The following is a 56731-nucleotide window of genomic DNA, read 5'->3' as shown; positions in this document are numbered from 1 at the left end:
CAGCGCCACCGGCGTGCCGAAGCCCGCCGCCCCCTCCGCGAAGAGGGCGAAGAACCAGGCCACCAGCAGCGCCATGATGCGCGGGTCATCGGAGAGGCGCGCGATGGCGGCGCGGATGGTGGCCGTGCCGCCGCCCGCCATCTGCGCCTCGTGCAGCATCAGCGCCGGAAAGACGATCCAGAGGATGGTGAGCGCGGTGAACCCCGCCTCGGCCGCCACCCCCGGCAGCCCCGCCGCGTCCCAGCCGAAGCCCCAGAGCGCCACGGGCAGCGCGACGGCCAGCCCCGCCAGCCCCGCCGGCCCCGCCGCCCAGCGCGCGCCCAGCATGAGCGCGAGGATGACCAGGATGGGTAGCAGCGCGGCCAGCGCCATGGCTCAGGCCAGCTTCTCGACCGAGACCTCGTGCCGGGGCGCGCCCGTGCTCGCGAAGCAGGTGATGTTGTCGAGCGTGGTGCGCGCGATGGCCATCAGCGCATCCTCGGTGAAGAAGGCCTGGTGCGCGGTGATGAGCACGTTGGGGAAGGTGAGCAGGCGGGCGAAGATGTCGTCCTGCAGCACCTGGCCCGAAAGATCCTCGAAGAAGAGATCCGCCTCCTCCTCATAGACGTCGAGGCCGAGATGGCCGATGGCGCCGCTCTTCAGCCCCTTGATGGCCGCGCGCGTGTCCACGATGGCGCCGCGGCTGGTGTTGATGAGCATGACGCCGCGTTTCATCCGCGCGATGGCCGCCTCGTCAATCAGGTGGTGCGTGGCGGGGTTGAGCGGGCAATGCAGGCTGACGATGTCCGCCTCGGCCAGCAGCCGGTCGAGCGGCACGTAGTCGAGGCCCAGCTCGGCATCCGGTGCGGGGTCGAAGGCCAGCACCCGGCAGCCGAAGCCCTTCATGATGCGCGCGAAGGCGGCGCCGATGCGCCCCGTGCCCACAATGCCGACGCTGCGGCCCTTCATGTCGAAGCCGAGCAGCCCGTCGAGCGCGAAATTGCCCTCGCGCACCCGGGCATGGGCGCGGTGGATGTTGCGGTTCAGCGCCATGATCATGGCGACCGTGTGCTCGGCCACCGCCTCGGGCGAATAGGCGGGCACGCGGCCCACGGGCAGGCCGAGGCGCTTCGCCGCCGCCAGGTCCACATTGTTGAAGCCCGCGCAGCGCAAAGCGAGCATGCGCACCCCCTGGGCGTGCAGCGCCTCCAGCACCGCCTCGCCGGCGGCGTCGTTCACGAAGACGCAGACGGCGTCCGCCCCCTTCGCCAGCACCGCCGTCTCGCGCGAAAGGCGCGGCTCCAGGTAGGTGAGCTGGTGGGGCGCGCCCGCCTCCTGGTTGGCGGCGTCCAGGAAGTGGCGATCATAGGGTTTCGTGCTGAAGACAGCGATGTGCATGGGCGTCCCCTTTGCTGTTGGCGGGCCCGGCCGCGCGGGGCTAAGTATCACGGAAGCCGCGCCATTTCACCCTTGGAGAGACACCACATGCGTGACGAAACGGCTGGCGCGTGAGCAACCCGGACGCGCGGCAGGGGCTGCGCTCGGCGGGGCGCTACCTGCTGGTGGGGGTGCTGACGGCCGCACCGCTCGCCATCACCTGGCTGATCGTGGATTTCCTGTTCCGGCAGCTTTCGGCGCTCGGCCGGCCGCTGGTGCGGGCGGCGGCACTCGCGCTGAACCCCGACAACCCGGCGGCCGCGCGGGCGATGGCGAACGAGACGGTGGTCTCCATCGTCGCCACCATCGCCGTGCTGGCGCTGCTGTGGCTGCTGGGCTGGATGGCCAGCCGCATGGTGGGCCAAAGGCTGATCGCGGTGATGGAATGGCTGATCGGCCGCATCCCCTTCGTCGAGAAGATCTACGGCGCCACCAAGCGATTCCTCACGGTCGCCGGCACCCAGCAGGAAGGTGGGCAGCGCGTGGTGCTGATCGACTTCCCCTCGCCCGAGATGAAGGCGGTGGGGCTGGTGACGCGCGTGCTGAAGGACAGCACGACGGGCGAGGAGCTGGCGGTGGTCTATGTGCCGACCTCGCCCAACCCCACCTCGGGCTATATCGAGATCGTGCCGATCACGGCGCTGACCTGGACGGACTGGAGCTTCGACGAGGCCATGGCCTTCATCGTGACCGGCGGTTCCAACGCGCCGGACACGGTGAACTACAGCCAGCGCGGACGGCCCCTCAGGCCGCCCGGGTAGTTTCTGCGCGGCTGATTCACGGCCGCGGCGTGCCGCCTCCGCCGATCAGACGCGGAGTTCGCGCGGCTGATTCACGGCTGCGGCGTGCCGCCTCCGCCGACCAGACGCGTTACGCCGCACGGAACGCCGTGGGCGGCGCCTTGTTCAGCAGCGGGTTTTCCGCCGCCGGGCCGTCATGCAGGTGGCAGGCGGCCAGGTGCCCCGCGCCATTGTCCTGCAGGCGTGGCACCTCCTTGCGGCAGCGGTCGAAGGCATAGGGGCAGCGCGTGTGGAAGCGGCAGCCCGGCGGCGGCTTGATGGGGCTCGGCACGTCGCCCTGCAGCACGATGCGCTCGCGCAGGGCGCCGGGCACGGGCACCGGCACGGCCGAGAGAAGCGCCTCCGTATAGGGGTGGCGCGGCGTGCCGAAGAGCGACTTGCGGTCCGCCACCTCCACGATCTGGCCGAGATACATGACGGCCACGCGGTGCGTCATGTGCTCCACGATGGCGAGGTCATGGCTGATGAACAGCATGGCCAGGCCAAGTTCCGCCTGCAAATCCTGCAGCAGGTTCACGATCTGCGCCTTCACCGACACGTCGAGCGCGGAGACCGCCTCGTCGCAGACGATGATGTCGGGTTCGGCGGCGAGGGCGCGCGCGATGCAGATGCGCTGCCGCTGCCCGCCCGAGAACTCATGCGGCCAGCGGTTCACCGCATCGCGCGGCAGCCGCACCTTGTCCATGAGCTGGCCGACCTTCTCGTCAATTTCGGCCTCGCTGTTCGCCAGGCCGAAATTGCGGATGGGCTCGGCCAGGATTTCCCGCACGCGCAGGCGTGGGTTCAGCGAGGAGAAGGGGTCCTGGAACACCACCTGGATCTGCCGCCGCAGCGGGCGCAGGCTGCCCGAGGGCATGTCGTCAATGCGCTTGCCGTTCAGCACCACCTGGCCGGAGGTGAGCGGAAACAGCCGCAGCACCGACTTCCCCACGGTGGACTTGCCGCAGCCGCTCTCGCCCACGAGGGAGAGCGTCTCGCCCTGGTCGATGTGGAAGGACACGCCATCCACCGCGTAGACATACCCCACCGTGCCGCCCAGCAGGCCGCCGCGGATGGGGAAATGCTTCTTGAGGTCCGAGACTTCGAGAATCCGCTTGGTCATGCCGCGGCAACCCCTTCCACTTCGGCGTAATGGCAGGCGGCGATGTGGCCCGGCGCCTTTTCCTGGAGCGCGGGCGGCACCGCCCGGCAGAGTTCCGTCACCTTGGGGCAGCGCGTGGCGAAGACACAACCCGGAATGCGCTGCTTGAGGCTGGGCACGAGGCCCGGGATTTCCGCGAGCCGCGTGGTCTCGCCCGTCAGCGAGGAACCGAGCTTGGGCACGGAACCCAGCAGCCCCTGGGTGTAGGGGTGGCGGGGCGTGCGGAACAGGTCGCCCACGCGGGCTTCCTCCACCTTGCGGCCGGCATACATGACGACCACCCGCTCGGCCACCTCGGCCACCACGCCGAGGTCATGCGTGATGAGGACGATGGCCGCCCCCACGCTGGTCTTGAGGTCCTTCATCAGGTCCAGGATCTGCGCCTGGATGGTGACGTCGAGCGCCGTGGTCGGCTCATCCGCGATGAGCAGCTTCGGGTTGCAGGCGAGCGCGATCGCGATCATCACGCGCTGGCGCATGCCGCCTGAAAGCTGGTGCGGGTATTCGCGCACGCGCCGCTCGGGCTCCGGGATGCCCACAAGCTTGAGCATCTCGATGGCACGCGCCTCAGCCTGCTGGGCGTTCATGCCCTGGTGCAGGCGCAGCGTCTCGCCGATCTGCTGGCCATTGGTCAGCACCGGGTTGAGGCTGGTCATCGGCTCCTGGAAGATCATGCTGATGTCGTTGCCGCGGATGTCGCGCATCTCGCGGTCGGACAGCTTCAGCAGATCCTTCCCCTGGAACTTGATGCTGCCCGCGATCTTGCCCGGCGGTTCCGGGATCAGCCGCAGGATGGACATGGCGGTGACGGATTTCCCGCAGCCGCTCTCGCCCACGATGGCGAGCGTCTCGCCGGAGCGCACATGGAAGGAGACGCCGTCCACCGCGCGGTTGACGCCGTCCATGGTGCGGAAATGCGTCTGGAGGTTGTCCACCTCCAGCAGCATGGGCCGGTTGTCCATTTCGCTCATCGGCTCAGATCCTCTTGGCGAGGCGCGGGTCGATCGCGTCGCGCAGCCCGTCGCCGAGCAGGTTGACGGCGAGCACCGTGATGGAGAGGAACACCGCCGGGAAGAAGACGATGTAGGGCTTCACCTGCCACAGCGCGCGGCCTTCCGCCATGATGTTGCCCCAGGAGGGGATGATGGGCGGCGTGCCCGCGCCGATGAAGGAGAGGATGGCCTCCGTGATCATCGCCGCCGCGCAGATATAGGTGGCCTGCACCGTCAGCGGCGCCAGCGTGTTGGGCAGGATGTGCTTGAAGATGATCTTCCAGGTGCGCGTGCCCGACGCCACGGCGGCCTCCACATAGGGCTGTTCGCGCAGCGACAGCACCACGCCGCGCACCAGGCGCGACACGCGCGGGATTTCCGCCACCGTGATGGCCAGGATCACGTTCTGCACCGAGCCCCGCGTCAGCGCCATCAACGCGATGGCGAGCAGGATGGGCGGAATGCTCATCATGCCGTCCATCACGCGCATGATGATGCTGTCCGCGATGCGGTTGAACCCCGAGAGCAGGCCGATGATCAGCCCGATCAGCGAGGCGAAGAACGCCACCGAGAAGCCCACGATGAGCGAGACGCGGGCGCCATACAGCACGCGCGAATAGACATCGCGCCCCAGCATGTCGGAGCCGAACCAGAACTGGGCCGAGGGCTCGCGCGTGCGCAGCGCGGGCGCCAGCGCCGTCGGGTCCTTGGTGAAGAGGAAGGGCGCGAAGACGGCCACGAAGATCATCAGGAACAGCAGCGAACCGCCGATCGCGATGGCCGGGTAGCGCCCGAGGAAGCCCCAGATGCCGCGGCGCGGCTTCACATCCGAGAGGATGTCACCCGGGAGCTTGGCGATGGCCAGGTTCGGCGGAATGCTCACGCCGGGGGGAGGCCAGGAGGGAGGGCTGAGGCGCTCAATACCGGATCCTCGGGTCAAACAGGGTGTAGAGGAGGTCAATCACGAGGTTGACCAGCACGTAGACGAAGCTGAACAGCAGCACGACGCCCTGGATCACCGGGTAGTCGCGCCGCAGGATGGCATCCACCGTGAGGCGCCCGAGGCCCGGAATGGCGAAGACGCTCTCCGTCACCACGGCACCCCCGATCAGCAGCGCGATGCCGATGCCGATGACGGTGACAATGGGCACCGCCGCGTTCTTCAGCGCGTGCAGGAAGAGGATGGCCCGCTGCCCCACACCCTTGGCGCGGGCGGTGCGGATGTAGTCCTGGCTCAGCACCTCCAGCATGGTGGCCCGCGTGATGCGCGCGATCAGCGCGATGTAGACGGTGCCGAGCGCGATGGCGGGCAGGATCAGATTCTCGAACCACGGCCAGAGCCCCTGGCTCAGCGGCGTGTAGCCCTGCACCGGCAGCCAGTCGAGTTCGAGGGCGAAGACGAAGGCCAGCACATAGCCCACCACGAAGACGGGCACCGAGAAGCCCAGCACGGCGAAGGCCATCACGGCGCGGTCCGCATGCGTGCCCTGCTTCCAGGCCGCCACCACGCCCATGGGCACGGCGATGGTGACCGAGAGCACCAGCGTCACCACCATCAGCGACAGCGTGGGCTCCACGCGTTGCATGATCATGTGGCTGACGGGCAAATTGGTGAAGATGGAGGTGCCGAGGTCCCCGCGCAGGATGTTGAACACCCACTCGCCGAAGCGCACCAGGTAGGGCCGGTCGAGGCCCAGCGAGGCGCGGATGCGCTCCACATCCTCGGGCGAGGCCTGGTCGCCCGCGATCACCGCCGCGGGATCACCGGGTGCGAGATACAGCAACGAGAACACGAACAGCGCGACGATGGCCATGACCGGGATGGTCGCGAGCACGCGCCGGAAGATATAGGCCCACATGGCGGGAAGCCCTTCGGTGCGGCCGGCCCGCGGGAGGCGGGCCGGGCCTGATCAGAAGAAGGGGCGCCCCGAACGCGGGACGCCCCGGACACTCACGACTTCGAGACGCCCCAGAACCAGGGCAGCGGGCCGGCGGTGACGCCGGAGACATTGCTCCGCCAGGACTGGTAGGCACGGTAGAAGCCCGTCGGCACGAAGGGGAAGCTCTGGCAGGCGGCGCGGTTGATTTCCTCGCAGGCGGCCTTTTCCTCGGCGGCGTTGGTGGCGGCGAACCACTTGTCGCGGCCGGCCTCGATCGCGGGGTCCGACGGCCAGCCGAACCAGGCGCCATCGCCATGGGCGCGCAGGCCGAGATAGCTGGCGGGGTTGGTGCAGTCGGCCCCCGCGAACCAGGTGAAGAAGATGTTCCAGCCGCCACGGTCCCGCGGCTCGCGGCTCGCGCGGCGCGCACCCACCGTGCCCCAGTCGGTCGCGACGAAGTCCACATTCATGCCGATGGAGCGCAGGGCGGCATTCGCCACCTGGCCCATGGCGGAGAGGGCCGCGATGTCCTGCGCCACCAGCATGGTCACGGGCTGGCCGTTGTAGCCGCCTTCCTGCAACAGGCGGCGCGCATCGGCGACGCTGCGCGGGCGCGAGAGGATTTCGCCGCCGGCCTCGGTGTAGTTGGGCGTCTCGGGCGTGAAGAAGCCGTTCATCTGCTTCCACAGCGCGGCGTCGCCGCCCACCACGGCGCCCATGAAGTCGGGCTGGTTCACCACCCAGGCCACCGCCTGGCGCACGCGCGGGTCGTTGAAGGGCGCGTGCAGGTGGTTGAAGCGCAGGCAGCCCACATTGCCCAGCGGGTCCGCGACATCAATGCGGATGTTGCGGTTGCGGCGCAGCACCGGGATCAGGTCGTTCAGGGGCGTTTCCCACCAATCCACCTCGCCCTGCTGGAGGGCCGCCGAGGCCGTGGCGGGGTCGGGCTGGATGATCCACTCGACGCGGTCCACCATCATGCGCTTGCCGCCGGAGAGCCAGTTGGGCGCCTCGTCGCGCGGGACGTACTGGTCGAACTTGGTCCAGGTCGCGCGCGCGCCGGGCACCCACTCGTTGCGGTTGAACCGCATGGGGCCGGAGCCGACATATTCCGTGATCTGCTGGAAGGGGTCGGTGCGGGCGATGCGCTCGGGCATCATGAAGGCGATGGGCGTGTTGTTCTTGCCCAGGGCCAGCAGCATCTTCGGATAGGGGGCCGAGAGGCGCAGGCGGAAGGTGCGGTCATCCACCGCCGCCAGTTCCTGGCGCAGGGCGCGGATCATCTGGCCCATGCCGTCGCGCACCATCCAGCGCTCCAGGCTCGCCACGCAATCCTGCGCGCGCACAGGCTCGTTGTCGTGCCAGCGCAGGCCCTCGCGGAGGCGGAAGGTCCAGGTCAGGCCGTCGCTGCTGACTTCCTCGCTCTCCACCATCTGGCGGCGCGGGGTGAAGCTGTTGTCGATGCCATAGAGCGTGTCCCACACCAGCATCGAGGCGTTGCGGACGACGAACTGCGTGCCCCAGATCGGGTCGTAATTGGCCAGGTTCGCCTGCGGCACGAAGCGCAGCGTGCGGGCGGCCGCACCCTGGCTCAGCGCGGGGGCGGCCAGCGCCCCGCTGGCGGCGACCACGGCGCCCGTCTGAAGAAAACTCCTGCGATCCATCTACTCTCTCCCTGTTCCAGGCCGGTTGCTTCCGGCTTGGGCGAAGCGTGCAACACACATGGGCAAAGCGCCACCAAAGAAGGGCCCATCGCTCCGCGCATCACATTGAATGCACGGAGCGTGCCAGAGAGCCTATCAGGACCGGCGGATGCCCCAGAACTGCGCGAAGCCGGGCACGCGGCCCGTCAGGTTGCGCCGGTGCGCGGTGATGGAGGCCACCGCCCCCACCGGCACGAAGGGCAGCTCGTGCATGGCGATGCCCTGCATCCGCCGCGCGATCGCCTGCTGGGCCGGCACGTCGGGCGCGTCGAACCAGCTGTCGCGGAGCGTCTCCAGCTCCGGCACGTTGGGCCAGCCGAACCAGGCGCCATTGCCATTGCCCCGCAGGGGGAAGTGGCTGACGGGGTCCATCACCTCAAAGCCCGCGAAGGTGGTGCAGGTGATGGACCAGCCGCCGCGATCGAGCGGCTCGCGGCTCGCGCGGCGCTGGACCACCGTGCCCCAGTCGGTCAGCACCACGTCGAGGTTCACCTGCAAACGGCGGAACAAATCGGCCGCCACCTGGGTGAGTGCGGCGGGGTTCAGGATGTCGGTGGGGCCCAGGATGCGAATGGGTTCGTTGTTGTAGCCGGCCTCGCGCAGCAATTGCCGCGCGCGCTCGATGCTGCGCGGGCCCTTCAGCGGGTCCAGCCCCTCGTCATTGGCGAAGGGGGAACCGGGGGTGAAGCAGCCCACGCCGTCGCGCCAATTCTCGGGCTCCGGCCCCTGGGCCGCGATCATGAAATCCGATTGCTGCACCGCGGGCAGGATGGCGCGGCGGATGGCCGGGTTGTCGAAGGGCGGGTGCAGATGGTTGAACCGCATGACGCCGAGCGACATGAAGGGCGTCAGCATCTCCACCACCACATTGCGGTTGCGGCGCAGCAGAAGCTGGTTCTCGGGGGTGGGCTGCTCGAACCAGTCCATCTCGCCGCGGATCAGCGCGGAGGTGGAGGTCGAGGTGTCGGTGATGATGTGCCACTCGACGCGGTCGAAATGCACTTCCTTGGGCCCCGCCGTCAGCGAGACCGGGCCCGCATTGGGGTTGGGGGAATAGCGCGGGTTGCGCTCATAGACCGCGAGGCTGCCCGAGTTGAACTCGTTCTGCACGAAGCGGAAGGGGCCGCTGCCCACCGTCTCACGGATCTGCGTGAAGGCGTCCGTCTGCGCCAGGCGCTCGGGCATGATGAAGGGCGTGGGCGTGGCGACCGAGCCCAGCGCGTTCAGCAGCAGCGGAAAGGGCCGCTTGAGGCGGAAGCGCAGGCGGCGATCATCCAGCGCCACCAGCTCATCCGTGTATTCGCTGAGCTTCTGGCCGATGGGGCTGCGGCGCATCCAGCGCTTGAGGCTCGCCACCGCATCGGCCGCGCGCACCGCCTCGCCATCATGGAAGAACAGGCCGGGGCGCAGCGTGATCGTGGCCGTGCGGTTGTCATCCTCGAAGGACGTGCCCTCGGCCATCTGCGGATAGGGGCGGAACTGGTCGTCGAGGCCGTAGAGGCAGTCATAGACCATGTAGCCGTGGTTGCGCGTGACGGTGGCCGTGGTCCAGACCGGGTCCACGCTGGTCAGATTCGCCTGCGGGACGAATTTCAGCACGCGGTTCTGGGCGGACTGGGTGTAGGCGGGCGCCGAAAGCAGGGCGGCGCCGCCCCCCAGCATGAGGTCACGACGTTTCATATGAACACTCCCGTCACGTTGACGCGACCGACCCGCCTCCCCTGGCGTTGCGCGGATAGAAGCCAGAGCCCGCCCCGGTTTGCAAGCGGATCAGGGCAGGTGCCCGAAGCCGGGCGGCGGCGCCTGCCGCGTCTCCACCCAGACGGCCTTGGCCTGTGTGTATTCCGCGAGCACCTCCGCGCCCGAGGAACGCCCATGCCCCGAAGCGCCAAAGCCGCCGAAGGGCACGCTGACATGGATGGTGCGGTAGCCATTCACCCAGACCGTGCCGGCGCGAAGGGCCGCGGCGACCCGGTGCGCGCGCCCCACATCCCGCGTCCAGACCGCGCCGGCCAGGCCGAAGCGCGTGCCGTTGGCAAGCCGGATGGCCTCGGCCTCATCCCCGAAGCGCTGCACGGCGACGACGGGGCCGAAGATTTCCTCCTGCACCGCGCGCGCCTGGGGCGAGAGCCCGTCCAGCACCGTGGGGGGACGAAGCAGGCGCCCGGGTTCGGCGCGGCGGTGAGAACCTGCCCGCCCTCGGCGGCCGCGGCTTCCAGCAGGGATTGCACATGCGCGTGCTGGCGGGGGTGGGCGACGGGGCCCATCTCGGTCGCCTCGTCCAGCGGGTCGCCCAGCCTGATCTTGGCCATGCCCGCGCGCAGACGCGCGAGGAAGGCGTCGGCGATGGATTCCTCCAGCAGCAGGCGCGAGCCCGCCACGCAGGACTGTCCGGCGCCGGCGAAGATGGCCTGCTGGGCGCCCAGAAGCGCGGCGTCCAAATCCGAATCGGCGAAGACGATGTTGGCGCTCTTGCCGCCCAGCTCCAGCACATGCGGCAGGGTGCGGGCGGCGCAGAGCGCGGCGATCCGCGCGCCGACGGCGGGGCTGCCGACGAAGCAGAGCTTGGCCACCTCGGGCGCGGCCACCAGCGCCTCCACCGCCGCCGGCCCGCCGGCCACCACCATCAGCGGCACGTCCAGCGCCTGGGCGAGTTGCCCGAGCCGCAGCGAGGTCAGCGGCGTCATCTCGCTGGGCTTCAGCACCACGGCATTGCCGGCGGCCAGCGCCGGAAAGGCGTTCCACCCCGCGGTGAAGAGCGGCGCGTTCCAGGGCGTGATGGCGAGGATCACGCCATAGGGTTCATGCCGCACCGTCACGAAATGGCCGGAGGGGACGCCCACCACGCGGCCCTCGATCTTGTCGCACCAGCCGGCGAAGTATTCGGCCATCTCGGCCACGCGGGCCAGTTCGGCGCGGGCATCGCGCAGCGGCTTGCCGGCGTTGGCGCATTCGGCGCGGGCCAGCGGCTCGGCCTCCGCACGGATGGCCGCCCCCAGCGCCCAGAGGCGGCGGCCGCGCTCGGCGCCCGGAAGGGCGGCCCAGGCGGGGGCCGCGCGGGCGGCGGCGGCGGCGGCCTCGGCGGCGAGTGCGGCATCGGCCAGGGGGTAGGAGAAGAGCGGCTTGCCGGTCACGGGGTCGGTGAGCGCCAGCGCCTCGCCCGCGCCGGGGCGCGTGGTGCCATCCAGCACGGCGCCGGGCACCGTGCCGCCGAACCAGTTCCGGATATGGGTGGCCGCCTCGGCGGCGGCGCGGGAGGGGTCAGCCATGGGAACGGTCCTGGAAGAGGGCGGCGGGGACGCGGTTGAATTCCTCGGAATCGGGCACGTGGCTGGATTCCCACAGGCTCGCGGCGGCGGCGCAGACGGGCAACGGCGTGCCGGCCGCCTGGGCCAGTTCCAGCGCGAGCCGCACATCCTTGCGCATCAGCCCCGCCGCGAAGCCGCTGTCGAAACCGCCGGGCAGGATCCAGCGCGGCCAGTTCACCTCGGTGGCGGCCGAGCGGCCGGAGGCGGCGTTCAGCACCGGCAGCAGCGCGGCGGGGTCCACGCCGGCGGCATCCGCCATCCGCAGCGCCTCGGCCGCCGCCATCAAATGGGTCGCCACCAGCAGGTTGTTGGCGAGCTTCGCCACCTGCCCCGCCCCCGGCCCGCCCACATGGGTGATGCGGGTGGCGACCAATTCCAGCACGGGCCGCGCGGCGGCGATGGCCGCGTCCTCGCCCCCCAGCATCATGGCGAGCGTGCCCGCCGCCGCCCCCGCCGGCCCGCCGGAGACGGGCGCATCGAGATACCCCACGCCCGCCGAAGCGGCCTGTTCCGCGAATCGCCGCGCGGCGCCGGGGGCGATGGTGGAGGTGTCCACAACCACGGCGCCTTGCGGCATCACGGGAAGCAATTCGGCCAGCACCGCCTCCACCGCCGCCTCATGCGGCAGGGAGAGGATCACGACCGGCGCCGCGCAATCGGCCACGCCCGACACCCCGCCCGCGCGTGCCCGCAGGCCCGCATCCTGGTCGAAGGCCGCCACATCCCGGCCCTGCTCGCGCAGCCGCCCCAGCATCGCGCCGCCCATGCGGCCCAGACCCACCAGCCCGATCACGAATCGCCCTCCTGGAATGCGGGCGAAGCATAGGTGGGCGCCGCAATTGCGCCATCCGGCCCCCCTAACCGCCGCCCATGCCCGCGATCATCCTGCAATTCTTCCGTTTCGGCGTGGTGGGGACGCTGGGCTTCCTGCTGGACTACGCGGTGCTGAGCGCCGCGGTCGCCCTGGGCACCGGGCCCTATTGGGGGCGCGTCATCTCCTATCTGGTGGCCGCCACCGGGGTCTATGCGCTGAACCGCGCCTGGACCTTCCGCGACCGGCGCGGCGGCGGCGGCATCGGCCGGCAATGGGGGCTGTATCTCGCGCTGAACCTGGTGGGCTTCGCGGTGAATTACGGCACCTATGCCGCCATCACCGCCTGGACCGAGATCGGCGCGCGGCACCTGGTGCTGGGCGTCGCGGCCGGGTCCATCGCGGGCATGTTCGTGAACTTCGCCCTCAACCGGCAGGTCGTGTTCCGGGCGCGCTAAGCCCGCCGAACCAACTTCACGTTTCGTTAAGCGCCTGCCCGCACAGTCCCGCGGCCGGGGTGGCGCGCCAAGAATTGGCGGTCGTCCCGGCGCTGCGGCGCCCCTCCGGGCGTCGTCCCAAAATGGGACAGGGACTGACATGATGGCGGCAAGCACGGAGACCACCCCCTTGGGCGAGGCGCTGGCGGCCTGTCGCTGGCAATTCGCCAGCGTGGGCGCCTTCTCGGGCGTGGCCAACCTGCTGCAGCTCACCGTGCCGCTCTACATGATGATGGTGTTCGACCGCGTGCTGGCCGCGCGCAGCGGCGACACGCTGTTCTTCCTCACCGCCATCGCCCTCTTCGCCCTGCTGGTGCTGGCGGTGCTGGAGGGGGTGCGCAGCCTGGTCATGCAGCGCGTGGCCGCCTGGATGGAGATGCGCGCGGCGCCCGAGGCCTTCCATCGCGGCCTGGAAGCCCAGCTGCGCGGCCTGCCCTACCGGATGGAGGCGCTGCGGGACCTCGCCGCCTGCCGGGGCTATCTGGGTTCGGGCGGCGCGCTCGCGCTCTATGACCTGCCCTGGGTGCCGATCTACCTCGCGGTCATCTTCCTGCTGCACCCGCTGCTGGGGCTGGTGGCTTTGGCCGGCGCATTGCTGCTTTTCGGCCTGACGCTGCTGAGCGAACTCGTCACCTCGCGCCTGCTGCGCGAGGCCGCCACCGCCGCCCAGCGCACCCAGTCCCGTACCGAGGCCATGGCGCGCAACGCCGAGGTCATTGACAGCATGGGCATGGCGCCCGCCGTGCTGGCCCGCTGGCGCGCGGGCATCAACGAGGTGCTGCCCGCCCAGACCCGCGCCGGCGACCGCGCCGCCATCATCCTGGCCGCCACCAAGTTCTGCCGCCTGGCCGTCCAGCTCGCGGTGCTGGGGGTGGGCGCCTGGCTCACGCTGCGCCAGCAGGTGACGCCGGGGGCCTCCATCGCGGCCTCCATCGTCATGGGCCGCGCGCTGGCGCCGGTCGAGCAGGTGATCGGCGGCTGGCGGCAGCTGGTCCAGGCGCGGCAGAGCTTCCAGCGGTTGCAGGCCTTCCTGCGCATGCCGCCCGGACGCCCCGCCGGCACCGCCCCGCCCCCGCCCCGGGGCCGGCTGGAGCTGGAGCGCGTGACCTATGGCTTCCCCGGCACTGCCGCCCCCATGATCAAGGGCATCAGCCTGCATCTGGAGCCGGGCGAGGCGCTGGCCGTCATCGGCCCCTCGGCCGCGGGCAAGACCACGCTGATCCGCCTGATCATGGGCACGCTGCCGCCCAATGCCGGCACGGTGCGGCTGGACGGCGCCGATGTCTTCCTCTGGCCGCGCGAGGATTTCGGCCGCCATGTGGGCTATTTGCCCCAGGCCGTGGAACTCTTCGACGGCAGCGTGTTCCAGAACATCGCCCGCATGGGGGAAGCCGCGCCCGAACAGGTCTTCGAGGCCGCGCGCCTCGCGGGCTGCCACGACATGATCCTGCGCCTGCCGCGCGGCTATGACACCGAGATCGGCGAGGGCGGGCAGCATCTCTCGGGCGGGCAGCGGCAGATGATCGGCCTGGCGCGCGCCCTCTTCGGCAACCCCAGGCTGATCGTGCTGGATGAGCCCAATTCCAACCTCGATGGCGAGAGCGAGGCCATCCTTCTCCATTCGCTCGCGCGGGCGAAGCAGGCCGGCGCCACGCTGATCCTGGTCTCGCACCGGCCCGGCCTCGTGCAGGTGGCGGACAAGGTGCTGGTGCTGCGCGATGGCGCGGCCGAGCTCTACGGCCCCCGCGCCGAGGTGATGAAGCGGCTGATGGGCCCGCCCCGCCCCACCGAGATGCCACCGCCGGGCATGAAGCCCGCTTTGACCGGGACGCTCTGACATGGCCACGCCGCTTTCCGCCCCCGCCGCCATGTTGGACGCGCCGCACCCGCCCACCCGCGGCGTGATCCTGGCCGGGATGCTCGTCCTGCTGGCCGGCTTCGGCGGCTTCATGGCCTGGGCCACCATGGCCCCCCTGGCGGAAGCCACCGTCGCCCCCGGCGTCATCACCGTGGAGGGCACGCGCCGCACCGTGCAGCACCTGGAGGGCGGCGTGGTCCGCGCCATCCTGGCGCGCGACGGCGACCGCGTGCGGGCGGGCCAGGTGGTGCTGCGGCTGGACGATGTGCAGGCCGGCGCGACGCGCGAGGCGCTGCGGGCGCAGCAGGCTTCGCTGATGGCCCATGCGGCGCGGCTTTCGGCCGAGGCCGCGGAACATGGCGCGCTGACCTTCCCCGCCGCGCTGCAGCACATGGACAACCCCCGCGCGCGCGAGGCGATGGCGGGCCAGGTCGCGCTCTTCACCGCACGGCGCGCGGCGCTGGACGGCCAGCTTGCCATCATCGCGGCGCGCGAGGCGCAGGGGCGCGCCAGCCTCGACTCCGCCCAGGGCCAGCTGCGCGCGGCCGAACGCCAGCACGCGCTGATCGTGCAGGAGGAGGCGATGCGGCGGGGCCTGGTGAACCAGGGCCTCTCCCGCCTGCCCGAATTGCTGGCCGTGCAGCGCGGCCGCGCGGCGGTGGAGGGCAGCATGGACGAGTTGCAGGGCCAGGTCGCCCGCGCCCGCGCCACGATCGAGGAGGCGGAGCGCCAGGCGCAATCCTTGCTGAGCCAGCGCCGGCAGGAGGTGAACGCCGAGGCGCGGGAGGTGGCCCAGCGCCTCGCCGAGGTCGAGGAACGCCTGATGGCCGCCGATGACGTGGCGCTGCGCCGGGACATCCTGGCCCCCGCCGACGGCACGGTGGTGAATTCGCGCGTCTTCACCCTGGGCGGCGTGGTCCGCCCCGGCGAGCCGCTGCTGGACATCGTGCCCAGCGCGGACCGGCTGGTGGCGGAGGTGAACATCAACCCCACCGACATCGACGCCGTGCGGACGGGGCTGCCGGCGCAGCTGCGCCTGCCCGCCTTCCGCCAGAACATGGTGCCCTACCTCTCGGGCGAGGTGATCTTCGTGGCGGCCGACGTCACCACCGACCCGCAGACGCGGATGAGCCATTACCGCGCGCGCATCGCGCTGGACGAGGCGGCGCTGGCGCGCATGCCGGGCGTGTTCCTCTCACCGGGGATGCCGGTGGAGGCGCATGTCATCACCGGCGCGCGCAGCTTCTGGCGCTACATGACCCAGCCCCTGCGGGAGAGCCTGCGCCGCGCCTTCACCGAACCCTGAGCCAAGGTCTCATTCCTTGCTCAATCTGGTGTTCAGACGCAAATATGTTACATCGGCACCAAATCTGTTGGGGGATGGGTCATGCCGCTGCAGTTCGTCAGTCGCCGGGACGCGGTCACGATTTATCGCGTCGAGGCCGCTACGGGGGCGGAGCGGTCGCCGCGGGTGCTCCTGGGCAGCGTCTCCCGCCATGATTTTCAGCTTCGCCCTTCCGCCAAGGTCACGATGACGGAGGAGGAGCGGGAGGAGGTGGAAAGCCGTCGCCTCTACCTGCAATTGCGTGACGGTATCCGCCAGAAGCTCGCCGCGCATGAGATCGAGGACACGGTCAGCGATGTGCTGGCCTATTTCACCAGCGTGACCGACGAGGCCGAGCGGGACATCCTGCGCCGGGCCATGACGGAGGCCGCGCGCCGGTTGCAATGCGCCGTGCGGGCCGCCTGAGGCCGGCGCCGAACACAGGCCTTTCTTCCGCCGCGCCGCCATGGCATCCAGGGGGCATGACGTGTTTTCCGCATCGCGTGGCTTTGGCCGCCCTGCTCCTTGCCGTGCCCTCCCTGGCCCAGGCCCAGGGGCCGACGCGGCTTCCGGGCGCCCAGCCCGGCGCGCCCGCCCAGCAGCGCGAGGCCCCGCCCGCCCTGCCGGGGCTGCAAGGCCGCCAGGGCACGGTGGCGCCGTCCGAGGTGCCGCCCTCGGCCATGAACCCCAATGACGCGCTGTTCGACGGCATCGCCCGCGGCGACCTGCCGGCGGTGCGCGACGCGGTGAATCGCGGCGCGGACCTGCGCGCGCGCAACGCGCTGGGCCTGACCCCGGTCGAAGCCGCGGTGGACCGCGCGCGGGCGGATGTCACCTTCTACCTGCTGTCGGTGCGGGGTGGGGCGGGCATGGCCTCCTCCGGCCCGCCGCGCGAGGCCACGTCCGCGCCGCGCGCCCGTCCGCAGCCGGCACCCCGCCCGGTGCGCGCGGCGCCGACGCCCGCCGCGCGGCCGGCTCCCACCCTGCGCGCCGATCCCGGCCAGCCCATCCCCTCGCTGGGCTTCCTGGGCTTCGCGCCGCGGGGCTGAGCCGCCGACCGGGCGAGAGCGGGATGCGTTGAGGTGGAATCACCGAGAACGCTGAAGCCCGCTCTCAGCAAAGGTGAGAGCAGGCTGCGTGAACGCGGCATGCTCTGACAGGGCGATTCGCCACCCCGGACCGGACGCGGGCGGCACGCCGACGCGTCCCGTCAGGCCCTCCCACGAATCCCGCGCCATGCGACGGCCAGACGGTCCATCCCGCCACGATGGACCGCCTGCCCGCGCGCGAGGCGCCGCAAATCCCGCCGCGCCAGCACCAGCGGCAGCGCGGCCGCGACGGAATCGCGCGGCAGGCCGGAGAGGTCGGGCGCGGGCGAGGCCTCGGCGGCGAGGCGGCGGATGGCGGGGGCGGCCACGGCCGGGTCGTGCAGCACCGCGTGCGGGTCCACGAGATCGGCGGGCAGCAGGCAACGCCCCTGCGCGGCCAGCGCGGGCACCGCGCGGAGCACGCCCGCCAGCCCATAGAGCGCGCCGGCCTGCTGCAAGGCCGGCATGACGGCGGGGGGCGCCCCCAAGAGCCTCCCCGCCGCCACGGCGAAGCCGCCCGCCGTGCCGCGCAGATAGGCGTGGAAGGCACCGGTGGAGGGGATGGGTTCTTCCTCCATCTCGGGCTCGCGCGCCTCGGTCATGGCGATGAGGTCGGCCGGAGCCAGCGCGCCTTCGCGGATGGCGGCATGAAGCGGCGCGGCCACCTCATGCGCGCGAGGGGCGGCGCCGTCCGCCGCCTGCTCCACCACCTCGCGCCACCAGGTCAGGCGCATGAGGGCCAGCATGGGGTTGGTGGCCGCCTCGCGCGCGCGGGCGAGTTCGTGGTTGAAGGCGATCAGGGTGAACAGCGCCTCCCGCCGCGCCGGCGGCGCGAAGAGGGCGCAGAGGAAGCGGTCCGGGTCATGGCGGCGGGCCAGCGCGCCGCAGGGGCTGAGTTCGGGCATGGGTGGCGCCTCCATGGGGGTGAACCCCGGCCTCCGCAAGCGGTTGACGCCCCGGGGGCGCGCCTCTTAGCTGCGCCCCAGTCCCCGCAGCCATTTCGGAGAAGCCCACATGGCCTTCAGCCTCCCCCCCTGCCCTACAGCACCAACGCCCTCGCCGGCCAGGGCATGTGCCAGGAAACCCTGGAACTGCACCATGGCAAGCACCACAACGCCTATGTCACGGCGCTGAACGGCCTGGTCGAGAGCAAGGGCCTCGCCGGCAAGTCGCTGGAGACCATCGTGGCCGAGGCCGGTGCCGCCGGCGCCGATGGGCTTCCCGCGCTGAACCAGGCCGGCCAGCATTGGAACCACATCCTGTTCTGGCAGGTGATGAGCCCCAATGGCGGCGGCGACAAGCTGCCGGGCAAGCTGGCAGCCAAGATCGACAGCGACCTGGGTGGCCTGGCCGCCTTCAAGGAGGCCTTCAAGCAGGCCGGTGTCACGCAGTTTGGCTCGGGCTGGGCCTGGCTGATCCTGAAGGCTGACGGCAAGCTGGCCGTGACCAAGACGCCCAATGGCGCGAACCCGATCTCGACCGGCGAGGGCACGCCCATCCTGGGCGTGGACGTGTGGGAGCACGCCTACTACCTGGACTTCCGCAACGTCCGCCCGAACTACCTCGACAACTTCCTGAACAAGCTGGTGGATTGGTCGGTGGTGGAGAGCCTGATGGAGCAGGGCGGGCTGAAGAGCGGCCAAAGCGCGTAATTGCGCGCGCACGAAGGCTTCGCCTTCGTGCCTTCAATCGGGCCCCCATCGCGGCGTGCCGCGATGGGACCCGTCGCCAGCGCGCGCATCCGCGCGCTCGGCTTTGCCGCACTTGCGGCGGGCCGCATTCGCGGCCTCGGCCCTTCGGGCCGCTTTATTAGTGGCTCGCGTGAGGGGCTCCCCCCTCACGCATCCACCATCTCCACATCCAGGCTCGCCGCATTGTCCTGGATGAACTTGAAGCGCAGCTCGGGCTTGCGGCCCATCAGCGCCTCCATGAGATCCGCCGTCGCCGCGCGCTCCTCGGGCGGCAGCACCACCTGCAGCAGGGTGCGCCCGGCCGGCGCCATGGTGGTCTCCCGCAGCAGGGCGGGCGGCATTTCGCCCAACCCCTTGAAGCGGCTGACTTCCACCTTCTGATTGGGCTTGAAGTGGCGCTTCATCTGGCGCTCACGATCGGCGTCGTCCATCGCATAGACGCTCTTGCCGCCGTGCTGGAGGCGGTAGAGCGGCGGCTGGGCCAGGAAGACCCTCCCCGCCCGCACCATCTCCGGCAGCTCCTTGTAGAAGAAGGTCATCAGCAGGGCGGCGATGTGCGCGCCGTCCACATCCGCGTCCGTCATGATGACGACGCGGCCATAGCGCAGGCGCGAGAGGTCGAAGCGGTCGCCCACGCCGCAGCCCAGCGCCTCGATCAGGTCCTTGAGTTCCTGGTTGCCGCGCAGCTTTTCCGCGCTGGCGCTGGCCACGTTCAGGATTTTCCCGCGCAACGGCAGCACGGCCTGGGTCTCGCGGTCGCGCGCCTGCTTGGCCGAGCCGCCGGCGCTGTCGCCCTCCACCAGGAAGATTTCCGTGCCCTGGGCGCTTTCGCGCGAGCAGTCGGCCAGCTTGCCCGGCAGCCGCAGCTTGCGGGTCGCGGTCTTGCGGGGCGTGTCCTTCTCGGCGCGGCGGCGCAGGCGTTCCTCGGCGCGCTCGATGGCAAAGGCCAGCAGATTGTCGGCCATGGCGGGGTTGCCGGCGAGCCAGTGGTCGAGGCGGTCGCGCAGCGCGGTTTCCACCAGGCGCTGGGCGTCGGCGTTGGTCAGCTTCTCCTTGGTCTGGCCCTGGAATTGCGGCTCGCGGATGAAGACGCTGAGCATGCCGGCCAGGCCCGTGAAGACGTCCTCGGCCGTGATGCTGGCGGCGCGCTTTTCCTTCTTGAGCTCGCCATAGCCGCGCAACCCCTTCACCAGGGCCGCGCGCAGCCCGGCCTCATGCGTGCCGCCCTGCGGGGTGGGGATGGTGTTGGCGTAGGTGGAGAGGAAGCCGTCGCCCTGTTCGAGCCAGGTCAGCGCCACCTCGCAGCGCCCGGCGCCGGCGGGGAAGTCGAGGAGGGCGGCGAAGGGTTCGGGCACCACCGTCCCGCGCCCCTCGATGGCGGCGGAGAGGAAGTCCGCGAGGCCGCCCGGGAAGTGCAGCGTGGCCTCGGGCGGCGTGTCGGTGCCGGCGACCAGCCTGGGCTCGCAGCGCCAGCGGATTTCGACGCCGCGATAGAGATAGGCCTTGGACCGGCACAGCTTGAACAGCCGCTCCGCCCGGAAGGCGAGCTGGCCGAAGATCTCGGGGTCCGGCTTGAAGCGGATGAGGGTGCCGCGGCGGTTGCGGACCTCGCCCTCGCGCTTGAGCTTGGTGACGGGTTTGCCCCGGGCGTAGGATTGGCGGAACAGTTCGCCGCCGCGCGCGACCTCGACCTCCAGCGATTCGGAGAGGGCGTTCACCACGGAGCTGCCCACGCCGTGCAGGCCGCCCGAGGTGTCATAGGCCTTGCCGGAGAATTTCCCGCCCGAATGGAGGGTGGTGAAGATCACCTCCAGCGCGGAGAGCTTCGGGAATTTCGGATGCGGGTCCACCGGGATGCCGCGGCCATTGTCGCGCACCGACAGCAGGTTGCCGGCTTCCAGCACCACCTCGATGCGGTCGGCGTGGCCGGCCACCGCCTCATCCATGGCGTTGTCCAGGATTTCGGCGGCGAGGTGATGGAGGGCGTTCTCGTCCGTGCCGCCGATATACATGCCGGGGCGGCGGCGGACGGGCTCCAGCCCCTCCAGCACCTCGATGTCGGCGGCGGTGTAGGCGTTGCCAGGCTTGGCCGGGCCGGGCTTTCCGAAAAGGTCGCTCATGGGGCGGGCATAGAGGAAAAGCTGGGGCGAGGGTATGGCGGTGCAGCATGCCCAGCGAGGGTCAGGCATTCCCCAGGAGAATCCGGCCGCACAGTGGCCGGCGCGCCGCCAATCCACCGGAAGCGTCACCGGGCTCTTGAGGGCGCAACACCCCAAAATCCGGCCGCACGGCGGCCGGCGCCGCCCAACCTACCGCCGGGCCAGCACACCCGCCGCGCGGCGTAGCCAAGCGCGCGGAGCGCGCGCCGGCGCTTGAGGTCAGCCCAAGTGCGCTTCCAGCATCCACAGGGCCTTGTCGAGCATGCGCGAGGTGCCGGTCAGCAAATCGGCCGTGTCGGCATCGCCCGCCTCGGCGGCGGCGTCCACGGCGGCGCGGGTGGTGCGGGCCAGGGCGGCGTAGCGCTCGGTCAGCGCGGCCACATGGTCCAGCCCGTCGCGCGTCTCCTCGGAATAGGGGGCCAGGCGCGTGCGGCTGGCGGCGAGCTGTGTCGTGCCGTCGGGCGCGCCGCCGAGCTGCACCACGCGTTCGGCCACATCGTCCACCGTCTCGCTCAGCTGCTCGTAGAAGGTGCCGAACTGGGCATGCAGCGCGGCGAAATGCGGGCCGCGCACGGTCCAATGCGCCATGCGAACGGCATTGGTCAGGTCCATCAGATCCACCAGCGCGGCGTTGAGCAGGTTCACGCTGGCGAGGCGGGCATTCTCGCCCAGATCGTTGCGGGTGGCGGCGAGCTTGGCCATGGTCTTGTCCTTCCTTCGGTTCTCCACGTCAGATAGGCAAGCGGGGCCGGCGCTTCACCGCATATTGGCGCATTGCTGCCCCGTTCACCATCCCGATGCCGTCATAAAACAAGAGGTGCATCGTTTTGATTGATATGCCGCTTCAGATTCTCCATCCTGCGTTCATTTCAAACGGAGCCCCAATTCTATAGGAGAATCCTCAGATGGACGCGCGCAGCGAAAAAAGCCTTCAGGGCGTGCACCCAGACTTAGTGGCCGTGGTGCGTCGCGCCCACGCAGTGTCGCCGGTCAACTTCATCGTCACGGAAGGTCTTCGGACGCCGGAACGACAGCGAGAATTGTTTAACGCCGGTGCCACCAAAACGCTTCGCAGCCGGCACTTGACGGGCCACGCCGTAGACCTCGCTGCGAAGGTCGGCAACGAAGTGCGTTGGGACTGGCCGCTTTACGAACAGTTGGCACTCGCGATGAAGGCGGCGGCGGAAGAGCTTGGCGTTCCGGTCGAATGGGGCGGAGACTGGCCCAATTTCCGAGACGGCCCGCACTTCCAACTACCTTGGAAGGATTACCCCTGAGCTAACCTTTCAAACGGGAACATTCACATAGCGCGCCGCCTCAGGCCCCAGATCGCCCTGGTGAAAAGTGGCGGCGTGGCGCAGCACGGCGTGGTCCTGCTCGGTCATGCGGGCGGCCTCGCGCAGGTGCTCGGCCCAGTTCTCGATGGTCCAGAGTTCGACCCAGCGCTCGGGGTGGGCCACGTCCTCATAGAGGCGCCACAGTGCCGCCCCCCCGCGCAGACGCGCGCGCCGCACCTCGCGCATGGCGGCCAGGAAGGCGGCGCGGCGGGCGGGCGGCACGCGGTAGCGCACCACCTCCAGCACGCGGTTCTCGCCGCCGGCCAGCAGGGACTGGAGTTCGGCGGATTCGGGTTCGGGCATGACGAAGGGGGGCGTGGCGGCGGGGGCCTCGCGCAGCGCCTCGCCGTCAATCCGCGCGCCGCGCACCAGCACCGCGGCCGCGGCACCGCCGAGCGCGAAGAGGCCGAGCGTGGTCGGCACGCCGATCAGCCCCGCGATCCAGCCCGCGCCGGCCGCACCCCCGGCCAGCGCCCCGAAGAAGCACATCTGGTAGATGCCGATGGCCCGCGCCCGCACCCAGGCCGGGGCCGCGATCTGCGCCGCCGCCTGCAGGGTGGAGGCCGCGGAAATCCAGGCCACGCCGTAGATCACCATGGCCAGCGCGGCAAAGACCCAATGGTGCAGCGTGGCCATCATCGCCATGGCGAGCGCGCCGAGCAGCGAGCCCACGAAGACCATCCCCGAACGGTCCAGCCGTCGCCGCGCCGCCGGCAGCAGGAAGCCCGCGGCGACCGCACCCGCGCCCATGCAGCCCAGCAGCAGGCCGAAGGCCTCGGGGCCGAGGCCGAGTTCATGCCGCACCAGCAGCGGCAGCAACCCCCAGACGGCCGAGGTGAACAGGAAGAACACCACCGCGCGAAGGATGGCCGCGTGCATGGCGGGCGAGGCCGCCACATAGCGCGCCCCGGCGCGCACGGCGGAGAGGAAGGGCTCCGGCGCCGGCCGGTTCGCCACCACCGGCCGCTTCCAGCGCCACAGCGCCGCCACCAGCACCAGAACGCAGAGCGCGTTCAGCAGGAAGGCCGCCCCCACCCCCGCCCAGGCGATGGCCAGCCCGCCCACCGCCGGGCCGATGGCGCGGGTGATGTTGAAGCCGATGCCGTTCAGCGCGATGGCGCCCATGAGGTCCTCGCGCGGGACCAGCTCCGGCGTGGTGGCGGCCCAGCCGGGGAAGCTCATGGCGAGGCCCGCCCCCAGCCCGAACGTCAGTGCGACAAGCCCCCAGGGGCCCAGCAGCCCCGTCCAGGACAGGACGCAGAGCAGCAGGGCCACGAAGGTCATCCAGAGCTGCGCGCCGATCAGGAAGTGGCGGCGGTCAATGATGTCGGCCAGCGCGCCGGCCGGCAGGGCCAGGAGAAACACGGGCACCATGGAGGCGGCCTGCACCAGGCTCACCATCATGGGCGAGGGGTCGAGGCCCGTCATCATCCAGCCCGCGGCCGTGTTCTGGATGAACAGCCCGATGTTGGAGACGAGGTTGGCGAGCCAGAGGGTGCGGAAATCGGCGTGGCGCAGCGGCGCCAGGGCGGCAGGTCTTTGCATCGCGGCGCACAATGCCCGGGAAAGGGCTACCTGGGTGTTACCCTTCGTTCACGGGCAGGGCAGCAATGCGTCGGCGTCGCTCCACCAGCGCGCGACCAGTTCCGCCGCCGGCTCGGCCCGGGCCAGCGCCGCCCCCTGCCCCGCCCAGGCCTGCATGCGCGACACATCGCCCGCCGCCACGGCCTCGGCCCGCATGGGGGCGCTCAGCGCGCGTTGCACCGGATAGGGGGCGGCGGGCACATCCGCGAAGGCCTCGGTGGCGGCATTGCGGATGCCGCGCCCGGCCCGGCCGGAGAAGGCGCGGGTCAGCACCGTGTCCTCGGGGGCCGTATGCGCCAGCGCCTCGGCCCAGGCGGGGGCGATGGCGGCCTCGGGCGTGCGGAGGAAGGCCGTGCCCATCTGCACGGCACTGGCCCCCAGGGTCAGCGCGGCCGCGATGCCGCGCCCGTCCATGATGCCGCCCGCCGCGACCACGGGCACGCGCAGCGCATCGGCGAAGCGGGGGATGAGGGCGAAGAGGGGGATGGCCTGGGCCTCGCCCCGCGCGGGGTCGAAGCTGCCGCGATGCCCGCCCGCCTCGGCGCCCTGGGCCACCACGGCGTCCGCGCCCGCGGCCTCGGCGGCCAGGGCTTCGTCCAGCGTGGTGGCGTTGGCGATCCAGAGGATGCCGGCCGCCTTCAGCGCGGCCACAAAGCCCGGCTCCCACAGCCCCATGATGGTCGAGACCACGCCAGGGCGCACCGCCAGCAGCGCGTCGCATTGCGCGGCGAAGTCGGGCAGGAAGGGGCCCTCGCCGGGCTCGGGCGGCAGGGGGCCGAGGCGGCCCAGCGCCTGGCGCGCCGCCTCCTCCCGCGCCGCGTCGCGCAAGGGTGGCGGGTCGGGCGTCCAGAGGTTCACCTGGAAGGCGCCGTTGCTGGCCCCCCGGAAGGCCGCCGCCCAGGACGCGATCTCGGTTGGCGAGGATTGCAGCGCGCCGAAGCCGCCCATGCCGCCGGCATTGGCGACGGCGGCCGCCAGCGCGGGTGGCGCGGCGCCGGCCATGGGCGCCTGCAGGATGGGAACCCGTAGCCCGAAGCGGGCACAGAAGGCATCGGCGCGGGCGCGGGCGGAGGTCATGCGGCCAGGGTGCGCCGCCCGGCTGGCCCGTCAAGATGGACGCAGGACCAAGGCGGCGCTAGCACTTCCTGAGTTACAGCGGCCAGAGAGAAATGCCATGAGTCCCGACAGCCTGCCGCCCGCACGCCCGCGCAAACTCTTCGGCACCGATGGAATCCGTGGCGTGGCCAACCGCCCGCCCATGGATGCGGGCACGGCGCTGCGCCTCGGCCAGGCGGCGGGTCGCTTCTTCAACCGGGGCACGCACCGCCACCGCGTGGTCATCGGCAAGGACACGCGGCTGTCGGGCTATATGCTGGAACCGGCACTGACGGCGGGCTTCATCGGCGCGGGCATGGATGTGGTGCTGGTGGGGCCGCTGCCCACGCCCGCCATCGCGCTGCTGACGCGCTCGCTCCGCGCGGATCTGGGCGTCATGATCAGCGCCTCGCACAACCCGCATGAGGACAATGGCATCAAGCTGTTCGGGCCGGACGGGCTCAAGCTCTCGGACGAGCAGGAGGGCGAGATCGAGGCGCTGATGGGGGGCGACCTCAGCGCCGCCCTGGTGGCGCCGGACAAGCTCGGCCGCGCCTCGCGCCTGGAGGATGCGCCGGGCCGCTACATCGAGGCCGCGAAGGCCAGCTTCCCGCGCGGCCTGACGCTGGAGGGGCTGCGCATCATCGTGGATTGCGCCCATGGCGCCGCCTACAAGGTCGCCCCCACCGTGCTGTGGGAGCTGGGCGCCGAGGTGGTGTCGGTTGGCGTGCAGCCCGATGGCTTCAACATCAACCGCGGCGTGGGCTCCACCTCGCCCAAGCAGCTGGCCGAGATCGTGCGGGAGCGGCGGGCCGATATCGGCATCGCGCTGGATGGCGACGCGGATCGGCTGGTGCTGGTGGATGAGCGCGGGGCACCGGTGGATGGCGACCAGATCCTGGCACTGATCGCGGAATCCTGGGCGCGGGAGGGCCGCCTCAAGGGCGGCGCGGTGGTGGCCACCGTCATGAGCAACATGGGCCTGGAACGCTTCCTCGGCCGCAAGGGAATCACCCTGCACCGCACCCCGGTGGGCGACCGCTATGTGGGCGAGCGCATGCGCGAACTGGGCTGCAACCTGGGCGGGGAGCAATCCGGCCACATGATCATGAACGACTTCGGCACCACCGGGGACGGGCTCGTGGCCGCCCTCCAGGTGCTGGCCGTGCTGGTCGAGGAGAGGCGGCCCGCGAGCCAGGCCTGCAACCGCTTCACCCCCCTGCCCCAGCGCCTGGTGAACATCCGCTTCGCCGGCCCCTCGCCGCTGAAGGATGCGGGCGTGCAGGCGCTGATCGCGGAGGAGGAGGGGCGCCTCGGCACCCAGGGCCGCGTGCTGATCCGCGCCTCGGGCACCGAGCCCTTGATCCGCGTGATGGTGGAGGCCGAGGAGGAAAGCTTGCTGAACCAATCCCTGGACCGGCTCTGCGGCCCCATCCGCGCCAAGGCGGGTGCGGCATGAAGGGCCGCGTCCTCATCTGCGCGGGTTCCGATTCCGGGGGTGGCGCGGGCATCCAGGCCGACATCAAGGCCGTGACGGCGCTGGGCGGCTTCGCCATGACGGCCATCACCGCGCTGACGGCGCAGAACACGCTGGGCGTGCAGGGCGTGTTGCCGGTGCCGACCGACTTCATCGCGGCGCAGATCGCCTCCGTCATGGATGATCTGGGGGCGGACGCCATCAAGACCGGCATGCTGCACGACACGCCCACCATCAACCTGGTCTGCGACGAATTGCTGGCCCGCGCCCCCGGCGTGCCCCTGGTGGCGGACCCCGTGATGGTGGCCAAGGGCGGCCACCGCCTGCTGGCCCCCGACGCGGTGGAGACGCTGAAGCGCCGCCTCATGCCGCTGGTGACGGTGCTGACCCCCAACATCCCCGAGGCCGAGGTGCTGGCCGACATGGACATCCGCACCGAGGCCGACATGCTGCGCGCGGCCGAGGCGCTGCTGACGCTGGGCGTGCCCGCCGTGCTGCTCAAGGGCGGCCATATGGAGGGCGAGGTGCTGGTGGATTTGCTGGCCACCCCCGATGGCGTGACCCGCTTCGAGGAGCGGCGGATCGCCACGCCGCACACCCATGGCACGGGCTGCACCCTCGCCTCCGCCATCGCGGCCGGCCTCGCGCAGGGCATGGCGCTGCTGCCGGCGGTGGAGCGCGCGCGGCGCTATGTGCGCGCGGCCATCCAGTCCGCACCGGGCTTCGGCGGAGGGCATGGGCCGCTCGATCATGGGGTGACGGTGGACCCGGCGCGGATCACCGCCGGCGGGGTCTGACCGGGGCGGTGCAACTGCGTCACCTGCCTTTGCCGCTGCTGGCCATGCCCATGGGGCTGGGCGGGCTGGGCCTCACCTGGCGCGAGGCGGCGCGGCACCACGGCGCCTCGGCCCTGGTGGGCGAGGCGGTGATGGTCCTGGCCGTGCTGGCCTGGGGGCTGCTGATCGGCCTGCACCTGCTGCGCGCGCTGCGCCACCCGGAGGCGGTGGCCGAGGATTGGCGCCACCCGGTGCGCGCCAGCTTCTTCGCCGCCGGCACCATCGGCGCCATGGAGGTGGCCGCGGCCTTCATCCCCTGGGCGCCGGGCCTGGCGCGATGGCTGCTGCTGCTGGCCATCGCCGCGCATGTGGGGGTGGCGCTGGCGCTGCTGGCGCGCTGCATCCGCGGGCGCGGCCATGTGGACATGCTGGCCCCGCCCCTGCTGATGCCGCTGGTGGGGCATCTGGTGGCGGCGATGTTCTGCGCGCCCCTGGGCCTGCACATGCTGGGCTGGATGCTGCTGGGCGTGGGCGGCCTGCTCTGGCTGCTGGTGATGCCGCTGCTGCTGTGGCGGCTGATCGCGCGGCCCGACCTGCCGCCGGCGCTGCGGCCTTCGCTCGCCATCTTCCTGGCCCCGCCCACGGTGGGAACCCTGGCCGTGGCCTCCTTGGCGGGGGTGGGGCCCTGGGTGCTGGCGCTGTTCGGGCTCTCCTCCTTCCTGCTGGCGCTGCTGGTGCTGGGCCTGCCCTACATGCTGGCGGCGGGCTTCACCCCGGCGCTGTGGTCCTTCACCTTCCCGCTGGCCAATTTCGCGGCGGTGATGGCGCTGGTCGCGCCCGGTTGGCCGGCCTGGGCGGCGCTGCTGGTGGTGACGGGGGTGATCGGCGTGATCCTGGCCCTGACCTTGCGCGCGGCCTGGGATGGGCGGCTGCTGGCGCCGCCTTAGCGCAATTCCACCGCGTAGCGCAGCGCGTCCGTCCGCAGCAGGGTGTGGCGGTGCTCCACCCGCCGGTCCAGCACGTCGAAGGCGACGCGCGAGATGGCGAGCAGCGGGCTGCCCTGCGGCACGTCCAGGCGCGCGGCCGCCTCGGGCGGGGCGGCGATGGCCGTGAGCCGTTCCTCCACCCGCAGCACGGTCACGCCATGGTGGCGCTGGTAGTGGACGTAGAGCTCATCCTCCAGCACCTGCCCAAGCGGCAGGGCGAAGCCCGCGAAAAGCGTTGCCGGCAGGGCGATGGATTCCAGCACCACGGGGCGGCCTTCCACCAGGCGCAGGCGTTCCATGGCCACCACGCGGGCGCGGGGCGCGAGGGAGAGCGCGTCGGCCTCCTCCGCCCGCGCGGGGCGGGTTTCCAGCAGGTGCGCGATGGAGGTGGGCACGGGGCGCGCGCCGCCCGGCGTCTCCACGCGGAAGAAGTGGAACAAGGCGCGGGCGGAGGTCGCCTCGGCCACATAGGTGCCCGCGCCCTGGCGGCGTTCGATGACGTTCTGCGCCTCGAGGGCCGCCAGCGCGCGGCGCAGCGTGCCCTGGCTGATGCCATATTCGGCGGCGAGCACGGGCTCGGTCGGCAAGGCGGCACCCGGCGCCCATTCGCCCGCCGCGATGCGCGCGCGCAGCGCGGCCTCGATGCGGGCGTAGAGGGGCGCCGGCTGTGCCTTCAAGCGGCGGGCCGCCGCAGGCCGGGGGCGGGCTGGCCCTCGATCACCACATTCACCACGGCGGGCTTGCCGCTGGCGAAGGCGCGTTCGAGCGCGGGGTGCAGTTCCTCGAAGCGCGTCACGAATTCGCCATGCCCGCCAAGTGCGGCGGCCACCAGGTCATAGCGCGTGGCGCGGCCCAGCTCGCAGCCATGGGCGCGATCCGCGCCATAGTCGCGCTTCTGGATCTGGTATTCCGCGTTCCACACCCCGTCATTGCCCACGACGCAGACGAAGGGGAGGTTGTGGCGCACCGCCGTGTCGAACTCGGCCATGTGGAAGCCGAAGGTGCCATCGCCCATGCAGGCCACCACCTTGCCCTCGGGCCGCGCCGCGCGGGCGCCGATGGCGAAGCAGGTGACGGCGCCGATGGCCCCCGCGACACCATTCGTGATGCGCTCCCGCCCCTTCAGGATGGCCTGCATCCATTGGCCGACCTCGCCGCCGTCCAGCATGAGGGAGGTGTCCTCGCCCAGATGCTTCTGCAGCGCCATGGCGAGGGTCGCGGGGTGGATGGGGCCGCCGGCACGGTCCTGGTATTGCGCCCAGGCGGGCGGGCGCCAGGCCACGACCTCGCGCGTGAAATCGCCCCAGGCCGCGTTCGGGTGCGGCGTGGCGGCTTCGGCCAGCGCGGTGCAGGCCTCGATGGGCGAGGCCATGGCGACCATGGCGAGCCGCGCGCCCAGCCCCTTCTGCGCGCGCGTGACCAGCGCGCCGTCCGGCTCGATGGCGATGAAGCGGGCCTTGGGGGCGGCGTTGCCGAATTTCAGCGTGAAGTCGAGCGGCTTGCCCAACAGGACCACGAGGTCCGCCTGTTCCAGCGCCTCCGCAATGGAACCGAGCGAGGGGTCGTTCAGTCCGCGCGGGCTTTCCATCATGATGCTCGGCAGGCCCGTGGCCTTCTCCAGCGCGGCGCGGGCCTTGCTGCCGTCCGGGTTGTTCAGCGCGGAGCCCACCACGATCAGCGGCTTCTGTGCGGCGTTGATCGCGCCCAGCACGGCCGCGCGGCTTTCGGGGGCGAGCGGCATCGGCGGCGCCAGATAGGCGGCCTCGTCGGGCAGGATGGGCTTGGCCTTGCCTTCCAGCACGTCGGTCGGCAGCGAGATGTGCACGGGGCCGGGCCGTCCGCCGCGCGCGATCGCAAACGCCTTCGCCACATCCTGCGCCAGGCCCGCCGTGCTCTCGGCCAGCCAGGCGGCCTTGGTCAGCGGCGCCGCCATGGCGACCTGCGGCGTCTCCTGGAAGGCGCCCATGCCGAGCTGGTCGCGCGGCGCATGGCCGGACAGCAGCAGCACCGGCACCTCGCCCGCCATGGCGGTGGGCAGGGCCGCGCAGGCATTGGAATGGCCCTGGCCGCCGGTGACGAGGGCGATGCCGACCTCGCCCGTCAGCCGGGCCCAGGCCTCGGCCATGTGGACGGCGGCGGCCTCGTGGCGGACATGGATGATGCTGATGTTGTCGCCGAAGGCCGCGTCATAGACCTCCATGATGTGGTTGCCGGAGAGGCTGAACACGCGGGTCACGCCGCCGCGCTTGAGCGCCCCCCACAGGATGTCCGCGCCGCGGAGTTCGTGCTGCATCTGTCGTTTCCCCTCTCCAGAGGGCGGCAGCCTGCCCCGGTCTTGTATAAGACTCAAGCCCGGGGCAGAGTGGGTGGATGGAAACGGTCCCGAAGGGCGAAAAGGCCCCCAACCCACCGAAAGTGGGCACCCTGAAAGTCAGGGTCTGGCGCGGGGATGCGGCGGGCGGAGAATTCCGCGAATACGCCGTCCCCGCGCGCGAGAACCAGACGGTGCTGGACGTGGTGACGCAGATCCAGCGCGAGCAGGAGCCCGACCTCGCCTACCGCTTCGCCTGCCGGGTGGGCATGTGCGGAAGCTGCGCCATGGAGGTGAATGGCCGCGCCCGCTGGACCTGCCGCACCCATGTGAAGCGCGTGGCCGCGCCTGGCGAGGCGCTGGACATCAAGCCGCTGGCGAACCTGCCCGTGATCCGGGATCTCGCCACCGACATGGCGCCCTTCTTCGACAAATGGGCGCGGGCGGGCGGGACCTTCCAGCCCAAGGACGCGCCCGATGGCGCGGTGCCGGCCGAATTCTCGGTGGTGCCGCCGGAGAGCAAGCAGCGGCGCGAGGCCGATGCGGGCATCGAGTGCATCGGCTGCGGCGTCTGCTACGCCTCCTGCGACATCGTGGCCTGGAACCCCGACTATCTCGGCCCCGCTGCCATGAACCGCGCCTGGACGCTGGTGAACGACGTGCGCGACGGCGCGCGGCGTGAGCGGCTGGAGGCCGTCAGCGGCGATGCGGGCTGCCATTCCTGCCACTCCACGCAATCCTGCACGGAAAGGTGCCCCAAGAACCTCGACCCCTCCTCGGCCATCGCGGGGCTGAAGCGGACGCTGTTCTGGGACAGCCTGTGGGGAAGGCTGCGATGAACGCGCGCGCGGGGCGGCACATGTGGGTGGCGCAGCGCGTCACGGCCATGTTCCTGGGTGTCGCGGTGCTGGTGCACCTCGTCACCATCATGGTGGCGGTGCGGGGCGGGTTGTCGGCGGCGGAAATCCTGGGGCGGACCCACGGGGCGACGGCGTGGTTCGCCTTCTACGCCGCCTTCGCGCTGGCGGCGGGGCTGCATGGCGCCATCGGCCTGCGCAACATCGCGATGGAATGGCTGGGCTGGCGCGGGCGGGGCTTCGACATGGCGTGGCTCGGCATCGGCGTCGTCACCGCGCTGTTCGGCATCCGTGCCGCCTGGGGGCTTTATGCGTCCTGACATGCGCGGCCGTTCGCACCCCACCTATGTGGCCTTCATTCTCCACCGCGTCTCGGGCCTGCTGCTGGCGCTGTTCCTGCCGCTGCATTTCTGGGCGCTGGGCCAGGCCATCCGCGGCGAGGCCGCCTTGGACGGCTTCCTGCGCTGGGCCGACAACCCGCTGGTGAAGGCCGCCGAATGGGGGCTGGTGGTGCTGCTGGCGCTGCACCTGGCCGGCGGGTTGCGCGTGATGGCGCTGGAATTCCTGGGCTGGCGCGCGCGGCAGAAGGACATGGTGGCCATCAGCGCCGGCGTCGCCTTCGCGGCCGGCCTGCTCTTCCTGCTCAATGTGGGCTGAGATCCTCCTCGTCTCGGCGGGCGGGTTTCTGGCCGCCTTCTGTGCCTCCATCGCGGGCTTCGCCTTCGTGCTGGTGGGGGCGGCGGTGCTGCTGCAATTCATGGCGCCGGCGCTGGTCGCGCCCATCCTCGTCATCGGCAGCCTGATCGTGCAGGGCATCGGCACCGTGGCGGTGTGGCGCGACATCCCGTGGCCACGCATGTGGCTCTATGTGGGCACGGCGACGCTGGGCATTCCGCTGGGCATCGCCGTGCTGGCGCTCGGCCCCGCGCGCTGGATCGTGGCGGGTGTCGGCGTGCTGCTGGTCGTCTATGCGGGCTATACGCTCGCGCGCATCGCGCTGCGGATGGCGCCCGCGCGCCTGCATGCCAGCGCGGGGCGGGATGCCGCGGTGGGCTTCGCGTCCGGCATATTGGGCGGCATCGGCGGCTATGTGGGCGCGCTGGTGGGCATGTGGGCCGATATGCAGGCCATGGCCCCGCGCGACACGCGCGCGCTGATGCAGCCCTTCATCGCCATCATGCAGGCCATCACCATCCTGGGCCTCGCCTTCACCGGCTTCTTCACGCGCGAGGCCGCCATCCTGACCGCGACCGCCGTGCCCGCGCTGCTGCTGGGCACCTGGCTCGGCCTGCGCGCGGGCCGGCGCCTGCCCGCGCAGGGGTTCCGCCTGGTGCTGCTGTCGCTGCTGCTGGTCTCCGGCATCTTTCTGCTTTTGTGAGGGAAACGCCCATGTCCGTGATCTCCGCCCCCGACAAGCTGCGCGTCACCCCCGATGCGATCGAGGAGGCCGCGAAGCTTCTCTACATCCGCGCGCTGAAGATTTTGCCGGATGACATCAAGCAGGGATTCTTCCGGCTGGATTCGACGGAGACGGATGGGCTGGCCAAGTCCGTGCTGGCCACGATGATCGAGAACATCGCGGTGGCCGAGCGCACGGAGAACCTGCTCTGCCAGGACACGGGCATTCCCATCTTCAACGTGCAGATCGGCCGCGACGTCGAGGTGGATGGCTGGGCGCTGAAGCAGGCCATCGCGCGCGGGACCGAGCGCGCGACGCGCGAACACCCGCTGCGCAGTTCCGTGGTGCACCCCATCACGCGGGTGAACGCGCACACCTCCTGCGGGGCGCATGTGCCGGTGATCCACATTGATTTCGTGGAGACACCGCGCACCCTGCGGCTGGAGATGATCCCGAAGGGCAGCGGGTCCGAGAACGGCTCCTTCCTGCAGATGCTCATTCCCGCCGACGGGCTTTCGGGCGTGAAGCGCTTCGTGGTGGATGCGGCGATCAAGGCGGGCGGGAAGGTGTGCCCGCCGACCATCCTGGGCGTGGGTGTCGGCGGCACCAGCGATCTCTGCGTGCACCTGGCGAAGGTGGCGGCAACGCGGCCGCTGGGCTCGGTCTGCGCCGATGCGGAGGGGGCGAAGCTGGAGGTGGAACTCTCGGAAGCCGTGAACTCGCTCGGCATCGGCCCGCAGGGGCTGGGCGGGGACAGCACCGCCTTCGCGGTGCATGTCGAGGTCGCGGCGACGCACATCACCATGAACCCGGTCGCCGTGAACGTGCAGTGCCATTCGGCGCGGCGGGCGAGTGCGACCTTCACGCCGGAAGGCGTCGAGGTGGGGTTCTAGACGATGGCCCACCACACCCTCCACATGCCCTGCACCGAGGCCGACATCCGCAAGCTGCGGGTGGGTGACACCGTCACCTTGCAGGACACGCTCTTCGGCATCCGCGACGCCACGCAGATCCACATGTTCGACCGCGGCCGGCGCACGCGCTTCGATTTGAACGGCCATGCGGTGATCCACACGGCACCCAACGTCCGGAAGGTGGAACCCACCGGCACGAACCAGGCCGGCTACGAGGCCGTCTGCATCGGCACCACCACCTCCGACCGCATGGAGCGCTTCACCCGCCCGCTGATGGAGCGCGAGGGCGTGCGCATCATCATCGGCAAGGGCGGGCTGCGCGACGACAGCGCGCGTGCCTTCCAGGAGCTGGGCGGCTGCTACCTGGCCGTCATCGGCGGGGCGGCGGCGCTGGAGACCACCTGGATCACGGCCATCGAGGATGTGGATCTCGATGACCTCAACCCCGAAAGCCTCTGGCGCTTCGCCATCCGTGATTTCGGCCCGCTGATCGTGGGCATGGATGCCCATGGCGGCAGCCTCTACCGCGATGTGCAGTCCAGCGTGGAGGCGCGGCGCGCGGCCGTGCTGGCGAAGCTGGGGGCGTGATGCGCACGCTCCTGCTCATCCTGCTCCTCGCGCTGCCCGCCGCCGCGCAGACCGCGCCACCCCCGCCCGCCGCCGAGGATTGCGGCTGCGGCGTGCCCACCAACCCGCGAGGCCCGTGATGACCCGCATCGAACGCCGCAGCACCGACATCCTGATCCTCGGCTCCGGCGGCGCCGGGCTGCTGGCCGCGCTGCACGCGAAATCCGCCAACCCGGAGCTGCGGGTCACCGTCGCGGTGAAGGGCTTGCTCGGCAAATCGGGCTGCACGCGCATGGTGCAGGGCGGCTACAACGTGGCGCTGGCGGCTGGCGATTCCGCCGAGCGGCATTTCATGGACACGCTCGACGGCGGGAAATGGCTGAACGACCAGGACCTGGCCTGGACGCTGGTGACGGAAGCCCAGACCCGCATCCGCGAACTGGAAAACCGCTGGGGCTGCTTCTTCGACCGCAACCCGGACGGCACCATCCACCAGAAGGCCTTCGCCGGGCAGACCTTCGACCGCACCGTCCACAAGGGCGATTTGACGGGCATCGAGATCATCAACCGGCTCGCCGAACAGGTCTGGGCGCGCGGCATCGAGCGGCTGGAGGAACACCGGGCGCTGGCCCTCATCCGCAGCGCGGATGGCGGGCGGATCAGCGGCGTGCTGCTGTTGGACATCCGGCGCGGCAGCTTCGTCTTCGTGCAGGCCAAGGCCGTGCTGCTGGGCACCGGCGGCGGGCCCACCATGTACAAGTACCACACCCCCTCGGGCGACAAATCCTGCGACGGCATGGCCATGGCGCTGCGCGCGGGCCTCGAACTGCGCGACATGGAGATGGTGCAGTTCCACCCCACCGGCGTCCTCGCCGGCCCCGGCACGCGCATGACGGGCACCATCATCGAGGAAGGGCTGCGCGGCGCGGGCGGCTATCTGCTGGACGGCCGCGGCCAGCGCTTCATGCACAATTACGACCCGCGCGGCGAGCGTGCCACGCGCGACATCGTCTCCCGTTCCATGGAGCGCGAGATCCAGGCCGGCCGCGTGAACGAGGCGGGCGGGCTGTGGCTGGAGATGAAGCATCTCGGCCCTGACAAGGTGGCCAAGATGTTCAAGGGCATGGTCGAGCGCTGCGCCGATATGGGCTTCGACCTGGCGGGCGACCGCGTGCCCGTCGTCCCCACCGCGCATTACATGATGGGCGGGGTGGTGTTCCGCGCCGATGGCAGCACCGCGCTGCCCGGCCTGTTCGCCGCCGGCGAGGACACGGGCGGGGTGCATGGCGCGAACCGGCTGGGCGGGAATGGCGTGGCCAATTCCACCGTCTTCGGCGGGCTGGCGGGCGATGCCATGGCGCGCTTCATCCCCCGCGACGGCGAACTCGCCCCGCCGGACGAGGCGGCGCTGGATGCCGCCATGGGTGCGGCGCTGGCCCCGTTCGGCCGCGCGCCGCAACCGCTCGGCCCGCTGCGCGACGCACTGGCGGCGCTGATGTGGGACAAGGCCGGCATCCTGCGCGACGCGGGCGGCCTGGCTGAGGCGCGCAGCGGGCTGGATGCGCTGGAGGCGGAACTCCATGCGGCCGGCGTGGCGGACGGGATGCGTGGCTTCAACCTCTCCTGGGCCGACTGGCTGAACCTGGAGAGCCTCATCCTCATCAGCCGCGCCATCGTGGCGGCCGCCGAGGCGCGGGAGGAAAGCCGCGGCGCCCATTGGCGCGAGGATTTCCCGCACACCCAGGACGACGCGGCGGGCCTCCACCACACCCTCGTCACGCTGGAGGAAGGCCAGGTGCGCCTCTCCTGGCGCGAGGTCGCCTTCACGCGCCTCCGCCCGGGACAAAGCCTGCTGACCCCCCAAGCCGCGGAGTAGCCTTGCCCCGCGCGGGAAGCTCGGGCCAGATACCGCCATGCCCGACACCCATCCCCCAGCCGAGGCGCCCCAACTCCCCAGCTTCGGCGAGGCGCTGCGCGTCTGGGCGCGCATCGGCCTGCTCTCCTTCGGCGGGCCGGCCTCGCAGATCGCGCTCATGCAGCGCGAGGTGGTGGACCAGCGCCGCTGGGTCAGTGACGCACGTTTCCTGCACGCGCTGAACTTCTGCATGCTGCTGCCGGGGCCCGAGGCCATGCAGCTCGCCACCTATCTCGGCTGGCTGATGCATGGGGTGAAGGGCGGCCTCGCGGCGGGGCTGCTGTTCATCCTGCCCGGCGCCTGCGTGATCATGGCGCTGTCCTTCATCTACGCCTGGGCGGGCGAGGTGCCGATCGTGGCGGGCCTCTTCTTCGGGCTGAAATGCGCGGTGCTGGTGGTGGTGCTGGAGGCGCTGCTGAAGGTGGCGCGCCGCGCGCTGCATGGCGCCGTGCCCTGGGCGGTGGCGGCGGCCGCGTTCACGGCGCTTTTCGTCTTCGGCGTGCCCTTCCCCGTGGTGGTGCTGCTGGCCGCCGGCATGGGCGCGGCGCTGCCCCAGGCCTTCGCCGGCGGCGGGCATGGGGGCGGGCGCGGGGTGGCGCATTCGGCGCTGGATGCCGCGCTGGCGGCCGACCCCGGGCGCATCGGGCTGATGGCCGGGGCGGCGCGGCGGGCGGGGCTGGTGTGCCTTGCCTTCTGGGTCTGGCCGGTCGCGCTGCTCTGGGTGCAGGGCGGCGTCTTCGCCGATATCGCGGGCTTCTTCTCCGTCATGGCCGTGGTCACCTTCGGCGGCGCCTATGCGGTGCTGGCCTATGTGGCGCAGCAGGCGGTGGAGAACTACGCCTGGCTCACCGCCAGCGACATGCTGGTGGGGCTGGGGCTGGCGGAGACCACGCCCGGCCCCCTCATCCTCGTGCTGCAATTCGTGGGCTTCCTGGCGGGGTTTCAGGCGGGTGGCGCCCTCTGGGCGGTGCTGGGCGCGGCGCTCACGCTCTATGTCACCTTCCTGCCCTGCTTCGCCTGGATCTTCCTGGGCGCCCCCTATGTGGAGCGGCTGCACGACCAGCCGCGCCTCAAGGGCGCGCTGGCGGGGGTGACGGCGGCGGTGGTGGGCGTCATCGCGAACCTGGCGCTCTGGTTCGCGCTGCGCGTCATCTTCGCGCGGATGGAACCGGGCCCCTTCGCGCTGAGCCTGCCCGACCCCGCCTCGGTGCAGCCCCTGGCGCTGGTGCTGGTGGTGGTCTCGGGCGTGGCGCTCTTCGTGCTGAAGCTGGGGCTGGTGCGGACGCTGGCCGTCTCGGCGGGGCTGGGCCTCGTGCTCAGCCTTGTCGTGGGGGTCTGAGGGCGCGCCACACCTCGCGCAGCCCCTGCCCCTGCTGGCGCAGCCAGCCGCCCGTGACATAGGCGGGCGGCGCGCCGGGGTCCCCGGTGCGGGGGTAGTGGTCGCGCTTGAAATCCGCCGTGCCGAAGATCCAGTCCCAGACCGGCAGCAGCACGCCGTAATTCTTGCCGGACTGGCCCACGCTCAGCACGCCATGGTGCAGCCGGTGGAAGCGGGGTGAGACCACCAGCCGCTCGCCCACCCGCCCGAAATCCATCCGCACATTGGCGTGGCTCAGGCTTTCCGCGAGGCGCAGCACCAGCAGGATCAGGGGGAACTGCGCCGGCGGCACCCCGATGGCCACCGCGATGACGCCGATCCAGGCCGCGGCCAGCACGTCATCCAGCACATGGTTCCGGTCATCGGTCCAGAAGGTCATCTGCGTCTGGGCGTGGTGGATGGAATGCAGCGCCCACCACCAGCGGAACTGGTGCTGGAAGCGGTGGCGCCAGTATTCGCCGAAATCCAGGATGACGATGTAGAGGGCCAGCGCCAGCAGCGGCCATTCGCGCAGGCCCGGGATCAGCGTCTCCAGCGTGGGCGGCACGAAGCCGCTGTCCGCGATGGCGCCCTCGATGGCCACCGCCGCCCCCGAGAAGACCACGAAGCCCAGCAGCGGCAGCAGGCCGAGGCGCGCCAGCAGCGTGTAGGTCACATCGGTCCAGACGACCCGCTGCGAGTCCCAGCGCTCCACCGGCCGCCAGCGTTCCAGCGGCAGGCAGACCAGCGCCACCACCAGCACCTGCACCACGCCGAACAGGAAGAAGCCCACCCAGTCGAAGGCGTCATCGGCCCAGGCCATGAGGCCCAGTTCATACATCACCGGCTGGACCCAGGCGTGGAAGATCCAGGCCGTGACCTGGTCGTAGAGGTCCTCGATGGCGGCGATCATGTGGGAATGCCCTGGGGTGGGAGGGGGGCGAAGCGGAAGCCGCGGGCGAGCAGCCCCTCGATCAGCGCGTCGAAAATGCCGGCGAAGGGCTCGCGGCGGGAACGCACGCCCCAATGCATCACCAGCACCTCGCCATCGCGGATCTGGGCGAGGTTGCGGCGCAGCAGGGCGGCATTGGGGTGGGCATCGGCGGGCAATTCGTCGCCCAGGAAGCCGCGGGGCGTCCAGCCCTGGTGGCGCAGCCCGCAGGCTTCGGCCATGCGGCGCGCCCCCGGCGTGGTGATGCCGCCCGGCGCGCGCCACAGCGGCAGCACCTCCGCGCCGGGGGCCAGCGCGCGCAGGGCGGCGATGGGCCGGGCCAATTCGTCGCAGAGCGCCGCCTGGTCCAGCACCTCGCTGCCCTCGTTCTGGCGGGAGGTGTAGGTCACGCGCCCCGGCCCGGGGTCGCCCCGGAAATACCAGTGGCGCCAGGTGTGGCTGGCGAAGACGTGGCCCTCATTCACGCGCGCGCGCCAGAAGGGCGCCCAGCTTTCTTCCAGCTGCCGGTCGCCGCGATGGGTGCGCTCATTGGCGACGAAGAGCGTGGCGCGGATGGCGTGGCGGCGCAGGGTGGCGGCGATCTGTTCCGCCTCGCGCGACCAGCCGGTGTCTATGGTGAGGTAGAGCGTGCCGCCCGAGGTCTGCGCCCGCGCGAGGCCCGGCGCCGCCAGGAGGGCCGCGAGCGCGCGGCGCCTCACCGGCCCGGCGCCGCGTTCACGCGGGTGGGCGCGTCGGCCTGCTCGGCCAGGGCCAGCTCCATGGGGCGCGGGCCGCTGGCCGCACCCGGCATGCGAAGGGCGAAATCGGCCCCCACGCCAGGCCGGCGCGGCATGACGAAGATGCCGTGCGGGCTGCGCCCCACCCGGATTTGCGCGTGGTCGCCGGTCGCGGGGTCCAGGATCAGCACGCGGCCGATCCAGCGCAGCGTGGCGTAGATGCGCCCATCGGGGTCGAAGGCGATGCAGTCCGGGCCGCCCGGCACCTCGAAGATGCGGCGCACCTCCAGCGTCTCGGCATCAATCTCCGCGATCCGGCTTTCCACGCGCGAGGTCGCGTAGAGGAAGCGCCCATCGGGCGAGGGGAAGACGTTGTGCGCCCCGCGCCCGACCCGGAAGGCGGTGGTGACGGCGCGCGTCTCGGGGTCCAGCGCCACGAAGTCGTCGCGGCCCATCAGCCCCACCAGCAGCCGCCCGCGGTGCCAGATGATGCCGGCGGGCTCGGGCCCCACATCCTGCACCCAGGCGGTGGTCATGCTGGCCATCTCGATCGCCGCCACCTGGCCGCGGCCTTGCAGCGTCACATAGGCCCAGCGGCTGTCGGGGCTGAAGGCGATGTGGCTCGGCATGCCCGGGTGGCGCAGCCGCTGCTGGAGCTCCAGCGTGGCGGCGTCATAGATGTCCACCTGGTTGCGGCGCAGGCTGGCCACCACGAAATGCCGCCCATCGGGGCTGAATTCCAGGTGGTAGGGGTTGCTGATGCGCAGCCGCCGCAGCACCTCGCCGCCCACGGGGTCGAGGAAGAGCAGCTCATTCCCCCCGGAATCGCCCACCACCAATTCGCGCCCATCGGGCGTCACGACCAGGTGGTGCACCTCGCGCAGCACGGGGATGCGGCGGATTTCCTCGCGCGCCACCGCATCTATGACCGAGATGGAGGCATCGCCCGAATTCAGCACGAAGATGGTGTCCGCCCGGGCCGGCAGGAAGGCCGCGCCGAGGAGAAGGAAGGCAAGGAACAAATGCCGCATGGGCAAGGCTTTCAACGGGCGGGAGTGTCACCAACACATAGCATGGTGCGGACGGCGTCACACGGGCTTGAACTCCAGCGCGGCGCCATTGATGCAATAGCGCAGCCCGGTGGGTTCCGGACCATCCGGGAACACATGGCCCAGATGCCCGCCGCAGGCGGCGCAATGCACCTCGGTGCGGCGCATGAAGAAGCTGTTGTCCTCCGTCTCGCCCACATTGCCCTCGATGCGCGAATGGAAGGAGGGCCAGCCGGTGCCGCTCTCGAACTTGGTGTCGCTCTCGAACAGGGGCGTGCCGCAGCCGGCGCAGTGGAACACGCCCTCCCGTTTCTCGGCATTGAGGGGCGAGGTGCCGGGCCGCTCGGTCGCGTGCTGGCGCAGCACGCGGAAGGCCATGGGGTCCAGCGCCGCGCGCCATTCCTCCTCGCTGCGCTGGATGGGGAAGTCCGTGGTGGCGGGCTTGGATTTGAAGAACATGGCTCAGACCCCCACCGGGTTGAGGCGCGCGGCGAAGCTCTTGCGGAACTTGGCCACCTTGGGCGCGATGACGGCGCGGCAATAGCCGGACCAGGGGTTCAGGCGGAAATAGTCCTGGTGCTCGGGCTCGGCCGGCCAGAACGCGCCGGCGGGGACGAGCTCCGTGACCAGCGGCGCGCCCCAGATGCCCGCGGCCTCGATCTCGGCCATCACGGCGCGGGCCGTCTCCATCTGGGCCTCGCTCTCGGCCAGGATGATGGAGCGGTATTGCGGGCCCACATCCGCGCCCTGGCGGTCCTTCGTCGTGGGGTCGTGCAGGGTGAAGAACATGCGCAGCAGGTCGGCGTAGGAGACCACCTCGGGGTCGAAGCCCACGCGCACCACCTCGGCATGGCCGGTCTTCTTGCCGCAGACCTGCTCATAGCTCGGGTTCTGCGCATGGCCGCCGGCATAGCCCGAGACCACCTGCCGCACCCCGGAGACGTCACGATAGGCGGCGTCCAGGCACCAGAAGCACCCCCCGCCCAGCGTCGCGTATTCCATGATGCCCTCCTCTTCGCGTCAGCCGGTTACATGGGGAAGAGGGGCCATGCGCGTAAGCCCCCCTCGAGGCCCTGGACGGATCGCCCGCGCTCTTCCACATGGCGTTGCATGACGACCGACGACCTCCCCCCTCCCAGGCCCCTTCCCTGGCCCACGACATCCTCGTCATCGGGGGCGGGGTGAATGGCGCGGGCATCGCGCGCGACCTGGCCGGGCGCGGCTATTCGGTGCTGCTGGCCGAGCGGGGGGATCTGGCGGGCGCCACCTCCTCCAACTCGTCGAAGCTGATCCATGGCGGGCTGCGCTACCTGGAGCATTACGAATTCCGCCTGGTGCGCGAGGCGCTGGCCGAGCGCGAGGTGCTGCTGCGCGTGGCCCCCCACATCATCTGGCCGCTGCGCTTCGTGCTGCCGCACCGGCCGGAGATGCGGCCGCGCTGGATGATCCGCGCGGGGCTGTTCCTCTATGACCACCTGGCCCGCCGCGTCTCCCTGCCCGCGGCCCAGGGCTTCCGCACCGATGCGGACCCGCTGGGCGCGGCGCTGAAGCCCGCCATCACCCACGCCTTCGCCTATTCCGACGCCTGGGTGGAGGACAGCCGCCTGGTCCTGCTGCTGGCGCGCGACGCGGCGCTGCGCGGCGCCGACATCCGCACCCGCACCGAATTCGAGGGCGCCACCCGCCACGAAGGCCATTGGGAGGTGCGGCTGCGCGGCCCGGACGCCCAGGGCCAGCGCTTCCGCGTGCGCGCCATCGTCAACGCCGCCGGCCCCTGGGTGCAGGAGGCGCTGGATTCCACGGCCGTGCCCCGGCCGGGCGCGGTGCGCCTCATCCGCGGCAGCCACATCATCGTGCCGCGCCTCTATGAGGGCGAGCACGCCTTCATCCTGCAGAATGACGACCGGCGCGTGGTCTTCGTCATCCCTTATGAGGGCGAGTTCTCCCTCATCGGCACCACCGATGTGCCGCATGCCGGCGGCCCCGCCATCTGCACGCCGGAGGAGACGGCCTATCTCTGCACCGCCGTCTCGCGCCAGCTGCGCCGCCCCGTCTCGCCGGTGGATGTGGTGCACAGCTATTCGGGCGTGCGGCCCCTCTATGACGATGGCGCGGCGGACCCTTCCGCCGTCACGCGCGACTATGTGCTGAAGCTGGACACCAAGGCGGCGCCGCTGCTCAGCGTCTATGGCGGCAAGATCACGACCTTCCGGCGCCTGGCGGAGGAGGCGGCGGGCCAGGTGGGCGGGGCCTTGGGCCGCGCCGGCACGCCCTGGACCGCGACCGCCACCCTGCCCGGCGGCGACATCACCGACCGCGCGGCGTTCGCCGCCGAGATGGCGCGCGCCCTGCCCTTCCTGGAGGCGCGCCATCTGCCGCGCCTCATCCGCACCCATGGCAGCCTGCTGCCCGAGGTCTTCGCGGGCGGCGGCGCGGGGGCCGACCTCGGCGCGGGGCTGACCGAGGCCGAACTCGACTGGATGCTGCGCCACGAATGGGCCCGCACGGCCGAGGATGTGCTGTGGCGCCGCACCAAGCTCGGCCTGCACATGGCGCCGGCCGAGCAGGAGAGGCTGGCCGCGCGCCTCACGCCCGTGCCGGCGGCCTAGGCGCGCCCTGCGGCGGCGGCGGCGGCGGCGGCGCCGCCATGCCCTCGCCCAGGGCGCGCGTCATCAGCACCGTGTCCACCCAGCGCCCATGCTTCCAGCCCGTGCCCGGCAGCAGCCCGGCATGGGTGAAGCCCAGCGCGGCATGCAGCGCGATGGAGGCCGCGTTCCCGCTGTCGCCGATCACGGCCACCATCAGCCGCGCGCCCCAGGCCTCGCAGCGCGGCAGCAGGGCGGCCAGCAAGGCGCGCCCCACCCCGCCGCGCCCGGCATCGGGCGCCACATAGACGCTGTCCTCCACCGTGAAGCGATAGGCCGGGCGGGTGCGGAAGGCGCCGGCATAGGCATAGCCCAGCACGCGGCCGCCTTCCTCCGCCACCAGGTAGGGGTAGTGGCCGGCCAGCAGCGCCTCGCGCCGGCGCGTCATTTCGGCGAGGTCGGGCGGATCCAGCTCGAAACTGGCCAGGCCATGCCGGACCCAGTGCCCGTAGATGGCGGTGATGGCGGGCAAATCCACTGCCCGGCTGTCGCGGATGAGCATGAACCGGGCATTGCGCCATCCCTGATCGGGCCGCAAGCGGATGACCCGGCGACCGATCCGCGCTATCGCTTGTTTCGCAAGCCAGGGGAGGATGCGCGATGGATGGCATGACGGATGAGGCGACCACGCCGATCCTGACGGTGGAGGGCGCCATCGCCACCATCCGCCTCAACCGCCCCCGCGTGCACAACCGCATCGAGCCCGCGGATTTGCTGGCGCTGTCCGAACACCTGGCCGCGATCGAGGCGGACCCGGCCATCCGCGTGGCCATCCTGACGGGCACGGGGAAGTCCTTTTCCTCCGGCTACCATCTGGGCGACCTGGCCGCGCGGCCGGGGGCGGAGGTGACGGCGCGGGCGGATGGACCCTCCTTCGAGGGGGTGGCCACGCAGCTCGAGAATTTGCGCGTGCCCGTGATCTGCCGGCTGAATGGCGGGGTCTATGGGGGGTCCACGGACCTCGCGCTGTGCTGCGACTTCCGCATCGGCGTGGACACGGCCGAGATGATGATGCCGGCGGCGAAGCTGGGGGTGCATTACTACCCCTCGGGCATGCTGCGCTATGTCAGCCGCCTGGGGCTGAACGCCGCCAAGAAGCTGTTCCTGACGGCCGAGACCATCAAGGCGCCCGAGATGCTGGCCATCGGCTACCTCACCGAGATGCTGCCGGCCGAGGCGCTGGACGCGCGGGTGCGGGCGCTGGCCGAGCGGATCGCGGCCATGGCGCCGCTGGCCGTGCAGGGCATCAAGCGCAGCCTGAACGAGATCGCCCGGCAGGATTTCGACGAGGCGGGCGCGCTGGCGCGGGCCAATCAGAGCCAGGCGAGCGAGGATCTGAAGGAAGGGCTGGCGGCGTTCCGGGAGAAAAGGGCGCCGGTGTTCCGGGGACGGTAAGTACGCTTCGCTAAGCTTTAGGGGCAATTATTACGCGGACCTTGAGCGTACCTGGATAACTTTCAAGGTCTCTTTCTATACCGACCGGATTTCCAATTCGCCCCTCTGGATCATAAACAAAACACACCAAAAGTTTGCAGTCAGGGTGCCCCTCATAGCGAGCTCGGTCAACAATTAACTGTTCCCCAATTTCTTTTTGTCTCAATGAAGATCTCGTCTTCTTTACTTCAATGACGATTTTCTCAGATTTCAACAAGAAATCTATACGGGACGATCCCCCAGCATAACTCGGAGCATATTCTTCAGCTCTTACATCATCAAAATTTAAACGAAGAAGCGCGTGCAGCAAATCTTGTACGTCGTACTCATCATTAATTACAATTGTTTCCCTATCATTGTGACGTTGCTGTAATTGACGCACAACGGCATGGAAACGCAGACATAATCTCTCAATAAGACTAACGCAATCCGGCATGTCCGTAATATGCTTATCATCAAAACCATACTCATTAAGTTCATCACTCATCGAACTTAAAACTGCCTCAGCATTGGCAAGCCCGCGGTGATAAGCCACAGTAAACTCCCACTCTGGAGTGCGAGTTGAGAACGCTCTTAACGAATAATTAATTCCAGCAAAGTCCGCTACATGGCGACTCTCTTTACCAAATATTCTTTCAATTGCGACCGAAGTATCACGATGCCATTTTGTAAAATTTGAGTCAGGTTTATTAGATTTTTTAAGTTCAATTATATTCTCACGCTGCCTATGTAAAACTTCAATTGCCTTCTCAGTGTTCATGAGTAACCTATTCACCTTTTCAAAACCGCCCCTGCAATCTCAACTGCACCACCGTCTCATCCCAGTTCGCCGATTTGTCGTACTGGAACCCCGCCCCGATATTGATCCGCGGCGTGATCGCGTAATCAATATTCCCCCGCAGCCCCGCGATGAAATTCTGCTGGCTCTGTCCCGGATAGCGGGTAAGCAGCGTGTTCGTCGCATCCTGCGCCGCCGCCGCGATCAGCTGGTTCTGCAGGAAGCGGTTGTTCGGGAAGACGTCGCTCGGGTTCTCGCGCCACACCGCGAAGCCCGCCGTGCCGCCGATGCGATAGGTGAAGTCGCCCGCCCGCCCGCGGTAATCCACCGGGATATTGGCCGCGAAGAAGCTCTGCGGGCTGTAGTAGCCGCCATGGCCCAGGGTGAAGAAGCGCAGATTCCGCTGGTAGCCGAAATAGACGAGGTCGCCGCCCACCGTCAGCTCCCCGCCCTCCGTGCGCAGGATGGGGTAGGAAATGCCCGCCCCCGCCTCGACGCGCGTGTTGCGCGCCACATCCTGCCCCTCGAAGATCGAATAGCCGCCGCCGACATAGGCGAAGCCCGGCCCCACCGGGATTTCCACCTGCGCGCGGCCGCCCGTGCGGACCACCATGCCGAAATCGCGCCCCGCCAGCCGGTCCCGCTGCCCGGCCCAGGAGAGCAGGCTGTCCTGCACCGAACGCCGCTCACCCACCACGCGCAGCCGCACGCCGCCGATCTGCGGCGCCAGTTCCACGCCGCCCAGGATGGTCGCGCGCGGGAAGCCGATGGGCGAGGAGGTGACATCCGCCCGCAGCCAGTCATCGCGCCGATAGGCCACGCCCACATTCACGCCCGCCGCATTGGTCCGCGGCGAACCCGCCCCGGCCCCCAGCAGCGGGTTGCCGCCGAAGCGGATGCGCGTGGCGAGGTCCGTGCCCAGCGTGCCGGAATCCAGCGAAACGCCCGTCATCCGCGCCGTCAGCCGCCCGCCCAGGCCCGGCGGCGTGATCTCCGCCTCCACGGGCGCGATGACGGATTGCATCCGGTCCAGCCCCGCGCTGCCCGAACGCTGGCGGAAGCTCGGCGTCGCGGTGACGATGAAGCCCGTCTCGCGCTCCAGGCTCGCCAACTCGGTCGCGATCTCGCGTGAGACGCGGTCCTGCGGCACGCCGGGGGCGGGCGCGCTGGTCGCCACCGCGCCGGCGCGGGCGAAGGGGTTGGGCAGCATCGCGGGCGGCAGGCCGGGCGTGCCGGGGATGGTCTGGAAACCCAGCTCCGCGCGCCGCGCCTCGGCCGCCTGTTCCAGGGCGCGGCGGGCGCGGGCCTCGTTGTTGGTGGCGCGGGCATAGCGCGCCTCCAGGACCGACATGCGGCTGTCGCGCGGGTGCAGGCGCAGGCCTTCCGTCACCAGCGCCTCGGCGCGGTTGAAGTCGCGCATGGCCACGGCGGCGTCCAGCGCCGCCTGCCGCGCGTCGAGGTTGCGCGGGTTGCGGGCCAGGATGCCGTCCGCGATGCGCAGCGCCTCGGCGGGTTCGCGCGCCCCCTGGTGCAGGCGGGCCAGGGCGAGGCGCGCCTCGGCATTGTCCGGGTCGCGCTGCAGCACGGGGCGCAGCTGCTCGAAGGCCTGGGCCTGGTTGCCCTCATTGTTCAGCCGGTCGGAGGCACGGATGGCCGCGCCCGATCGCAGCGAGGCGATGTCGCGCCGCTGCTCGGGCGTGACCCGCCCCTGCTCGATCTGGTCGGCCAGGGCCAGCGCCTCGGCGTCCAGCCCCGCGCTCAGCAGCGCGCCCGCGATGGCGAGCCGCGGCGTGGCGCCGGCGGCGCGGTTCGCGGCCTCACCCACCCGCGCCGCCTCGGCCGCGCCGAAACGGTCATTGGCATCGGCGAAGGCGCGGATGACGGCGGCGGCGGTGGCCCCCGTGGGGTCCGGCCGGGCGGCCAGCGTCACCAGCTGAACCCGCGCCTCGGGCGCGTTGCGCGCAAGGCCCTGGGCCGCGCGCTGCACGTCGCGCTGGGCGCGGATGCCGGTGGCAAGCCGGCCCATATCGGCCGTGCGCTGCGCGGGGGGGATGCGGTTGAGGAAGCCTTCGGCCTCGGTCAGGCGGCCTTCCTCCTCGGCCAGCAGGGCGGCGGCGAAGAGGTCGTCGCGGCCACCGCGGCGGGCGGCCAGCTCCTCCATCAGCGCGCGGCCCTCGATGGCGCGGCCCTGGCGGCGCAGCACGCGGGCGAGATCCAGGCGCAGCCAGGTGTCGTCCGGGGCGAGCTGCACGGCCTGGCGCAGCAGGGCGGCGGCCACGCCCGCATCGGTGGCGCGGGCCGCTTCGGCGCGCAGGCGCCCGGCCTCGCCGGGGGTGGTGGCCGGGCCGGTGCCCGCACCGCCCGCCGTCTGCGGCAGCGCGATGCCGGGGCGCCCCTGGCCGCGCAGGGCCGCGTTCAGCCCGATCTGGGCGGGGGCGAAGGCGGGGCGGCGGGCAAGCGCGGCGCGATAGCGCTGCTCGGCCGCCTCAAAGTCGCGGCGGCGCAGCGCGATGTCGCCCAGCAGCACCTCGATGTCGGTGCGGTCCTCGACGGTGCGGCGGGCGGCGCTGCGGGCGATCTCGTCGGCCTCGTCCAGCCGGCCACGGTTCAGCGCGGCGCGCCCGGCGGCGAGTTCCAGCCCATAGGCCGCGCCATCCAGCGCGGGCTGCCATTGCTGGGCGCGGGAGGGGTCGGCGGCCACGGCCTGTTCCAGCAGGCGCCGCGCCTCGGCGGCGCGCCCCTCGCGCAGGCGCACGATGCCAAGGCCACCCAGCGCATCGGCATCGTTGGGGTTGGTGGCGAGGATGGCCTCGAAGCGCCGGGCGGCGTCGGTGGCGGCGCCGGCCTCCAGCCGCTGGAAAGCCTCCTGGCGTGCCTCGGCCGTGGGGTCGGGGCGCGGGATGGCGGCCAGCGAACGGCGCAGCTCCGCATCGGCCGGGAAGCGCTGGAGATAGGCCTGGGTGGCCTCCACGAAGGCGGGGTCACCCGCGCTCCAGACCAGGGCCTGGCGCCAGGCGGCGCGCGCCTCGGCCGCCACCTCCGGGTTGTCGGCCAGGGGCACGAGGCGACGGATGCCCTCGGCGCGGGTGCCCGGCTGGAAGGTCAGTGTCTGGGCGGCGGCGAGGCGCACGCGCGGCGAGGCATCGGGCCGGTCGGCCAGCGTCTCCAGGCCGCGCCGCCCCTCGGCCGCGCCCGCGCGGGTGGCGGCCAGCGCCTGGTAGTATTCCTGGGCGAAGGGGGGCGTGGGGCCCTGCGCGCCAAAGATGGACCGGTAGCGGGCGGCCGCTTCCTCGGCGCGGCCGGCGCGGGCCAGGGCGCGCGCCTCCTCCAGCGCATTGCGGTCAATGGCGGCGCCGCGCACGGCCTGTTCGGCGGCGCGGGTCTGCTCGGGCGTGGCCCCCGCCTCGCGCAGGCGCTGGGTGAAGGCGGCCGCGCCCGCCGGGTTGCCGCGCGCGGCCTCGATGCGGGCCGACAGCGCCAGCGCCTCCGCATTGCGAGGGTCGGCGGCCAGGGCGCGCTGCACCGCGGCCGCCGCCTGGTCGTTCTGTTCGAGGGAAAGCCAGCGTTCGGCCTGGCGCAGCAGGATGTCCACGGCGCGCGAGGCACCGGCTTCCGCCGCCACGCCATTGGTGGCCGGCGGCACGGCCTGCGCCAGACCGGAGGCCGGCACCAGCACGGCGCCGCCCAGCAGCAAAGTGGCCCGCAGCCTACGCATCACATCCCCCCGGCGCCGAGCCACGGCCCGCGCGTTCGGCCTCGGCCATCCCCATGGCTAAGCCGGACCGCAAGATAACGGCCGTGCTCCCGCTTCGCCACCATCAACTGCGGCTTCTGAGGCGCGTCACCTCGCGCCGCCGCAGGATCCAGTAGACGGGCAGGCCCAGCAGCGCGCCCACGGCCAGCAGCAGCAGAAGCGCGCGTTCGGGCCGGTCGCCCAGCCAGATCTGCGGCAGCAGCCACCAGGGGGCCTCGCCCACATGATAGGGCGCCATGGTGCGGAAGGATTGCAGCGTGCCCCCGGCCAGCACCGCGGTGTCGCCCTGGATGGCCGGCGCCAGCACCGGGTCGCGCAGGGCCTGGACCATCTGCGCGACGGCCGCCGGCGTGGCGCCCGTGATGGCCACGACCGAACGCCCGGATTGCAGCGGGCTTTCCGCCCCCAGCACCGCGCCGAACCCCTCGCCCAGCGTGCCGAGGGCCGCCGAGGCGCGGCTGCGCTCATCGCGCGAGGGCGCGCTCAGGATCAGCGCGCGCGCTTCCTGGAAGGCATCCGGCAGGGCGATGGACAGGCGCTCGCCCTCCACCCGCACCGGCGCGTCGCGCAGCAGGGTGGTGAGTGCCGGCTGGCGCCCCAGCGCGCCGATCACCAGCAAATCCCGCGCGGCGGCGGAGGCGAGCTGCGGCGGCGTGACCACCTGCAACCCCGTGGCCGCGATGCCCGTGATGGCCGAGAGCTGGCCGATGGCGTCGAGGAAAGCCCCCTGCTCCACCGTGCTCGCGCGCTCGGGCAGCACGGCGGCGGTGCCGGAGAGGTCCGCCATGCGGGTGAAGGGGAAGCCCGCGCTGGCGAAGAAGCCGAGATTGGGCATCTGCGCGAAGCGATGGATGCGCCGCAGGTCTATGGTGCTGTCCGGATCCAGCGCAGCGCGCACCTGGGCCGGGATGTCCACGCATTCGCCGCGGTTCATGGGGCGCATGTCGAAGCGCAATTGCAGTTCGTCCCGGCCCAGCAGCAGGTAGGGCGGGATGATGGCGCGGCCGCTGCGCCGCGCGGTGTCGAAGCCCAGCAATTCCCAGAAGGGGTCGGTGGCCCAGCGCGTCGGAATCCAGGGCTCCGGGTCCGCGAGGCGGAAGGAGCGCAGATAGGAGCCCGAGACCGAGACATCGAGCCGCGAGGCGGAGACGTCGATGATCGGCCCCTCCGGCGCGCGGAAGCGCACATCCACCGGGAAGCCGCGCCCGCGGAAGGTCAGGATGTCGGGCGAGGTGCGCAGCGGCACGCGGATGGCACCGGTGGAGAAGCCCGTCGCCTGCAGGGCCTCGCGCTCCACCAGCGAACCCAGCATCAGCGGCGCGTCGGTGCGGACCCAGCGCGGGCTGTCATAGGGCTGGCGCGGCGGGATGGTGGGGGCGACGACGCGCGCCATCTCGCCCGCCAGCGTGCCGCGCGCGGCGACGAGCGCCAGCGCCGCGGGCACCAGTTCGGCCTCGCTGCGCCCGCCCAGCACCAGCAGCGTGCCGAAGGGGTCGTCCGGATGGGGCAGCATGGCCAGCGTGGGCCCGTCCATGCGCGGCATGGTCAGGCCCGGCACGGCGTCGGGGCCGGTGGCGAGGATGATGGCATCGCCCTCGGCCGGCAGCGCCCGGCCCACGGGGAAGTGGGCCCCCCGGTAATCCGCCTGCACCGCGAACCAGGAGGCCGCGATGCCCGCCGCCCGCAGCGCGGAGGGGCCCGCACCTTCGGGGATGACCACCGGAATGGTCACCTGGCCTTGCAGCACGCGGCGGTCGAACAGCGGCTCCGGCAGGCGGGAGAGGTCGCGCTGCGGCGGCAGGCGCTCGATGCGCATCCGCATGGTCGAGAGGTCCGACACATTCGCCCAGAGCAGGCCCGAATTCGGGTCGTTGCACTCGGTGGTGTAGCGGCCGGAGAAGCGGAAGTTCAGCCGGTTGATCTCGGAGAAGAAGAGCGGGTCCAGCGGGAATTCCAGCGGGCCGAAGGCCTGGCGCGCGGCATCTATCGGAATGGCGCCCACCGCCTGCTCGTTCAGCGTCACCGCCACCTGGCTGAGCGAGGGGATGAGCGAGGGCGAGGCGGCGCCGGAGACGATCAGGCTCGCCTCCGTCACCACCTCATCGGCGCGCAGGCCGAACAGCACGCCTTGCAGATCCTGGATGCCGCGCAGCTGCATGGGGCCGGTGAGGCCGAGGTCGCGCAGGGTGCGCGTCACCACGCGCGCGCCGCTGGGCGGCGGCGGCAGGCTGGGCGGCGGCGCCAGCACGGGCGCGGGCTCGGGCAGCGGCGCCGGCGCCAGCAGGGGGCGGGGGCCACCAGGGGCGGCGGCTCGGGCGCCGGCTGCGCCTGGGCGGGCGCCGGGGCCGGGGGGCGCTGCGCGGGGCGCGGCTGCTGCGCGAAGGCGCCACCCGCGCCCAGCAGCAGCAACAGGCCGGTGAGGCCCGCCACCACCCGCGCACCCGCGGTCACCACCGTGGCGGCACCCGAGGCCTGCGGCCGGCGCGGGGGCAGCACGCCCGAGGCCCGTGCCTCGGCGGCGGGCTTGGCCACCTCGGGCGGGACCGGCTTGTGGCCCGCCCGCACCCGGCCGAAGCGATACTTGTTGAACACCACATCGGCCGTGGCCGCGACCACATTCGCCAGCGAGCGCAGCGGGCGGTCCTTGGGCCACTTGTCCCAGTAGAGCCAGGCATCGGCGCGACCGAAGAAGGCGCGGACCACGTTGGATTCATCCTGCAGATTCTCGACCAGGAATTGCAGGTAGGCGTCATTGCCCTCCCAGCGCACCACGGTCGCCTTCAGCGGGATCTCCTCGCCGCCCGAATGCAGCAGCAGATCCACCCGGTCCCCATCAGCCAGGCCAAGGGGGCGGTCCAGCCGCAGCCGCGCGCCGGAGAGCGACAGGTCCTGCGTCATGGAAGGCAGCCGCGTGCCATCGGCCAGCACCAGCTCGCCCGGCACATGGGCGGCCACGCGCGCGCGCAGGCGCGACTGCTCGCGCTCCCGCCCCACGGCCACGCCGGCCGAGAGCGGCACCAGCGCGAGGCCGGCCCAGATGGTGTTGAGCAGGTAGGCGCGCGCCTCCAGGCTGCCGGCCTCGGACATGATGTAGCCCACCAGGCCGATGACGAAGCCGATGGCCACCAGCACCAGCAGGATGAGGTTCGCGAGCACGGCCTGCACGTCGAGATAGCCTTCGTCGAGGGTGCCGCCCTTGTCGGTCACGTTGAACTTCCCCTTCCGCGGGTCGAGCAGGGTGAGGATGGTGACCGGGACGAGCTGCGCCGCGAGCGAGGCCTCGTAGATCTCCGACCAGAAGGAATGCCGGTGCGGCCCGTTCAGCCGCGCCGTGGTGGCGATGGCGTGGAAGATATGCCCGCCCGCATAGGCGATGATGGCGAGCGGCGAGGCCGCGATGACGCTCTCGCCCAAAAACAGGAACACCAGCGGCGAGGTGAGGAAGACGATGCGCGGGATGGCGAACATGAAGCCGAACTGCGCGATGAAATAGCAAAGCCGCTGCATCATGGTCAGGCCGCGGGCGAAGAGCGTGTTCTCGATCCGCATGATCTGGAGCATGCCGCGCGCCCAGCGCATCCGCTGGCCGATGTGCAGCGCGAGACGTTCCGTGGCGAGGCCCGAGGCCAGCGGGATGCGGATATAGGCCGTGTCCCAGCCCTTCTGCTGCATGCGGAAGGCGGTGTGGGCATCTTCCGTCACGGTCTCGTGGGCCACGCCCCCCACCTCCTCCAGCGCGGAGCGGCGGATGACGGCGCAGGACCCGCAGAAGAAGGCGGCGTTCCAGAGGTCATTGCCCGGCTGGATCAGGCCGTAGAAGAGCAGGCCCTCGTTCGGCACGGCGCGCTTGCGGGCCAGGTTCCGCTCGAAGGGGTCGGGGCTGTAGAAATGGTGCGGCGTCTGCACCATCGAGAGCTTCTTGTCGCGCACCAGCCAGCCGAGTGTCAGCTGGAGGAAGGCGCGCGTGGGCGCGTGGTCGCAGTCGAAGATCGCGATGAACTCGCCCGGCGTGTGCTTCATCGCGTGGTTGAGGTTGCCGGCCTTCGCCCCCTTGTTGTCGGGGCGGATGATGTAGCCGCAGCCCACCTCCTCCGCGAAGTCGCGGAAGGCGGGGCGGCGGCCATCGTCCAGGATCCAGACGTTCAGCTTCTCGCGCGGGTAGTCCATGTTCATGGCGGCCAGCACGGTGGGCCGCACGAGGTCGAGGTCCTCGTTGTAGGTGGGGATGTAGACATCCACCATCGGCCAGCTCTCCACGTCGCGCGGCAGCGGCACGGGCTTGCGGTCCAGCGGATAGGTGGTCTGGATGTAGGACAGCGTCATCAGCAGCCCCGCGAAGACCTCCGCGAGAAACAGCAGCGAGCCGAAGATGGTCTGCAGGAAGGTCTCGAATTCCAGCGTCTCGGTGGCCCGCCAGTAGAGGTAGCGGCTGGTGATGGTGACCGAGAGCATCACCAGGATGACGCTGACCAGGCGCGACTTGTTGCGGTTCAGCACGAGGAAGACGCCGATGCCGGCCACGGTCAGCCAGGCCTGGGCGGTGGCACCCATGGGAAGGGTGATGAAGACGAGGGCCAGCAGCAGGCCCAGCGCGCCCGAGGCGCCGCGCAGCAGGCGCATCTTGCGGTCGGGGGGGCGGGGAAGCTCATGCCCGGCCCCAGGGCGTGCCGTTCGGTGGGGCGGCGCCGTAGCCGGGCGCGCCATGACCCGGCGCCGCGGTGCGCAGCCGCTTGGCCAGCGCCTCGGTCAGCACCAGCAGGTCCTCGCCCGCGCCGGGCTCGCCCTCCAGCAGCATGCGCCGGTCGGCCAGGGCCTCGGCCACGCCGAGGTCACGGCAGACCACGCCCAGGAAGCGCGGCCCGAGGGCATTCTGGGCCATGTCCAACACCGCCTCGCTCAATGGATTTCCGTTCTCCACCTGGTTCAGCACCATCACCGCGCGCTCACCCACACGGGCGGCGAGCGTGCCGCGGCCCAGGATGCGGTTGCTCGCGATCTGGGGAATGACGGCCGCACTCCCGGCATCGGCCAGCAGCACCATGACCAGGATGTCCGTCAGCGGAGAGATGGCGGCCAGCGCCGGGTTGGGGCCGGGCGGGCTGTCCACGATGACGATGAGGCCCGGCACCGCCAGCATCTCGCGCAGCGGCTCGGCCAGCAATTCGGGGCTGGTGGTCAGCGCCTGCGCGACCCCCATGGCCCGCACGGCATCGCCCGGGCCGAAGGGCAGGACGCGCACGCCGGATTCCGTCTGCACCAGGCATTCGCGCCAATTGGGCCGCTGGGCGATATGGGCGGTGAAGGCCGCGGGCTCCCACAGGGGCAGGCCCAGATGCAGGCGCAGCGCGTTCTGCGGGTCGAGGTCCAGCGCCACCACGGGCAGGCCGGCGCGCGCCAGCAGCGCCGCGACATGCGCGGCCAGGGTCGTCTTGCCCACTCCCCCTTTTGGGGATGCGAAGGTGATCAGAGGCATCAGCCGGTCACGCCGGAGGGTCGCGCCGCCCAGGGGGCGCAAAGGGGGCGACGGGCGGGGCGCGGCCGGCCAGCTCCGCATGGACATCCTGCAACAGCGCGTAGCTGCGGGTGCCGGCGGGGCGTGGCGGCGGCGGGGGTGGCGGGGCGAGGCCCTGCAACTCCGCCAGGCGGCGCAGCCGTGGGGCCTCGGGCATGGCGGCGGGCGCGAAGGGGTCGGGCCAGGCGGCGGCGGGCGGCGGCGCCATCGGCGCGGGCGTCGCCGCGAATGGCGGCGCCATGGGCGCGGCGGCCTGCGCCGCCGGGGGCGCCTGCGTGGCAGGCGGCGACAATGCGGGGGATGGGCTGGGCGCGCTGTCGGTCCGCGCGGCCGGCACCACGAAGGCCGGGGCCGGGCTGGAAGGCGGCGGGGCGGTGAAGCTCGGCGCGGAGGGCTGCGGCGCGAAGAGTCCCCCGCCGGCGATGCCGCCCGAGGGCGAGGCAGGCGCCCCGGTCGGCAGGGCCGTGACGCCGAAACGGGGCAGGCCATCGGCGAAGCGGGCGGGCACGGCAGGCGGGGGGGTGCCGCGGCCGGCATGGCGGGCGAGGATGGCGTGGCTTGAACCACATCCGGCGGCCGCGCGGCTTGCGGCGCCGGAGGTGGAACAGGTGCCGCCACCGGCGCCGGGGCCGGAATTGGGGCCGGATTTGGGGCCGGCGCCGGCGCCTCCTTCACCACCGGACGTGGGCGCGTCTCGAAGAGCACGGGTGGGAAGCTGAAATAGCGGAACGCCCTGAGGCCCACATCCGCCACGACATTGCCGATCTCACGCTCCACGCCCGCCTGTCGCCCCCTGCCAAGACCATGCCCATGCCCGTGCCGCGGGCCATGCCGCCCCGCCTCTCAACCCGCGCCCCAAGGATCAGCGCCACTACGTATGGCGCAACTCATGAACGCTGCCTCTCTCACGGCGACAATAACATGAAAAATGCGCGACGGGCACCGAGTCGCGTGGGTAACCTTCAGAACAGGCCCTCGATGCGGCCCTCCGCGTCCAGGCGGATGCTCTCGGCCGCCGGCACGCGCGGCAGGCCCGGCATGGTCATGACATCGCCGCAGATCGCCACCACGAAGCCCGCCCCGGCGGAGAGCCGCACGTCGCGCACCGGCAGCACATGGCCCTCGGGCGCACCCAGCGCGGTGGGGTCGGCGCTGAAGGAATATTGCGTCTTGGCGATGCAGACGGGCACCTGGCCGAAGCCCTGCGCCTCGAAGCGCGCCAGCTTCGCCCGCACCGCGTCCGGGATCGCCACCTCCCGCGCGCGGTAGATCTCGCGGGCGATGGTGCCGATCTTGTCGGCGAGCGGCATGTCGTCGGGATAGAGCGGGCTGAACCGCGCCTCGCCCGCCGCGATGCGGCGCATGACGGCCTCGGCGAGCTTCACCGCGCCGGGCGCACCATCGGCCCAATGCGTGCAGAGGATGGCTTCGACGCCGAGTGCCGCCATCGCCTCCTGCACCGCCTGGATTTCGGCGGCCGTGTCGCCGTTGAAGCGGTTCAGCGCCACCACGGGCGGCAGGCCGAACTTGCGCATGTTCTCCACATGGCGGGCGAGGTTCACCACGCCGCGCTTCACCGCCGGCACATCCTCATGCCCCAGCGCCGACTTCGCCACACCACCATGCATCTTGAGCGCGCGCACGGTCGCCACCACCACGCAGGCATCGGGCGCGAGGCCCGCGAGGCGGCACTTGATGTCGAGGAACTTCTCGGCGCCCAGGTCGGCGCCGAAGCCCGCCTCGGTCACCACCACATCCGCGAGGTGCAGGCCGAGCTTCGTCGCCACCACGCTGTTGCAGCCATGGGCGATGTTCGCGAAAGGCCCGCCATGCACCAGCGCGGGGCTGCCGGCCAGGGTCTGCACCAGGTTGGGCGCGAAGGCGTCGCGCAGCAGCACGGCCATGGCGCCATCGGCCTTGAGGTCGGCCGCCGTGACCGATTTCCCCTCGCGCGTCTGCGCCACGATGATGCGGCCCAGGCGCTGCTGGAGGTCGTCCAGATCATGCGCCAGGCAGAAGGCCGCCATCACCTCGGAGGCGACGACGATGTCGAACCCGTCCTCGCGCGGGAAGCCATTGGCCGTGCCGCCCAGCGAGCCCACCACCGAGCGCAGCGCGCGGTCATTCATGTCCAGCGCGCGCCGCCAGGTGATGCGCCGCGCATCAATGCCCAGCGCATTGCCCCAGTAGATGTGGTTGTCCAGCATCGCGGCCAGCAGGTTGTTGGCGGCGGTGATGGCGTGGAAATCCCCGGTGAAATGGAGGTTGATGTCCTCCATCGGCACCACCTGCGCATGGCCGCCGCCCGTGGCCCCGCCCTTCACGCCGAAGCAGGGGCCGAGGCTCGGCTCGCGCAGGCAGATCATGGCGCGGTGGCCGATATGGTTCAGCGCATCGCCCAGGCCGACCGTGGTGGTGGACTTGCCCTCGCCCGCGGGCGTCGGGTTGATGCCGGTGACCAGCACCAGCTTGCCCAGCGGCCGCTCCGCCCGCACGCGGCCCACGAAATCCAGGCCCACCTTGGCCTTGAACTTCCCATAAGGTTCCAGCGCCTCCTCCGGGATGCCGGCGGCGGCCGCGATGCGCGTGATGGGCGCGAGGGTGGCCGCGCGGGCGATCTCGAGGTCTATGGACATTCCGGAAGCTTC

At 71.2% G+C, this 56731-nt stretch carries 50 protein-coding genes and 2 pseudogenes (1 of these 52 running past the window's edge); 22 read left to right on the top strand and 30 right to left on the bottom strand.

The features are described 5' to 3' along the window. Both ICW72_RS00485 and ICW72_RS00480 read right to left on the bottom strand, forming a co-directional pair. Window positions 1-372 carry the 5' portion of an L-lactate permease gene (locus ICW72_RS00485; RefSeq protein ID WP_191084433.1) on the bottom strand. The gene continues 1086 nt to the left of window position 1, outside the view, so only the first 372 of its 1458 coding nucleotides appear in the window; its start codon is at window positions 370-372; the stop codon falls past the left edge of the window. A gap of 3 nt (window positions 373-375) precedes the next feature. Continuing rightward, on the bottom strand, window positions 376-1377 hold the full coding sequence (locus ICW72_RS00480) for a 2-hydroxyacid dehydrogenase (protein ID WP_191084432.1): 1002 nt from the start codon (window positions 1375-1377) through the stop codon (window positions 376-378). A gap of 110 nt (window positions 1378-1487) precedes the next feature. On the opposite strand from ICW72_RS00480, the gene ICW72_RS00475 reads away from it, so the two are divergent. Next, on the top strand, window positions 1488-2177 hold the full coding sequence (locus ICW72_RS00475; RefSeq protein WP_191084431.1) for a DUF502 domain-containing protein: 690 nt from the start codon (window positions 1488-1490) through the stop codon (window positions 2175-2177). Between the two features lie 109 nt (window positions 2178-2286). Here the strand turns inward: ICW72_RS00475 and ICW72_RS00470 are convergent, their stop codons facing one another. The 8 genes and pseudogenes from ICW72_RS00470 to ICW72_RS00435 form a co-directional block, all read right to left on the bottom strand. Next, window positions 2287-3318, bottom strand: coding sequence for an ABC transporter ATP-binding protein (locus ICW72_RS00470; protein WP_191084430.1), 1032 nt, complete (start codon window positions 3316-3318; stop codon window positions 2287-2289). Further along, complete coding sequence (locus ICW72_RS00465; protein ID WP_408639238.1) at window positions 3315-4319, bottom strand: ABC transporter ATP-binding protein; 1005 nt, start codon at window positions 4317-4319, stop codon at window positions 3315-3317. The genes ICW72_RS00470 and ICW72_RS00465 overlap by 4 nt, the downstream gene beginning before the upstream one ends. Before the next feature lie 13 nt (window positions 4320-4332). Continuing rightward, complete coding sequence (locus tag ICW72_RS00460; protein ID WP_191084429.1) at window positions 4333-5232, bottom strand: ABC transporter permease; 900 nt, start codon at window positions 5230-5232, stop codon at window positions 4333-4335. A 34-nt stretch (window positions 5233-5266) separates the two neighbouring features. Then, window positions 5267-6208, bottom strand: coding sequence for an ABC transporter permease (locus ICW72_RS00455; RefSeq protein ID WP_191084428.1), 942 nt, complete (start codon window positions 6206-6208; stop codon window positions 5267-5269). Between the two features lie 92 nt (window positions 6209-6300). Next, window positions 6301-7893: an ABC transporter substrate-binding protein gene (locus ICW72_RS00450; protein ID WP_191084427.1), complete on the bottom strand. Its 1593-nt coding sequence runs from the start codon at window positions 7891-7893 to the stop codon at window positions 6301-6303. Between the two features lie 135 nt (window positions 7894-8028). Beyond that, a complete protein-coding gene (locus ICW72_RS00445) occupies window positions 8029-9612 on the bottom strand; it encodes an ABC transporter substrate-binding protein (RefSeq protein ID WP_191084426.1) in 1584 nt (527 codons plus the stop codon). Between the two features lie 90 nt (window positions 9613-9702). Beyond that, window positions 9703-11201, bottom strand: a pseudogene (locus ICW72_RS00440) (aldehyde dehydrogenase family protein). Continuing rightward, window positions 11194-12033 carry an NAD(P)-dependent oxidoreductase gene (locus ICW72_RS00435; protein ID WP_223880727.1) on the bottom strand — a complete coding sequence of 280 codons (840 nt, stop codon included), beginning with the start codon at window positions 12031-12033 and terminating at the stop codon, window positions 11194-11196. Before ICW72_RS00435 ends, ICW72_RS00440 begins: the two are co-directional and overlap by 8 nt. A gap of 77 nt (window positions 12034-12110) precedes the next feature. On the opposite strand from ICW72_RS00435, the gene ICW72_RS00430 reads away from it, so the two are divergent. The 5 genes from ICW72_RS00430 to ICW72_RS00410 all read left to right on the top strand — a co-directional run bounded on the left by ICW72_RS00430 (window position 12111) and on the right by ICW72_RS00410 (window position 16779). Further along, window positions 12111-12509, top strand: a complete 399-nt coding sequence (locus ICW72_RS00430) for a GtrA family protein (RefSeq protein WP_191084425.1) — start codon at window positions 12111-12113, stop codon at window positions 12507-12509. 139 nt (window positions 12510-12648) lie between these two features. Then, the gene (locus ICW72_RS00425; protein ID WP_191084424.1) at window positions 12649-14385 is read left to right on the top strand and encodes a type I secretion system permease/ATPase; all 1737 of its coding nucleotides are present in this window, start codon (window positions 12649-12651) and stop codon (window positions 14383-14385) included. A gap of 1 nt (window position 14386) precedes the next feature. Then, window positions 14387-15712 carry an HlyD family type I secretion periplasmic adaptor subunit gene (locus ICW72_RS00420; protein ID WP_191084423.1) on the top strand — a complete coding sequence of 442 codons (1326 nt, stop codon included), beginning with the start codon at window positions 14387-14389 and terminating at the stop codon, window positions 15710-15712. A gap of 81 nt (window positions 15713-15793) precedes the next feature. Beyond that, window positions 15794-16156 carry a hypothetical protein gene (locus ICW72_RS00415; RefSeq protein WP_191084422.1) on the top strand — a complete coding sequence of 121 codons (363 nt, stop codon included), beginning with the start codon at window positions 15794-15796 and terminating at the stop codon, window positions 16154-16156. A gap of 56 nt (window positions 16157-16212) precedes the next feature. Continuing rightward, window positions 16213-16779: an ankyrin repeat domain-containing protein gene (locus tag ICW72_RS00410; RefSeq protein ID WP_191084421.1), complete on the top strand. Its 567-nt coding sequence runs from the start codon at window positions 16213-16215 to the stop codon at window positions 16777-16779. Between the two features lie 161 nt (window positions 16780-16940). Here the strand turns inward: ICW72_RS00410 and ICW72_RS00405 are convergent, their stop codons facing one another. Then, window positions 16941-17723 (bottom strand): squalene/phytoene synthase family protein, encoded by a 783-nt coding sequence (locus ICW72_RS00405; RefSeq protein WP_191084420.1) that lies wholly within the window; start codon window positions 17721-17723, stop codon window positions 16941-16943. Window positions 17724-17832: 109 nt separating this feature from the next. On the opposite strand from ICW72_RS00405, the pseudogene ICW72_RS00400 reads away from it, so the two are divergent. Beyond that, a pseudogene (locus ICW72_RS00400) lies at window positions 17833-18470 on the top strand (superoxide dismutase). Between the two features lie 185 nt (window positions 18471-18655). Here ICW72_RS00400 and parE read toward each other — a convergent pair. Together parE and dps are read right to left on the bottom strand one after the other, a co-directional pair. Next, on the bottom strand, window positions 18656-20629 hold the full coding sequence (gene parE / locus ICW72_RS00395; protein WP_191084418.1) for a DNA topoisomerase IV subunit B: 1974 nt from the start codon (window positions 20627-20629) through the stop codon (window positions 18656-18658). Window positions 20630-20887: 258 nt separating this feature from the next. Next, window positions 20888-21370, bottom strand: coding sequence for a DNA starvation/stationary phase protection protein Dps (gene dps / locus ICW72_RS00390; RefSeq protein ID WP_191084417.1), 483 nt, complete (start codon window positions 21368-21370; stop codon window positions 20888-20890). Between the two features lie 203 nt (window positions 21371-21573). Between dps and ICW72_RS00385 the strand changes: the two genes are divergently transcribed. Next, window positions 21574-21945 (top strand): M15 family metallopeptidase, encoded by a 372-nt coding sequence (locus tag ICW72_RS00385; RefSeq protein ID WP_191084416.1) that lies wholly within the window; start codon window positions 21574-21576, stop codon window positions 21943-21945. Window positions 21946-21954: 9 nt separating this feature from the next. Here ICW72_RS00385 and ICW72_RS00380 read toward each other — a convergent pair whose 3' ends face one another. Together ICW72_RS00380 and ICW72_RS00375 are read right to left on the bottom strand one after the other, a co-directional pair. Then, a complete protein-coding gene (locus ICW72_RS00380; RefSeq protein ID WP_191084415.1) occupies window positions 21955-23550 on the bottom strand; it encodes an MFS transporter in 1596 nt (531 codons plus the stop codon). 48 nt (window positions 23551-23598) lie between these two features. Next, complete coding sequence (locus ICW72_RS00375) at window positions 23599-24666, bottom strand: NAD(P)H-dependent flavin oxidoreductase (RefSeq protein ID WP_191084414.1); 1068 nt, start codon at window positions 24664-24666, stop codon at window positions 23599-23601. Window positions 24667-24763: 97 nt separating this feature from the next. On the opposite strand from ICW72_RS00375, the gene glmM reads away from it, so the two are divergent. From glmM to ICW72_RS00360, 3 genes are read left to right on the top strand one after another with little or no spacing between them, the layout of a single operon-like run. After that, entirely contained in the window at window positions 24764-26143 is a 1380-nt protein-coding gene (gene glmM, locus ICW72_RS00370; protein WP_191084413.1) for a phosphoglucosamine mutase, read from the top strand. After that, window positions 26140-26958, top strand: a complete 819-nt coding sequence (gene thiD, locus ICW72_RS00365) for a bifunctional hydroxymethylpyrimidine kinase/phosphomethylpyrimidine kinase (RefSeq protein WP_191084412.1) — start codon at window positions 26140-26142, stop codon at window positions 26956-26958. Before glmM ends, thiD begins: the two co-directional genes overlap by 4 nt. An 8-nt stretch (window positions 26959-26966) precedes the next feature. Beyond that, a complete protein-coding gene (locus tag ICW72_RS00360) occupies window positions 26967-27884 on the top strand; it encodes a TDT family transporter (RefSeq protein WP_191084411.1) in 918 nt (305 codons plus the stop codon). Here ICW72_RS00360 and ICW72_RS00355 read toward each other — a convergent pair. Both ICW72_RS00355 and ICW72_RS00350 read right to left on the bottom strand, forming a co-directional pair. After that, on the bottom strand, window positions 27881-28600 hold the full coding sequence (locus ICW72_RS00355; protein WP_223880726.1) for a GntR family transcriptional regulator: 720 nt from the start codon (window positions 28598-28600) through the stop codon (window positions 27881-27883). The genes ICW72_RS00360 and ICW72_RS00355 overlap by 4 nt on opposite strands. Then, window positions 28597-30216, bottom strand: coding sequence for a thiamine pyrophosphate-binding protein (locus tag ICW72_RS00350; RefSeq protein ID WP_191084410.1), 1620 nt, complete (start codon window positions 30214-30216; stop codon window positions 28597-28599). The genes ICW72_RS00355 and ICW72_RS00350 overlap by 4 nt, the downstream gene beginning before the upstream one ends. A gap of 122 nt (window positions 30217-30338) precedes the next feature. Here ICW72_RS00350 and ICW72_RS00345 point away from each other — a divergent pair, with 122 nt between their 5' ends. Genes ICW72_RS00345 through chrA form a run of 9 tightly spaced genes read left to right on the top strand, consistent with a single transcriptional unit; the run spans window position 30339 to window position 37225 of the window. Continuing rightward, window positions 30339-31073, top strand: a complete 735-nt coding sequence (locus ICW72_RS00345) for a succinate dehydrogenase/fumarate reductase iron-sulfur subunit (protein WP_223880725.1) — start codon at window positions 30339-30341, stop codon at window positions 31071-31073. Next, a complete protein-coding gene (locus ICW72_RS00340) occupies window positions 31070-31411 on the top strand; it encodes a succinate dehydrogenase (protein ID WP_191084408.1) in 342 nt (113 codons plus the stop codon). Before ICW72_RS00345 ends, ICW72_RS00340 begins: the two co-directional genes overlap by 4 nt. A gap of 1 nt (window position 31412) precedes the next feature. Further along, complete coding sequence (gene sdhC, locus ICW72_RS00335; RefSeq protein WP_191084407.1) at window positions 31413-31748, top strand: succinate dehydrogenase, cytochrome b556 subunit; 336 nt, start codon at window positions 31413-31415, stop codon at window positions 31746-31748. Further along, on the top strand, window positions 31738-32469 hold the full coding sequence (locus ICW72_RS00330) for a sulfite exporter TauE/SafE family protein (protein WP_191084406.1): 732 nt from the start codon (window positions 31738-31740) through the stop codon (window positions 32467-32469). The genes sdhC and ICW72_RS00330 overlap by 11 nt, the downstream gene beginning before the upstream one ends. Window positions 32470-32480: 11 nt before the next feature. After that, entirely contained in the window at window positions 32481-33383 is a 903-nt protein-coding gene (locus ICW72_RS00325) for a fumarate hydratase (RefSeq protein WP_191084405.1), read from the top strand. Between the two features lie 24 nt (window positions 33384-33407). Further along, window positions 33408-33992: a fumarate hydratase C-terminal domain-containing protein gene (locus tag ICW72_RS00320; protein ID WP_232370757.1), complete on the top strand. Its 585-nt coding sequence runs from the start codon at window positions 33408-33410 to the stop codon at window positions 33990-33992. After that, window positions 33989-34111 carry a hypothetical protein gene (locus ICW72_RS20995; RefSeq protein WP_269749830.1) on the top strand — a complete coding sequence of 41 codons (123 nt, stop codon included), beginning with the start codon at window positions 33989-33991 and terminating at the stop codon, window positions 34109-34111. The genes ICW72_RS00320 and ICW72_RS20995 overlap by 4 nt, the downstream gene beginning before the upstream one ends. Then, on the top strand, window positions 34111-35847 hold the full coding sequence (locus ICW72_RS00315; protein ID WP_191084403.1) for an L-aspartate oxidase: 1737 nt from the start codon (window positions 34111-34113) through the stop codon (window positions 35845-35847). Before ICW72_RS20995 ends, ICW72_RS00315 begins: the two co-directional genes overlap by 1 nt. 37 nt (window positions 35848-35884) lie before the next feature. Then, window positions 35885-37225 carry a chromate efflux transporter gene (gene chrA / locus ICW72_RS00310; protein WP_191084402.1) on the top strand — a complete coding sequence of 447 codons (1341 nt, stop codon included), beginning with the start codon at window positions 35885-35887 and terminating at the stop codon, window positions 37223-37225. Here the strand turns inward: chrA and ICW72_RS00305 are convergent. From ICW72_RS00305 to msrA, 5 genes are read right to left on the bottom strand one after another with little or no spacing between them, the layout of a single operon-like run. Beyond that, window positions 37203-38156, bottom strand: a complete 954-nt coding sequence (locus ICW72_RS00305; RefSeq protein WP_191084401.1) for a sterol desaturase family protein — start codon at window positions 38154-38156, stop codon at window positions 37203-37205. The two genes, chrA and ICW72_RS00305, sit on opposite strands and share 23 nt — an antisense overlap. Beyond that, window positions 38153-38893, bottom strand: a complete 741-nt coding sequence (locus ICW72_RS00300) for a polysaccharide deacetylase family protein (RefSeq protein WP_191084400.1) — start codon at window positions 38891-38893, stop codon at window positions 38153-38155. Before ICW72_RS00300 ends, ICW72_RS00305 begins: the two co-directional genes overlap by 4 nt. Then, entirely contained in the window at window positions 38890-39942 is a 1053-nt protein-coding gene (locus ICW72_RS00295; RefSeq protein ID WP_191084399.1) for a YncE family protein, read from the bottom strand. The genes ICW72_RS00300 and ICW72_RS00295 overlap by 4 nt, the downstream gene beginning before the upstream one ends. A gap of 57 nt (window positions 39943-39999) precedes the next feature. Then, window positions 40000-40419 (bottom strand): peptide-methionine (R)-S-oxide reductase MsrB, encoded by a 420-nt coding sequence (gene msrB / locus ICW72_RS00290; RefSeq protein WP_191084398.1) that lies wholly within the window; start codon window positions 40417-40419, stop codon window positions 40000-40002. A gap of 3 nt (window positions 40420-40422) precedes the next feature. Then, window positions 40423-40962, bottom strand: coding sequence for a peptide-methionine (S)-S-oxide reductase MsrA (gene msrA / locus ICW72_RS00285; RefSeq protein WP_191084397.1), 540 nt, complete (start codon window positions 40960-40962; stop codon window positions 40423-40425). Between the two features lie 98 nt (window positions 40963-41060). Here msrA and glpD point away from each other — a divergent pair, with 98 nt between their 5' ends. Next, window positions 41061-42569, top strand: coding sequence for a glycerol-3-phosphate dehydrogenase (glpD, locus tag ICW72_RS00280; protein WP_191084396.1), 1509 nt, complete (start codon window positions 41061-41063; stop codon window positions 42567-42569). Here glpD and ICW72_RS00275 read toward each other — a convergent pair. Then, the gene (locus tag ICW72_RS00275) at window positions 42547-43107 is read right to left on the bottom strand and encodes a GNAT family N-acetyltransferase (protein WP_191084395.1); all 561 of its coding nucleotides are present in this window, start codon (window positions 43105-43107) and stop codon (window positions 42547-42549) included. The genes glpD and ICW72_RS00275 overlap by 23 nt on opposite strands. 107 nt (window positions 43108-43214) lie before the next feature. Here ICW72_RS00275 and ICW72_RS00270 point away from each other — a divergent pair, with 107 nt between their 5' ends. Next, window positions 43215-44000: an enoyl-CoA hydratase/isomerase family protein gene (locus ICW72_RS00270; protein ID WP_191084394.1), complete on the top strand. Its 786-nt coding sequence runs from the start codon at window positions 43215-43217 to the stop codon at window positions 43998-44000. Between the two features lie 10 nt (window positions 44001-44010). On the opposite strand, the gene ICW72_RS00265 is transcribed toward ICW72_RS00270, so the two are convergent. From ICW72_RS00265 to ICW72_RS00235, 7 genes are all read right to left on the bottom strand, one after another. Next, window positions 44011-44799: a PD-(D/E)XK nuclease domain-containing protein gene (locus tag ICW72_RS00265; protein WP_191084393.1), complete on the bottom strand. Its 789-nt coding sequence runs from the start codon at window positions 44797-44799 to the stop codon at window positions 44011-44013. Window positions 44800-44818: 19 nt separating this feature from the next. Further along, entirely contained in the window at window positions 44819-48532 is a 3714-nt protein-coding gene (locus ICW72_RS00260; protein ID WP_191084392.1) for a cellulose synthase subunit BcsC-related outer membrane protein, read from the bottom strand. 103 nt (window positions 48533-48635) lie between these two features. Beyond that, on the bottom strand, window positions 48636-50819 hold the full coding sequence (locus ICW72_RS00255) for a cellulose biosynthesis cyclic di-GMP-binding regulatory protein BcsB (RefSeq protein ID WP_191084391.1): 2184 nt from the start codon (window positions 50817-50819) through the stop codon (window positions 48636-48638). Then, window positions 50765-53191, bottom strand: a complete 2427-nt coding sequence (gene bcsA, locus ICW72_RS00250) for a UDP-forming cellulose synthase catalytic subunit (RefSeq protein ID WP_191084390.1) — start codon at window positions 53189-53191, stop codon at window positions 50765-50767. The genes ICW72_RS00255 and bcsA overlap by 55 nt, the downstream gene beginning before the upstream one ends. A 25-nt stretch (window positions 53192-53216) precedes the next feature. Next, window positions 53217-54044, bottom strand: a complete 828-nt coding sequence (locus ICW72_RS00245) for a nucleotide-binding protein (protein ID WP_223880724.1) — start codon at window positions 54042-54044, stop codon at window positions 53217-53219. A gap of 7 nt (window positions 54045-54051) precedes the next feature. Next, complete coding sequence (locus ICW72_RS00240; RefSeq protein WP_191084388.1) at window positions 54052-54591, bottom strand: hypothetical protein; 540 nt, start codon at window positions 54589-54591, stop codon at window positions 54052-54054. A gap of 454 nt (window positions 54592-55045) precedes the next feature. Next, on the bottom strand, window positions 55046-56719 hold the full coding sequence (locus tag ICW72_RS00235; protein ID WP_191084387.1) for a formate--tetrahydrofolate ligase: 1674 nt from the start codon (window positions 56717-56719) through the stop codon (window positions 55046-55048). Window positions 56720-56731 lie beyond the last annotated feature (12 nt).

It is taken from the genome of Roseococcus microcysteis (assembly GCF_014764365.1).
Taxonomy (GTDB): domain Bacteria; phylum Pseudomonadota; class Alphaproteobacteria; order Acetobacterales; family Acetobacteraceae; genus Roseococcus; species Roseococcus microcysteis.
The sequence above is the reverse complement of the archived record's forward strand: the minus strand, read 5'-3'. Positions and strand labels throughout refer to the sequence as shown.

Coding starts and splice junctions, on each gene's coding strand:
- ICW72_RS00470 (WP_191084430.1), bottom strand. CDS start 3,318: ATGACCAAGCGGATTCTCGAAGTCTCGGACCTCAAGAAGCATTTCCCC.
- ICW72_RS00425 (WP_191084424.1), top strand. CDS start 12,649: ATGATGGCGGCAAGCACGGAGACCACCCCCTTGGGCGAGGCGCTGGCG.
- ICW72_RS00340 (WP_191084408.1), top strand. CDS start 31,070: ATGAACGCGCGCGCGGGGCGGCACATGTGGGTGGCGCAGCGCGTCACG.
- ICW72_RS00270 (WP_191084394.1), top strand. CDS start 43,215: ATGACGGATGAGGCGACCACGCCGATCCTGACGGTGGAGGGCGCCATC.
- ICW72_RS00465 (WP_408639238.1), bottom strand. CDS start 4,319: ATGGACAACCGGCCCATGCTGCTGGAGGTGGACAACCTCCAGACGCAT.
- ICW72_RS00260 (WP_191084392.1), bottom strand. CDS start 48,532: ATGCGTAGGCTGCGGGCCACTTTGCTGCTGGGCGGCGCCGTGCTGGTG.
- ICW72_RS00350 (WP_191084410.1), bottom strand. CDS start 30,216: ATGCAGCACGAACTCCGCGGCGCGGACATCCTGTGGGGGGCGCTCAAG.
- dps (WP_191084417.1), bottom strand. CDS start 21,370: ATGGCCAAGCTCGCCGCCACCCGCAACGATCTGGGCGAGAATGCCCGC.
- bcsA (WP_191084390.1), bottom strand. CDS start 53,191: ATGCGCCTGCTGCGCGGCGCCTCGGGCGCGCTGGGCCTGCTGCTGGCC.
- ICW72_RS00415 (WP_191084422.1), top strand. CDS start 15,794: ATGCCGCTGCAGTTCGTCAGTCGCCGGGACGCGGTCACGATTTATCGC.
- ICW72_RS00265 (WP_191084393.1), bottom strand. CDS start 44,799: ATGAACACTGAGAAGGCAATTGAAGTTTTACATAGGCAGCGTGAGAAT.
- sdhC (WP_191084407.1), top strand. CDS start 31,413: ATGCGCGGCCGTTCGCACCCCACCTATGTGGCCTTCATTCTCCACCGC.
- ICW72_RS00480 (WP_191084432.1), bottom strand. CDS start 1,377: ATGCACATCGCTGTCTTCAGCACGAAACCCTATGATCGCCACTTCCTG.
- ICW72_RS00455 (WP_191084428.1), bottom strand. CDS start 6,208: ATGTGGGCCTATATCTTCCGGCGCGTGCTCGCGACCATCCCGGTCATG.
- ICW72_RS00385 (WP_191084416.1), top strand. CDS start 21,574: ATGGACGCGCGCAGCGAAAAAAGCCTTCAGGGCGTGCACCCAGACTTA.
- ICW72_RS00320 (WP_232370757.1), top strand. CDS start 33,408: ATGCCCTGCACCGAGGCCGACATCCGCAAGCTGCGGGTGGGTGACACC.
- ICW72_RS00235 (WP_191084387.1), bottom strand. CDS start 56,719: ATGTCCATAGACCTCGAGATCGCCCGCGCGGCCACCCTCGCGCCCATC.
- ICW72_RS00375 (WP_191084414.1), bottom strand. CDS start 24,666: ATGACCTCCGCCCGCGCCCGCGCCGATGCCTTCTGTGCCCGCTTCGGG.
- ICW72_RS00450 (WP_191084427.1), bottom strand. CDS start 7,893: ATGGATCGCAGGAGTTTTCTTCAGACGGGCGCCGTGGTCGCCGCCAGC.
- parE (WP_191084418.1), bottom strand. CDS start 20,629: ATGAGCGACCTTTTCGGAAAGCCCGGCCCGGCCAAGCCTGGCAACGCC.
- thiD (WP_191084412.1), top strand. CDS start 26,140: ATGAAGGGCCGCGTCCTCATCTGCGCGGGTTCCGATTCCGGGGGTGGC.
- ICW72_RS00245 (WP_223880724.1), bottom strand. CDS start 54,044: ATGCCTCTGATCACCTTCGCATCCCCAAAAGGGGGAGTGGGCAAGACG.
- ICW72_RS00420 (WP_191084423.1), top strand. CDS start 14,387: ATGGCCACGCCGCTTTCCGCCCCCGCCGCCATGTTGGACGCGCCGCAC.
- ICW72_RS00275 (WP_191084395.1), bottom strand. CDS start 43,107: ATGCTCATCCGCGACAGCCGGGCAGTGGATTTGCCCGCCATCACCGCC.
- glmM (WP_191084413.1), top strand. CDS start 24,764: ATGAGTCCCGACAGCCTGCCGCCCGCACGCCCGCGCAAACTCTTCGGC.
- ICW72_RS00405 (WP_191084420.1), bottom strand. CDS start 17,723: ATGCCCGAACTCAGCCCCTGCGGCGCGCTGGCCCGCCGCCATGACCCG.
- ICW72_RS00295 (WP_191084399.1), bottom strand. CDS start 39,942: ATGCGGCATTTGTTCCTTGCCTTCCTTCTCCTCGGCGCGGCCTTCCTG.
- ICW72_RS00305 (WP_191084401.1), bottom strand. CDS start 38,156: ATGATCGCCGCCATCGAGGACCTCTACGACCAGGTCACGGCCTGGATC.
- ICW72_RS00445 (WP_191084426.1), bottom strand. CDS start 9,612: ATGAAACGTCGTGACCTCATGCTGGGGGGCGGCGCCGCCCTGCTTTCG.
- glpD (WP_191084396.1), top strand. CDS start 41,061: ATGGCGTTGCATGACGACCGACGACCTCCCCCCTCCCAGGCCCCTTCC.
- ICW72_RS00410 (WP_191084421.1), top strand. CDS start 16,213: ATGACGTGTTTTCCGCATCGCGTGGCTTTGGCCGCCCTGCTCCTTGCC.
- msrB (WP_191084398.1), bottom strand. CDS start 40,419: ATGTTCTTCAAATCCAAGCCCGCCACCACGGACTTCCCCATCCAGCGC.
- ICW72_RS00330 (WP_191084406.1), top strand. CDS start 31,738: ATGTGGGCTGAGATCCTCCTCGTCTCGGCGGGCGGGTTTCTGGCCGCC.
- ICW72_RS00325 (WP_191084405.1), top strand. CDS start 32,481: ATGTCCGTGATCTCCGCCCCCGACAAGCTGCGCGTCACCCCCGATGCG.
- msrA (WP_191084397.1), bottom strand. CDS start 40,962: ATGGAATACGCGACGCTGGGCGGGGGGTGCTTCTGGTGCCTGGACGCC.
- chrA (WP_191084402.1), top strand. CDS start 35,885: ATGCCCGACACCCATCCCCCAGCCGAGGCGCCCCAACTCCCCAGCTTC.
- ICW72_RS00315 (WP_191084403.1), top strand. CDS start 34,111: ATGACCCGCATCGAACGCCGCAGCACCGACATCCTGATCCTCGGCTCC.
- ICW72_RS00430 (WP_191084425.1), top strand. CDS start 12,111: ATGCCCGCGATCATCCTGCAATTCTTCCGTTTCGGCGTGGTGGGGACG.
- ICW72_RS00380 (WP_191084415.1), bottom strand. CDS start 23,550: ATGCAAAGACCTGCCGCCCTGGCGCCGCTGCGCCACGCCGATTTCCGC.